Below are 56,700 nucleotides of genomic sequence, written 5' to 3' on the forward strand. Positions count from 1 at the left end.
CCTTGGGCGGAAGCTTGCGTGCATCGGTGGTTTGCATGGATCCGAATGTACACAATTCTTCCACGAATGTTAACTATTTTATGCTCGGATTAATATTTTTTGTGTTAGTTGCGAAGTCCAAGTTTGCATTTATTTGGCGCAAAGCGGAGGAAAACTTCTTTACCTGTTTCAATGGATTCGTAGATGGCTGTTATCAATTCAAGGCTACGGCGCCCCTCCAAGCCGTCTACAAGCATCCGACTATCTTCGTTGAGGCAATTGATTACATGTTCATAGTAACTGCGATGGCCAAACCCATACACATCGGGAGGATTGACAGAAAAGTGCTCTAAAACTTTTGAATCATCTGGATGCGCGGTGTTGAAGGCCCAGCTTTCGATTTTATTGACAGCGAATCCTCCAATAACGACGTTTCCATTTTCTCCCAAGACGGACAACGATCCCTCAAGATCTTTGGGCCGAGTTGCGTTAGTGGCTTCTATAATTCCTAGCGCGCCGTTGCGAAATTGTAGAATTGCCACTGCGGTGTCTTCGGCTTCAATATTCACTAACGCTCTTCTACTTTTTGCAAAAACGCTTTTCACATCTCCCATTATCCATTCTAGTAGGTCTAAATGGTGGCTCGCTTGATTTGCTAGTACGCCGCCGTCTAAAGCCCATGTTCCGCGCCAAGTGTCTTGATCGTAGTATGCCTGAGTCCTGCACCACCGGACACGAACGGTTCCCATCACTAGGCGGCCGAATCTTCCTGATTCCAACGCTTCTCGGAGTTTAACAACCGGTAGGTTAAAGCGGTTTTGTTTGATTACGAAGAGTTTGATACCGTTGACATCACAGGCATGAATCATGGCATCGGCATCATCGAGAGTCAGGGCCATGGGTTTTTCAACAATGATATGTTTGCGATAAGGAGCGAGCTCTAACGTATGTCTGGCATGGTTGCCACTTTCGGTGAGAATGCTTACAGCATCAATATTATCACCTAGAGAGTGCATCATTTTGTGAAGATCTGTAAACCATGGTACGCCCCATTGTTTGCCTGCTGCTTCCGCGCGGTTGGAGCGTACATCACATACTGCGGCTAATTTTGCGCCCTTAATGCTTCTGCTTCCAAGGAGTTCACAATGTCGTTTTGAGATTCGCCCGCAGCCTAGTAGCGCAATTTGTACCATAATAGAAATTTACCTTTTCAATTAAAAAAGTTACTGATATTTATTAATTATTGTGTTTTGTGAATATAAAAAAATATGTGGCACGAAGTCATTTGCTTTTTTGCAAACTACTTTTTTTATATTTATAAATTCGAATTTCGAACATTCTAGTAAATTTATATAAACATTTAGGCTTGAAAATGTGAAAATATGCTGAAATGATTCAAAAATTATTCGAAAATTGAAATAAGCAGTGACGCAGCATAAAATGCATTTTTCCCTAGTCAAAGCTACTCCGAGATTATCGCCGATGCGGCCTAAAAAATCATACCGCAAGCGCAGCTTTCTTTGCCTAGAACTGCCCAATCAACTTGATTCTTGCGATCACTTTTTGGAGTTTGCGATATTCATTCCTTGGCAGGCCTACGAGAACAACTATTGGTCACTTTGTGCTGCATTTGTCCGCCTCGGGCTACCCGTCTAGTGGACGGCTTGATTTTTCATGTTCAAGTAGCTTGAAGGCTTGAGTGAGGTATGGGCCAGTCCCTTATGTTCAAGTCATTTGCAGTTTGCTGCAATTCACTTTGAAATTCTGATAGGATTCGTAAGGAATGACCTATATTCGAGTGCATATTGGAGATAGCTGACTTCACAATATCTTTGATAGCTTCTGATTAATGAATTATATCAGTCTTGAATAAGCGTTTTTATTATTAATTGTGCGAAAATTTCTATTTTTTGCGACGCCTTTCATAGTGATCTTTCTTTCAGTATGATTTTTTTGTGTTGTGAGTATGTTGATCAACATAATATAAACTATGAATATTCGCATGGTGAAGTTATGAAAATTGTATCTATCACGCCTGACATCGACAGCGGCGGTGCCGCCAAGAGCCTGTTCGTGCTCTCTAGGGCTCTGGCTGAAAAAGGCCACGCGCTGCGCATCATGACCACCGCGAAGCCTTCGCGGACCAATCGTAAGGTGGAGGAACTCTCCGCAATGGGAGTCGAGGTCCATTATTTCGACATCCCCTATTTCCCCATCAGACTTATCGTCTGCCCGATCCCGTTTTGGAAGAATGTCTGGCGGACCGTGGCCCGGCTCGGCGAGTTCCGGCGGTTGGTGGGCGAGGTGAACGCGTTCGGTCCCGACCTGGTTCACTACAACAGCTATACGACCCTTCATACATCCACCCTGCTAGGGGCATTTCCCTCCGTGCTCCATGCCAGAGAAGTGCTCGTGGAGCCCGCGCCGACGCTTCCCGGGTTGAAGGCACTGATGCGCTCCCGCATCAACGAGGTCATCGCCATTTCGCCGGAGGAGGGGGAGCAGGCCGACCGCCTTTTTTCCATTCCTGTTACCACGATCTTCAACTCCCCATCCAATCTCCTGCGCTACGAGCCGTTTCCCGAGGGGGAGCCGATTGTCTACGGTGCATTTTCCCACATCACCCCAATCAAGGGGCAGTTGGAATTGGTTCGTGCCTGCGTGCGTGCTGCGGATGCTCTGCGCAGTGCCAACGTGCGGGTACGAATCTACGGCGGCGCGGTGGGGATTCATCAAGGATACCTCGACTCGGTTATCGATGAGATCGCGGTGAATAATCTGGGAGACGTCGTTTCGTTCGAAGGATTCACGGACCAGCCTGAGGAGGAGATGCGCCGGTGCCACCTAATTGTTCGGCCGGACGCCACGGGCCAGCCGTGGGGTCGCGATGTCATCGAATCCTTGAGCATGGGGCGGCCGGTCCTAGCCACGGGCTCCAGCCAAACCTTCATCAAGCCCGGGAAAAATGGGATGCTGATCCCGCCGCGAGATGTGCCAAGGCTCGCCGAGGCCTTGACCCGGATGGCCGACCGTAGTGAGCTGGAGCGGATGGGCAGGGCGGCCTACGACTTTGCTTGCGAGAACCTTAATCCTGGTACGAACATAGCCCGGGTCATCGATACCCTGGAGCGGGTGGCTAGGCAGCCCCGGTAGCGGCTATTCGTTCCGTCTAGCCTTTCGGCAGCGCACGAAAACCTCTATCGCCGTCTCATGGGCGGTGTATTTTGGCTTCAGAATCTTCTTGAGCAACCCTACGTCGGCGATAAAGTCGCGCGTTCTGGGCGTCGCCTCGATTTCGTAGATCGGTTTCATGCCGAGGCTGGCGCCCATGAGTCCGGTCAGTTCCCGCAAGGAAAGCGGTTTCGGACCGGCGAGATTCAGACAACGGGGAAGGCGCGCTCCTACGAGCGCTTGTCCGCCGAGGTCGGCGAGTTGGGCAGCCGCGTCGTTGATGCAAAGCCAGGACAGCGCGAGGCCGCCGGTGTCGTATCCGACTCCTGAGGCGAGTTCCTCCGGGGTTGGCGCGAGCTTAATGGGTTCGCTCCGCCGTACCTTGTCCATGAGCACGGCCGCAAGTTTGGTTGTCTGCGTGGAGCCGTACAGACCGAACACCCGAAAGCAGCAGATCCGCATCGTTTCACATGCCATCAGGCCGAGAATCTCCTCGGCCTGCAGCTTGCTTAGGGCATACGGCGTGCTCCTGTCCAATAGGGCGTCTTCCGTAGACGGCAAGAAAGAAGGCGCATAGACATTGCCCGTCGAGGCGTAAAAAAACGCCTTGCATTTCGCCTTGAGTGCCGAGGAGGCGGCCTTGACCGCGCCCTGGGTATTGACGCCGAAAATAGCGGGAGCCGACTCCGGGAAATTGGCATAGCTTTCCGCCTGCGACAGGTAGTAGACCACGTCCGTACCTTCCGGGACGGTCAGATCGCCTCTGGTGATGTCACAATGGATGAAGCCTTGGACTGCCCCAGTGGAGCGCCCGGTATACCGGACCGAGTGGCCGCGTCCGGCCAGTTCCTCGTATAGATGGGCGCCGAGAAATCCGGTGCCGCCGACAATGAGCACGTTCATACCATTACTTCTTTTCGCTGCCGGTCATAGGGAATAGGTCCTATCCACATAGTGGCGCTGCAACCATTCGAACACCAGCAGCGACCAAATGAGCAGCCTCCGGTTGTGCCAGCCGTGGAAGTGGTCTTGGAGCTTTTCCTCGACTACGGCGGCGTCGAACCACGGGCGGCTTGTGGTCTGCCTGTCGAGTAGGATGCTTCTGATGTACTCCATGGTCGGGCCCCGGTACCAGTTTTCGTCCGGCGGCGAAAACCCTTGTTTCGGCTTCAGCGTGTATGTATTCGGCAGGTAGCGCTCCATGGCGCACCGGAGGATCAGCTTCCCGTCGGTGGTCAGGAATGGAAACTCGCCCCTTTCGGCTCGATTTTCGTTCATCTTGAGATTATACTCGGCGGGGATGCCCGCTGCTAGGTCGACCAGTTCATTGTCGAGGAACGGGACCCGAACCTCCATGCCGTGTGCCATGCTGATTTTGTCCTCAATGGTAAGGAGACCGTGCAGGAAGGTATCGAACTCGAAATTCAGGATTTGCTGGAACAGCTCCTCGTTCGACCTGCGGTTCGGAGTGCCGGACTTTGCGCGTTCCAGCGCGGATTGGAAGCTCTCCCGGGCAGAGTAAAGGAGGTCCCCCATGCCAGGCGCGAACAGGGAACCTAGTTCGTTAGGCGGAAGGAGGCGGTGCCAGTAGGAGAAGTAGGCATCCTCGAAGCGTTTCTCCCCCTGCCACTGGAAGCACTTTTCATAGCGCCACGGATATCCCGCGAACAACTCATCCCCGCCGGTTCCGGAGAGACAGACCTTGACGAACTTACTGGCGAGTTTGGCCGCATACCAATTCTGATGGCACATGCCGACCCGTAGGTCGTCGACGTGCCATGTGATCCTTTCCAGGGCCGCCTGCATGTCGCCGGAATGGAGGACGACCTCGTAGTGCTCCGTCTGTAGGAGATGGGACAGCGCTTCCGATTCTTTTCGCTCGTCGAAACCTTGCTCAATGCCGAACACGTTCGACAGATCGAATCCGCAGGTGAATGTGTGCATTCGCGGTATGTGGGCGCAGGACGCGGCTACGATAGATCCGCTGTCCATGCCGCCGGATAGGTAAGCACCGACCTCAACGTCGCTCACCAGCTGCCTGCGGATACACCGTTCGAACGCGTCAGCAACGCGTTCGCAGACGCTTTTGAAGCTATCACCTGAGAGATCGACGGCGGTTGCGCTCCGGTCGTGGTAGCGCCGGATCGCGGGCTCCTCGCCGGAGCCGACGTCGAGGGACAGGGTATGCCCCGGCTCTAAGAGCTGGATGCCTTGGAATAGAGTTCGGTCGGAATAGATATTCTGGAACGTGAAATATTCGCACATCGCGACGTGGTCGATGGTGGCGTCGAGCAGGCAGGAATGGAGTATGCCCTTGGGCTCGCTGGCCAGGAGGAGGTAATCGTCGGTCACGGCGTAGTAGACCGGTTTGATGCCGTGGCGGTCCCGAAACAGGGTCGCGCCGCCCGTGGCGAGGTCGACCACCAGGGCCGCGAACATGCCGTTCAGCATGGGGATACAGGCCTCGCCGTACTCCTCCCAGAGTTGGAGCAGGACCTCGGTGTCGCTCGTGCCCTGAAAGACTCTTCCGTTGGACTCCAGGTCGTTGCGCAACTCGATGTGGTTATAGATTTCACCGTTGTAGACTATCCAGAACCGGTTGTTCATCGTCGGCATGGGCTGGTGCCCGGTGGGGGCGAGGTCGATGATTGACAGCCGCCGGTGCGCCATCCCGACGGTGTACCCCATGCGCCCGAACTGGGATGCGAACAAATCGCCGCCAAAGGGCGCGATGTGCTGGTTCCGGTGCCGGAACGCGGGGTCGGTGAACACGGCGTAGCTCCCGCCCTTCCCGTTTCCGGCCGGACTGGAGTTTAGGAATGCGTATCCAGAATCATCTGGTCCCCGGTGGGCCAACGAGTCGTTCATGGCCTTTAGCGCCATCGGATTGACCGGCCTGCCGGTCCGGGAAATTATCGCTGCGATTCCACACATGGCTCACACTCCTTCTGACCGGTACGGCTGTCGCCCGGACTTGGCGGCAAAGGCCGCTTCATACCTGTCCAGCACCGTCCTGGCGACCTTGGCCGGGTCGTGCCACGCGTGGACGTAGTCCAGCGCTTTCCCGGCGGTGCGGCGTAGCTCCCCGGGGGTGTCGAAAATCGTGCGCAGCACCGGCTCAAGCGTATCCACGGTGACCGGGGAGAACAGCTCCCGGCAGTCGCGGGCCATGCCAGTAGGGATAAAACGCAGGTCCTCGTCCCTGATGAAGGAAAGCACGGGAACGCCCATCTTCATTGCCTCCACCGCGATGGCTCCGTACCAGCCGACATAGAGCTGATCGATGAGCAGGTCCGCCCGCGCGTAGATTCTGAGCGCCTCGTCGTTGGAAATGTTCTCGACCAGCGTGAAGCGTATCCGCCCACCGGACTCGCGCGCCAACCGCTCCATCACGCCGATCACCGCCCCGCTTCCCTTGCACGCCCTGTTCGACGGCGCGTGGACGACGTGTAGCGGTCCGGACGCGGCGGGCGTCCGCTCCGCGAGTCGGTCCCAAGTGGAGATGGTGTAGGGGAGGAACTCGGTCCGTTCCGGTAGGGTCCAGAACAGGTCGGGATTCAAGGCGAAAATGAGGTCCGCGTACCGGTCAACCTTGCGTATCCGACGGGCCCGGTGCGCATCCCGCTTCCCGTCGTTGCAGACGCCGCCGTAGCAATCCTCTTGGTGGCAGGCGGAGTAATCGCACCGCCGCATGGTGGGATACTTCTGGCGGGCGTCGCACCCGTTGAAGGTGAAAACCTTGAGGCTGTCCCGTCCGTAGAAAGGAAGGTCGGCGAGGTTGCCGGTCCCGTGCGGATCGAGCAGTGTCGTCGCGAAATTGAAGTGGTAGACGTCGTAGGCGTCGCGAAGCCCGAGGAACTCCCTGACAAGATTGAGCCGCCGACCCCAGTAGACGAGCCGGTTGGCCGATGGGCCCGTGTACAGGGTCCTGTCGGCGGGAAACCCGAACGAACTGCCGAAGGCCACCAGAACGTCGGAGCGCAGCCCGTGGGCGCGCTCCCCGCGCGACAGCCCGTAGCCGTTGCCCCCAACTTCCGTGGGGAGGTGCAGTATTCTCCAGCCCTTAGCGACCACTTGGTTCTATTCCCATTTGCCTGTTGAGGCGGTCGAACAGTGCGCCGATAGCTTCCGTGGAGTGATGCTTTTCGGCGTATCCCCTGGACTTCCGGCCGATCTCCGCCAGCTCCGCCCTGTTCTCCACAAGGGAGCGGACCGTCTCCTTGACGTCCCGGTACGAGCACTGGACGATGGGGATCTCATCGGGCTCCACCAGCCCCGCGAAGGTGTAGAGATCCACCAGCTCCGGCCGCAGATAGCACAGCACCGGCCGGCCGGCCGCCATGCCCTCCAAGGCGAACATGGCGTACCAGCCCACCACGAGCTGGTCGGCGACGACGTCGCATTCGGCGATCAGCCGCTTGATCTCCTCGTTTGGCACCTTGGAGACCACGACCAACTCCACGTCGACGCCCTCGTCGCGCAACTCCCGGATGGCCTTCTCGAAATACTTGGTCCCCTTGATCATCTGATGGTTCGGGGCGTGCAGTATGCGGATGGGGCCGTCGTGCCGTCCCGAGTTGAACTCCGCCCTGGTCCCCGTCGTGTCGATGGAGAAATGGGCCAGGGTCAGGACGTCCCAGTGGTAGGTGTAGTCCACCCAGTCGCAGCCGGAAAGAACGATGTCCGCATGCTCGGTCCACCGCTCGATCTGTCGGACGATGTGCGGCCGGCGCGTTTTCTGGAACAACGGGTAGTCGGAAACTAGCGCGTGTCGGAAGGCGTAGTTCGGGCACCGCGTCATGTCGTCCACGTCGCCGCCGTAGGGCATGACGAGCACCTTGATCCCCGCCAGCTTGTACAGGTACGGCTCAAGGCGCTTCAGGGGCGACCACGCCAGGGGACCTCCGTTGAAATAGATGTAGATGCACCGGTACCGGAAGAGCACCTTGAGCATCAGCTCCATGGAGGCCAGGGTCAGGTTCTTGCGGAGGCACTTCACGTCGAAGTCCTCAGTGATGTAGTAGACGTGGCTGACGAACGTCTCCACGGTGTACCCCATCTGCCGGAGGGCCTTCCTGTGGTAGATGTTGTTGATCATGGGCTCCGGCCCGAGGCCGACGTCGACGCTCCGCTTCGAGAACCGGGACACGGCGGCCGCGATGACGAAGCCGACGCCAATGGGGCCGCACGCGGCGACCAGGGCCCATCTGGACAATTTCCTTTTGATCGTACCGAGTATCCTGCTCATGTCGCGCTCACCGTCCGACGTTTTGCACTTCTTCGTTGGCCTTTTCCACCATCGCCCTCAGGTCCTCGTCTGGGAAACGGCTCAGGTTCACCCACAGGCTCTGGGTCATGGCGTCGCGCAGCTGGAGCATGAACCCCTCCTCGTCCTGCAGCATTCCTTTGGCGCGTAGGCTTTTGTAGAGCCTCGTTCCGGGGAACGGGAGCGGATACTGGAAATACCCGGGGATGCCGAGCCGCTTCGCGGCCTCGATGGTCTTTCGCAGCGATTTGGCGTCGTCGCCGGGGAACCCGTAGAGGAGGCCCATGTACGAGGGGGCCATCCCGTATTCCTTCAGCAGCGACAGGGCGTTGAACAGCTGCTCCGAGGTCACTCCCTTGCCCATCTCCTCCAGGATGCGGTCGTCGAACGACTCCACGCCGATGGAGATCTCATAGAAGTTGGAGTTGTTCATCTCCTCGATCACTTCCCTGTCGAGCAGGTCGGCGCGCGCGCCGCCCACCCAGAAATAGGTGTCCGGAAGCTCCTTCCTGGCCGTGCGGCAGAAGTCGAACAGCCATTTCCGGTTTGCGTTGAACGTCTCGTCGTAGAAAGCGATGTTGTTCACGTTGAACCGCTTGCGGACGTACTTGATGTGCTCGACGACGTAATCGACGCTGTGCACGGTGACCTTGTTGCCGTAGTTGCGGTAGCAGAAGCTGCACTTGAAGGGGCAACCCCGCCGGGAGAACATGATGAAGTAGTTGCTCACGTCGGAGTGGGGAATCCCCCGCTGGTCGCAGTAGCTCAGCAGCGACGGGCGCTTGGCGGTGGCATTGACGTAATAGTCCATGTCAACGAGGTCGTAGCCCGGAAACGGCACGTCATCCAGGTTCTCCATGCGCCGGGCCGGGCCCTGCACGAACTCGTCGCCTTTCATCCAGGCCACGTTGGGGATTCCCTCGAGGGAGCCCCCTGAGATCAGGGCGTTGCACAGCTCAACGATGCTCACCTCGCCCTCGCCGACCATGACCACATCCAGGGGAAGGTACTTGAGCACCACGTCCGGGCAAGGGGTGGCAAAACTGCCGCCGCCGATAAGGCGCGCTTCGGGCTGGTGTCTGCGGACCACGTCGCATAGCCATTTGATGTAGTAATAGACTGTCGTCATGCCGCTGAAGCCGACGATCTTCGCCGTGTTCTTTCTGAAGAAGTCCTCGACCTCCTCCTGTGGCGGACGATGGACGTTCAGGTCCAGCAGGCGCACGCGTAATCCGGCGTCCTTAAGTATCCGCCCAAGGTACATCACGCCGAAGGGCGGGTCCGTGGCACGGAAGTTCTTCATGATCGGGGGGTAGACCAAAATAACGTCGTAATCCATGATCCTTGCCAACCTTGCAGGTTAAAACGGGTAGTCGGGGAATTCTTCCAGGGGCACCACCAGCGTTCGCAAACCGTCCTTCCCGAAGCGGACTTCGTGGGAAAGCCGCGTCCTCCGGCCGTCGCCGTCGAGGCACACCATTTCTGCGACCGGGTCCGGGCCTGTCATGCAGATGCTCAGGCCCTGGCAGTCCTTCGGCCTAAGGTCGAGGCGGGCTCCCGACAGCACAAGACGAATCCCGGCCCCGGCGGGTTCGGTATCGATCCTGAGATCCTCGCACATGGCCTGATACGCCAGGAACCGGGAGAGCGGCGCGACCCAGATGCGCCCTTCGTGATAGCGGCGGGCGAGACGCTCCATGCCCTCGACGGCGTCGTCGGGAAAACACTCCGTCGCGCAGCACACGGCCGCGCCTTCCGCCGTCCTGTCGCATCCCATGTGCTGGTAGACGACGATGCCGCCCCCCAGGTCTTCGAGATGGGCCAGGTTGCTTTCCGAAAGCTGCCGCCCCAGGCTCCGGACGTCGGGAGCCTGGGGCCGGAGCCCCCTGAAGCGCCTGAAGCCGAGAACCCGCCGACCGTCGCGGAGGGTGTCATGCACCAGCAGCCGGTTGCCCCAGACGTCGTCCGGGTCGTCGCAGGCGAGGTCGTCGCGGTACCCGCTCCCGTCCCGGACGCCCAGGCAGAACTTGTTCGTGCAGAAACCGTCCAGCCAGTAGAAGCGGACCCCGGCCCTTTCGAGGAGGTCGGCATGGTACGCCGGGCTGCCCGGTAGATCCCCCGCCTGGTAGGGATTGGGCCACAGTCCGCCGATATTCTGGCGGTTGTTCGTGTTGCCGTGGTTCGACCAGACCTCCATGCGCACGCCCACCCCTTCCAGCTCCCTCAGGGCCGCCTGCGCATGGGCGCGGGTGAACCCGCCCCGGATGTCGAACCCGCCGTAGGCGTGGATGGTGTCCAGGATGCCGAGGGAGACCAGCTCCCTGAGTTCGTCGGCGTGCTCCCCGTACCTCTCGTGATCCGTCCCGTGGAACAGGGAGAACCCGCCGTCCTCGTTTTCGTTGAAGAACCACAGGCTGTCGGACACGGGCAGGCCGAGTCCCGCGCCGAACGCCGTCTCGACCCCCCGGTTGTTCAGCCACCGGTGCAGCTCGCAGAAATGCTCCCAGGAAAAATACTCGCAGTCGTTGGCGAAGGCTAGCCCGGCAACGTACGGGGCGGGCCAGCGGCGGACCGTGAAGGACGACCCGCTGCCGGGGACGGGGAAGGTCTTCTCCCGTTCCCCGCGGCCCCACTCCTCGACAAGGGCCAGCCACGCGTCCGGGCCCGGTCCGGCCAGGAGATCCACCGAGCGGGAGAGGCGCTCCTCGGAGTACACCTCGCCGTACCACTTCGCGGCGGCCCGGCCCCGGGACTCAAGCCACGCCCTGTCCGTACAGGCCCTTTCCAGGGCCTGTACGATCTCCTCCCGGCTCTCCGCCTGGATGACCGGGGGACAGGAGGGGTAGCCGAACCGGTTGAAATTGCCGAGGTGGGTCAGGACCGGCTTCCCCAGGCACATGGCCTCGAAGGAAACCGAGCCGAGCGACCCCACCACGAACTGGTCGACGACCAGGTCGGCGGCGGACATGTAGTCGCGAAGGACGGGCTTGCTCACCGCCCCGTCCATGATGAGGACCTGCGACGAGATTCCCCGCGCTTCGATGAACGCACGGGCGGCGGCGTAGTCGTCCCCCCAGCCCGCGACCACCAGCCGCAGTTCCGGGAACCGGAGGCAGACGTCGGCGAACGCCTCCAGGAACCGGTCGCTCCCCTTCCAGCGGTAGTTGATCCTGGACGGCAGGAACGCCACGAGCGCGTCTTCCGGGACGCCCAGCTCGCGCCGGGCCCGGTTCGCGCCCGACGCCCGGGAGAACAGCGGGCGGTTGATGTTGGGCAGAAAGGCGTACCGGGACTTGCGGACCAGACCGTTCCGCTTCAGGACCCCGTGGATCTCGGCGTCGCAGCCGTACGCCTCGATGACGAAGGCGGGCGATTCCAGGATGCGCCGGAATAGCGCCGAGGCCACCGGGTCCGTTCCGCCCGCGTCGGCGAGGACCACGCGGATGTCGCCGCCATAGGTGAAATATGCCGTGGGAATGCCCGCCAGGTATGCGCAGATCGCCGCATTGAGGCCGAAGGCGATCATCGTGTCGTACCCGGAGGCCTCGCGGATGATGGCGGCAAAGCCCTTGGCCGCGCCCCGCAACAGCGCGACCTGTTCCCCGGGCCATTCCGCGCACAGGGAGGCAATGCGCTCCTCAAGCCAGGCCCAATGCGGCTCGTTCGCCTCCCGGCGCAGGTTTCCCGTGGCGCGGAGATGGCCGTTGTCCGGCAGGTGCTCGCGGGAAAGACCGGCCCAGTATTCGAGGCCCTGGCGCTGCCGCATGACGTCCTCATAGCCGAGCCGGAGGGAAACGGCCTCCCAAACGGGCTGCGAAAACGCGAACCGTTCGTTGTCGTCGAGAAACAGCGTCGCCTCGTATCCCAGCCTGCGCAGTTCGCAGGTCATGTTCCACGCGTTGTTGGCGATGTTGCCGAGCAGGGCGACGCGCGCCTTTCCCTTGCCGCCGCTCATGCCTCATCCTCCCGACGACGTTGCAGGACCGCCTCGCGCGAGGGCCACAGGTAGGTTCCGTACTGGCGCGAACGGCGCGTCACCGGAACGACCTCGGCATGGAACGACGAACCGGCTTCACGTTCCGGAAGGTCGAAGGACGCGCGGCACTCCCCGGTTTCAGCCGAAAGGACGACCCCTTGGGAGTCGCCCTCGTCGAAACGGAGCGCGGGATCGATCCGGCCGTACTCCCATCCCCTGGAGCGATTGCGGACGACGGCCCGGTACCCGATGACCGCGTCCTGCGGGTTCCCGGCGAGGACCGACGGGGTCCAGGCCAGCTCCAGGCGGCCGCCCGCATGCCCGAAGGCGGTTATTCGCGGCATCGACGGAAGAAGGCTCCCGGACTCCGGCGTGTAGCTGCCGGACACGGCTCCCCGCCGCTCGGGGGGCAGGGCGTCCACGTATCCGCGCACCTCGCTGCCGAACACCCCTCTCGACGGGGCGTCGCCGGGCAGGGTCATCCAGCCGGTCGGCGGAAAGCGGTCGATGAGCCACGGTTCGCGCCGCACGTCGTCCAGCGTCGGCAGGGTCCCGGCCGGAGTCCTGGGCACGACGCCGTTCTTGAAGGCGTCCGCGTCCGCGATCACCCACCTGCCGTCGACTAGCACCTCCGCCGCCACGTGGTTGTGCAGTTGCAGCAACCGTCCAGCGATCCCCGCGAGGCGGCACAGCTCGATGAGCAGCCGCGACACGTGGCCGCACCGGCCGCGTCCGACGAACAGGGTGCAGAGTGGGGAGGCCGGATCGCCGACCTCGTCCACGGGCTGGCAGATGGGATCGCGATACACGGCCCGCTGCACGAATTCGAGAATCGAGACGAAGGCCCCCTCCTCGCCGGGGGCGGATTCGGCCAGGCTCCGAGCGAGGGCTTCGAGATAGCCGTCCCCGGCGCACCGGGCGCGGAACATGGCTTCGTCGTATAGCCGCCACGGCATGTGCCGTTGGTTGCCGTTGGCCAGGACGGCCCTGCGCGAACGCTCCACGTACGCAGGGTTGTCGGCGGCGGACCTAGCGCGCTCGATGAAATATGATGTGCTCGGTTCGGCCCAACAGGTTTCCGGCTTGGTCAGGGTGCACTCCCACACGGACAGCCTGCCGTCGTGAAGGTGCGGGTACTTCGGCTCCAGGCGCGGAATCTTCCAGTCCGCCACCAGAAGCCCTTCCCCGTGCCATTGGAAATCCGCCAGTCCGGCCCGGTCGGCAAGGGCCTCGAATTCTGCGGGCATGTAGGCGCGGGCGGTCTGGAGCGTCCGTTCGAGGTGCTGGGAGTCGGCCACGCACGTGGCCGCGTCGTACGCGAGGCGCGCCGCGTACTCCTCGCCGCACGTCTCCTGGACGGACCGGACTAGCTCCAGCCCCTGGGACGTCGAGGTGAGTAGCGCCAGGGCGGTCTGCTCCTCGGGCCGCCCGGTGAAGGGAAGCAGGGCCATGACGGGATTGAGCAGCCTGAGGGAGTCGTGAAGCCCCCCGGCGAAGGCCCGGTGCCAGTACGTCACGTAGAGGGTGTCCAGGCCGGCTTTCCGGATGTGGGGTTTCTCCCGGCTCATCACGTCCGCCAGGTAATGGCTCCAGCCGTCGGCGTTCAGGCAGCAGTACACGCGGCCGCCGGGCCTCAGCACCCGGGAGAACTCGGCCAACGCCCTGCCGACGTTCACGAACATGATAACCCCGTAGCAGAAGACGGCGTCGAACGATCCGTCGGCAAAGGGCAGGCTCTCGATGGAGGAATGGAGAAAATGCATGTTGCGGGCGCCGGCCATGTTGGCTATCCGGCGGGCCTTCTCCAGGCGGGGCGTGTTGATCTCGACGCCATGCACCGTGTCGAACCGCCGCGAAAGGGCGATGCCCCACTGGCCCATCCCGCATCCCGCGTCGAGCACGGACGAGCCCTCGAACATGAGCCGGTCCAGTCTGCCGAGATAGTAGTCCAGACCCGGGCCGAACTCCATTTCCATGAATTCCTTGTCGTAGTCCGAGTCGGCCAGCCCTTTCAGGACGTCGAGCGGGGGGAACTGCATCATCGGGCGTACCTGATCTCCGTGATCATATTGCGGACGACCTTGCCGGTCGGCTTGTCTTCCGTTTCAGCCACGTGGGCCATCCATATGTTGCACTTGTCGCACGCGGGCCACTGCCCGAGGTCGTTGCGGATGAGGGCGCGACGCAGGTCACTGAACGGCTTCCCCAGCCAGATTTCGGAAAGCGGGGTTTCAGGCACGTCGCCCATGCTTTGCAGGGAGGTGTGAGCCAGCCGTGAAAGGGTCTCACAACAGTAGAGGCACTGCCCGTCCGGCAGGATGTATATCTCCTGCCACGGGTTGAGGCAGGGCCAGCGTTTGCCGGATTCCTGGATCTTGTTCTGGGCCACGGCGTGTATGGAGGAAAAGGAGGTGCTGCCGCCGTTGTAGGTCCCCAGGTTGTAGAAGATGGCGCCGTCGGACGAGGCGCACCACTTTTCGGCAAACCGCTCCACCTCGTCCCGGTCCAGGCCGTCGTTCAGGACGCAGGAGGTGAAGACCGCGAAGTCGGGCGAGCGCCGCTTCGCCTTCTCGATGAACGACAGCACCTGGGACTCGACTTTGGCCAGGTCGCCGCCCCTGATGCGCGCATAGGTGTCCGGAAGGGCCGCGTCCAGGCTGATGTAAATGCTCGTCAAACCGGCGTCCAGGAGGGCGTCGGCCCGCTCCTCCGTCAGTAGGACGCCGTTGGTCGTGATGTGCGCCGAAGGACTCCCGGCCTCCCTGGCCCGGCGGATGAACTCCGCCATGTCCGGGTGCAGCAGGGGTTCCTCGATGTTGCCCACCTTGACCGGCGCGCCCAGGCGTCCCACGTTCCCGGCGATGGAGAACAGCAGGTCGCGATCCATGAACTCGGGCCTGGAGAAATAATCCCTGGCGTGGGTGCTCCGGGCCTTCTTCCCGTGGTAGGGGCACATCACGCACGATAGGTTGCACCTGTTGGATACCACGACACTGACCTGCACCGGCCGGGCGCTCACCGAACCGAAATGGTCGACGAAGTAATGCTCCTGCTCCGTCATGCTCGCGCCCTCCACCCGGTGGAACACCACCCCGGCCTCTCGGCCCAGACGAAGCGGCGCGAAGGGACGCTTCAGCAGTTCCTCGCGGGGGACGGAGACATGGTCCGGCACCCAGATCATGAGCGGGTCGTATTTTGGAAGCCCGAGTTCGGAACTCACCGGGATAACCGGCACGAAATAGTTCACGGTGTCCGGCTTCAGCGAGCCGAAAAACGCGGCGATGCTGGTCGGATGCAACGGAGCCGCCTCCGGGCACAGCAGAAGCTCGCCGCCGAGCGACGACTCCCGTGCCGCCCGGACCAATTCCCCGGAGGGGACACTCTTCCCGCATGAGAGACGCATCATTCTTGCCACCGACCTTCGGGCTACTCATTTACTGCGATCGCCAGGCGGCCGGGATCGGGCGCTGAGCCCATCCCTGTCAGCCCGGCAACATCCTTCATTCACGGTGCAAATCATCAAGCCGTTGCTCCACCCCGCATCAGCGACAACGGACGGACGGGCCGGACAATCCGACGGATCAGCCCGGCGCTCACCCTCCAGGCCGTCAGGTGGAGGTTGCGGTTCGGCGTGGTCCGCTTGATGCCGCCGAACCCGAGATCAGCCAGCCGGCGACCTCCTCGAAGGTGTGGAGGTCGTTGATGGTCGGCGAGATGGCGTCGAACCAGCCGTGCACCGCCCCTTCGGGGATATGCTCGCGGCAGTACTCCATTTTTTCCGAAAGGGACGTGGACATCGTGGCGAAGCGGTGCGTGGCGTACATGTTGGCCTCGCGGAACTCGTCGATGGTCCGGGGCTCGCCGTAGAGCATCAGGAACATGCCGCCTCCCGGCCTGATCAGCCGGCCAAGGGCCTTGACCCCGAGCCGGGTGTTCCCGGTGTGGTGCAGCACCCCGAAGGGCCATACGTAATCGAAGGACTCCTCCTCGAACGGCAGTCCCTGGAGCACGTTGCCCTGAGCCGCCACGGCGTCCAAGACCCTCTTCCCCTTGAACCAGTCGGCGTCCAGTCCCGTATGGGCGACGAGATCGCCGTGTCCGTGGCCAGGAAGTCTCCGGTATTGAGCTGGTCCCACTGGGTGTCGAAGGACTCGGCGGTTTGCTCGACAAAGGCACCGTGTCCGGCCGACTCGGCGAGCAGCTGGCGCACGGTTCGCCTCAACGCGCTGCATTCATTGAGAAGATAGCGGATGCATTCGTTTTTGAGAAGTTCCTTTGAATGATCCATCCGACTACTCACTGATCTTTCGTTTGCGCGCTTCGACCGCTTCCTTGTGGTTTTGACGCCATTCGATGAGGGCTCGCAAACCCTGAGCCAACGGGACTTCCGCTTTGAAGCCGATCTCCCTGATCGCCTTTTCGGGGCAGCCGACGCGGTTCTTCACGAAGGTCAGGCCGCCGGGCAGGAACTTGATTTCCTGCTTCGAGTCGCGGATGTCCAGAATCATTTCGGTTAATTCCTTAATGCTGGTTTTGATGCCGGTGCCGACGTTGTAGAAGGCGTCGGTCGCGTCGGACTGCATGGCGAGCAGGTTGGCGCGGGCGCAGTCTCCAACGTAAACGAAGTCGTAGGACTGGGAACCGTCGCCGTAGACGACCGGGGCCTTGCCCGCGTCGAGGTTGTCGAGGATCTTCATGATCACCGCGATGTACTGGCCCATGTAGTCCTGCCTCGGGCCGTACACGTTCATGTACCGGAGCCCCGCGAAGTCGAACGCCTTGTCCGTGGTCTTGTAGCGGTGGTAAAGGGAGTGGCACATGGCCTCGCCCGCGATCTTCGTCGCTCCGTAGAAATTGTCGTTGTTTAAGGGATGGTCCTCGGTCATGGGTTCCTGCACAGCGTCGCCGTACACGGAGGCCGAGGAGGAGTAGACTAGCTTCTTCACACCGTTGTTGAGCATGGCCTCCAGCACGTTGAACGTGCCGCCAATGTTCACATCGAAGGCAGAACGAGGAAAGTCGTAGCAGTGGCGGAGCCACAACGCGGCGAGGTGGAACACGCCGTCGACGCTCTTCATGGCCGCGTCGAGGATGTCGCGGTGCATTAGCTCCCCGCCGAGCGGGAAGATCTTGACGCGTGGGTCCCTCAGCGCACCGGCCAGGTTCTCCTCCGAGCCCCGGGTGAAGTTGTCGAAAACGCGGATTTCCGCCACGTCCTCGCGGGTGAGAAGATCGACCAGATGCGAGCCGATGAAACCGGCACCGCCGACCACAAGAAACGTCTTTCCTTTGATATCCATAAGGTATGTCCTCTTGCTCGCGAACGAGCGGTATGTTCGGCAGCAGAACATTCTTTCACAACGGCCGGTAGGGATATTTTCCGCCCCCGGACTGCCGGACCCGCCTCAGCAGGGCCGGATGCCAAAAATTTCAAGCCACAACAGGTAGTTGAGCAGCCTCCACAGCCTCGCCGAATCGGCCGGTTCCCGCATTTCCGCCAGCAACAGGGCGCTGTCCCGGTCGATCATCCCCAGGTCGGCGCTCCCGATGCGTTCCTTGACCTGGCCCAGGCACCTCGACAGCCAGTCCCGTTCCGGGGTGGCGAATCCGATTTTGTCCCGCCGGTCGACGATCCCGTCGGGGACGATGCCGCGCATGGCCTCCCGGAGCACGGCCTTGCTGCGCCCCTGTCCGTCGATCAGGTATTCCTCGGGCAAAGAGAACAGGAACTCCGCCAGTTCCGCCGTCAGGAAAGGCACCCTGTTTTCTATGGAAAAGGTCATGGCGTTCCGGTCGCCGTGCCGCAACAGGTTGGGCAGGTTCTCCCAAGACACGAAATTCGCAAGGGTCGTCCGGACGAGATCCGGGTGGGAATGGGGTCCGCGAAACGGCGGCGCAACAGATACAGCCAGTTCTCCCAGCTTCCGCCGGTCGAAGAGGGCGACGGAGACGGGAGACGTTCCGGTCCTCCCGAGCAGTTCGTTTGCCGTCCGCCTCATGAGGCGCGGGAAGCTCCGGGCGGGCCATTTCGATGCCCTGAACAGGAACTCGGCGGCCTGGAGGACGCGGCCGCGACGCGCGAGACCGACGGCCCGCTGCATGCAGAACCCGTCGTAACCCGCGAGCAACTCGTCGGCCCCTTGCCCCTCCAAGACGACCTTCACGCCGCACCGACGGGCTAGCCGGAACATGCGGTACTGGGCGTAGATCGACGTGCCGTTGAACGGTTCGCCCAGCCGCTCGACCAGCACGGGTAGGTCGTCGAGCAGCTCGCCGAAGCTGGCACCGGTGACGTGATTGACGAACCGGGCCCGGCCGTTGGCCATGGCCACCCATTCGGCCTCGGAAATGGCCGGATCGTCAGCCACGTAGCTGAAGGAATGGAACTCCCGTCCCGGCTCTAGGTGGCGGACGCAACAGGCGATGGACGAGGAGTCGATCCCGCCGGACAAAGCCACACCCAGGGGCGCGTCGCTGCGGAGATGCAGGCGGACCGAGTCGAGGAACAACTCGCGCAGCCGCTCCGCCGCGTCTGCGAAGGAGAGGGCGCTACGCCGCTCCAGGTCGATGCCCCAATAGGGAACCGGCTCCGAAACTAGGCCCGAGTCGAGGCTGACTTTGAGGCTTTGGGCGGGAGGAAGCTGCCTGACCGAGCGGAACAGGGTGGCGTCGTTGGGCTCGATGGAGCCGTGCGCGAGGAAGTTGAAGACCCGTTGCGGGTCCAGGTCACGCGGGACGCCGGGGAATCGCAGCAGCGCAGGGAGTTCGGAGGCGAACCGGAACCCGCTCGAAGTTGCGGCGTAGTAGAACGGCTTGATCCCGAAACGATCGCGGGCGCAGAACAGGATGCGCCGCTCAAGGTCGGCGATGGCGAAACTGAACATGCCGTTGAATCGGGTCAGGCAATCCGGTCCCCACTGCATGTAGGCCTGGAGCAGCACCTCGGAGTCGGAAGTGCTCTCAAATGTGTGGCCAAGGGATTCGAGTTCCTCGCGTAGTTCGACGTAGTTGTAAATTTCGCCGTTGTAGGTCAGGTGATGGCGGCCGTCGCGGCTCGCCATGGGCTGCGCTCCGCCGGGCGTCAGGTCGATGATGGCGAGCCGGGTGTGTCCCAGGACGAGGCGCGTGTCGCCCTGTGGGCGGGGAGAGGGCACCAGCCCCTGCGAAAAATAGCGGACGCCGTTAGCATCTGGGCCGCGATGGCGCAGGGCTCGGAACAGACCATCCGTCACGCGTCCGCACGCTCCCTCATCCAGGCCGTTGATGTTGTGTATTCCGAAAATGCCGCACATGTGAGTTACTGTTTCCCGGGGGCGGTCCACAGGTTGTCGAAGGTCGAGAGGTCGAACTCTCGGTTCTTGTCGAGCAGGAAAACCGGAGCGGACTGGCAGTACAGCCTTTCCGCCATGGTGTCGCCGACCGCGGCCGCAACCGGCGTCGGCTCGGGCAACACGAGGCCGCGGCCCTGCGCCAGGAGTTCGGCCCTGAACGCGTAGAGCGTCTCGTCGTTTATGTGCAGGTCTGGTAGGAACTGGCTGCCGGGGGCGTCGATTCCCTTCATGGTTTCCCGTAGTTCGGGGCAGAGGGTGTCAATGTTGTCGAACTGCCACGACGAGCGGGCCGGCATGCGCCACCCCGTGTGGGAAAACCGGCCCAGTTCGAAAAAATGCGCGTTCCAGAAGGGATTGGCGACGCTCGGCAGCGGCAGGGTCGACACCGCATGGGCGCAATCGGCGGGCAGCGTGTCGAGGGTCTCCGCAAAGCGTTCGAGACGGGCGCGGGAAACGATGCTCTGGAGCGGACGCACGACGACGATCCACTCGTCGGGCCGGAGGTCCCTTGCATCGATTCGTTCGGCGATGATCACGGCCTCTCCTTCCTTTCTTTCCCCCAATTCCGTCCAGTGGATGGGCACGTCGAGCCAGCGGGGCATCTTGAACAGGACCGCCGCCAGCACCCCGCACAACCTGGCCCCGGGACATCCGTCGATGGCCCTGACCGTCTCCATAAGAATGGACTCCCTCGTCTCGGGAGCGGCCACCAGGTCCTGCTCCACGGCGTCCCATTGTCCGACAGACATGTACGCGTACTTCATATCTCCACCCCGAAGTCGTATAATCCCTTGGAAACCACCATTTCCGCGCACCGGAAGTCTGACTCGGTGTCGAGGTCGAGAAGTTCGAAGGGATTGTTCGCCAACTGGAAGTCATAATAGAGGATTTCGCTCATGTTGACCCAACACCCGCTGAAACTCGAAACGATCTTCACCGGCACCTTGTTCGCGAACGCGGACAGGTCGACCATCGAGGACAGCCGCGTGCCCTTGTAATAGTAATTGTCGAACCGGCGCGATGGCGCGACGCAGGTGGCGCAGAAACCCGATTTCCTGAGCTTTTCAAGGCACTGCTTCATGCCCCCCAGGTTGCGGAACGGATTGACCGGATACATGTCGATGATGGCCTTTAGGGGGTATTCCTCGTCCATCAGATGTCGGATCGTGAAAAATCGGGAATAATATGGGCTCACGTTGTCGCCGGACAGCTCCTTGGGCCTGAGGAAGGGAACTTCCGCCCCCAGGGATTCCGCCAGGTCGGCGTAATCCCGGCCATCTGTGCTGACGATGATCCGGTCCACGCCCATGGCCTTCGCCATGGTGATGGTGTAGGCGATCAGCGGCTTGCCGCCCAGCATGGCGACGTTCTTGTTCTTCAGGCGGGTGGACCCGGTACGTGCGGGGATGTGCACGACGACCTTGTCGCGCTCGCCGCGGAACTCCTCGGCCCACTTAACGTTGTCGTACTCCTGATACTTGAAGTACTTCCCGATGATGTGCCTCATGAACTCGTCGGAACCCATCTCGCCTCCAGTCCCGGGCCTACCGGGACGCCGCCTTTTCGATGCAGCCGCAGATCATGTCGATGTCACTTTTGGACAGGTACGGATGCATTGGTATCGAGAACACTTCGCCGGCGGCGGCTTCGGCCGCCGGAAACGAGCCGGTCCCCAGCCCCAGGGACACGTAGGCCTTCTGCAGATGGAGGGGGCACGGGTAGTACACAACGCTCGGAACGCCGTCTCCCTTCAGGGACTCCTGGATCGCCTCCCTCAGGGGGCTGCGCAGGGTATACTGCGCCCAGGCGCTCGTCGTCGCCTCCGGCATGACTGGGAGCGTGAGCGTTCCGAGGGCTCCGAGCCTCGCACTATATATCTCGGCCACCGCCTGCCGCCTGTCCAACTCGTCGGGGAAGATGGCCAGCTTGGGGAGAAGGGCGGCCGCCTGCAGCGTGTCCAGCCGGGCGTTCAGCCCAGTCCTGACGTTGTCGTACTTGTGGTCGCCCTTGCCGTGCACCCGAAGGGAACGGCAGACCTCGGCCAACGCGTCATCATCGGTGAACAGCGCGCCGCCGTCGCCTAGGCAGCCGAGCGGCTTGGCCGGGAAAAAGCTGGTGCAGGCGATCTGCGGTGCCGCGACAGCTCTGCGGCCCTTGTAAATGGCTCCGAAGCTTTGGGCGGCGTCCGCCACCACCGTCAGGTTGAACTCGTCCGCGACCGCGTTGATCGCGTCGTAATCGGATGGCTGGCCGTAGAGATCCACCGGGAGGACCACTCTGGGCGTCAGGCCTTCGCCTTCGAGCGCTGCTGGCGGCAGGGGGTGCCCGGCGGCGTCTCTGTCCAGGACCGCCCGGATCGCCGCTTCAAGCCGTGCGGGATCGAGGGTGTACGACCCGGCGTCGATGTCCACGAACACGGGCGTCGCGCCGATCAGGGAAATGACCTCGGCCGTTGCGATGAAGGTGAAGGGAGAGGTGAATACCGCGTCGCCCGGCCCTACGCCCAGCGCCATAAGCGCCATCAGCAGGGCGTCCGTGCCGGAGGAGCAGGTCACGCAGTGCGCGACGCCGGCGAACCCGGTCAGTCCGGCCTCCAGTTCCGCGACCTCCGGCCCCATGATGAAGTTGCCGTGGGCCAGGACCGCGTCCATGCGCCGCCGGACATCCTCCTCGACCCGTTGGAACTGCGTCTTGAGATCAATGAATGGCATCATCACGCATCCCTCCCAAGTACGTCGTCCGCCATGGCCGCCCTGTTCGAGTATTCCTTTCCGCAGGCGGGGCACCGCCCGGCTTCGTCGAGCTTGTTGCCGCATTCGCACATCCATCCGCGAACCCTGGCAGGGTTGCCCATTACCAGTGCGTGGTCCGGCACGTCGGCGGTCACTACGGCGCCCGCGCCAACAAAGGCGTGCCTGCCAATGTTGTTGCCGCAGACGATGGTGCAGTTGGCGCCCAGCGTGGCGCCCTTGCCAACGTGGGTCCTGCGCATCTCCTCCATGCGCCGGATGTTGGCGCGGGGGTTGAAGACGTTGGTGAAAACCATGGAGGGTCCACAGAACACGTTCTCCTCAAGCGTCACCCCGGGATACACGGAGACGTTGTTCTGGATCTTGCATCCGTCGCCGACGGATACGTCTTTGCCGACGAACACGTTCTGGCCGATGTTGACGTTTCGGCCGATGGTCGCGCCGGACATAACGTGGGAAAAATGCCAGATGTGGGAGCCGTGCCCGACGGATGCGCCCGCGTCGACGACTGCCGTTTCGTGGACAAAGGCGCTCTCCTGCGCGGATGTGTCGGCTTTGCCTGATAGAAAGATTTTCTTCCCTTCGGCGTTCAGCGATTGCTGACTGGCGTTCAGCACGCGGAGAACCTCCAGCCCTTCCCTGCCGTCCGTCCGGGGGGCCTTCCCCTCGGACGCGCATTCGATAAAATGGAGGCATTCGAGCTTGAGCGGTTCCGCGTCAGGCAGCTCGAGGCGGTAACCGTTGGCCTTGGCTGGGACCGGAACGTTGTTTTCCCAATTGATCTCATGCGGGTACAACAGCAGCTTTTCGGCCCACGGTAACGTGTCGTCGAACACCGCCATCTTCTTTTCTCCCACCACGACGAGCTTCTGCTCCTTGAACGGGTGGAGCCAGGAAACGAAGATGTGCGCCTTCATGCCCGAAGCGAATTCCATGTGCGTGGTCGTGACGTCGGAAATGCGCTGGTGCAGGTAGTTGGCCCCAGCCGTCATGACGGATTCAAGCTCGGAATCGGCGAGGGCGAGAATCATGGATATGTCATGGGGGGCGAACGACCACAAGATGTTCTCTTCCCGCCGGATCTTGCCCAGGTTGAGGCGGTGGGAGCATATGTAGTTGATCTTGCCCAGTTCGCCTTCGCTCACCAGACGTTTCAGTTCGAGAAAGGCCGGATGATACTGTAGCAGATGCCCCACCATAAGAATGCGATGTCTGGAATCAGCAAGTTCAATGAGCTCTTTAGCTTTGTCCTCGTCAAGCACCAATGGTTTTTCTACGAATACATGTTTGTCTGCGAGAAGCGCTTGTTTCGCCTGATCATAGTGGGAAACTGCTGGCGTTGCGATTACAACTGCGTCAACTTCTGAATTCGAAATTAAATCGGAATAATCAGAATAAAATATAGATTTTGGATATTGCTTGCTAAAAATTTCTTGTGCGTCTTCATTATTGTCACAAATGCATGTGAGAACGCCTAATTCACTCATGTTTCGAACAAGATTTTTGCCCCAGTATCCAGCCCCAATGACACCTACTCTAAGATGCTTCATTTGCCAACTCTGTATGTTATTTGATTACGGCTGAATTACGACAATATCGTCGTGGCTTGACCTCTTGGCGTGCAGTGATATGCGCGCTTTGAGAACAAGTCGCTTCGATTCTTCCAGAAGATTTTTGAACTTTTCCGGGTGATGCAGCCCAACCTGCCTCTGAGCGTGGCTTCGGACACTGTAAAGTGTTTTGTTGATGTGAAGAAGTCGGGCGCCATTCAGCGCAAATCGTAGATAGCATTCATGATCATCTGCGTGTGAGTTCTCATCGTAATAACCAAATGTTTCATGAAGAGAGCGCCTGTAGAGCGTTGAAACGCCACATAAATACCATTCGCAAAATGATTTTTCGAAACTGTAGTCTGGAAGTATGAATTCTCGGAGAATTTGGTGGTTGTCATCGATAATGAACATGTTAGAGTACACGAAGTCGGCTGCATTTTCATCAAGTGGTTTGGCCAAGGTGGATAGCATCTGAGGGTGAGTTATGTCGTCAGCAGCGACAAATGTGCAATACTCGCCTGTCGCAATCCGGAATCCTTTGTTGTATGTTGCGGTTGATCCGATGTTTTTGCTGTTTTTCTCGTATATAATTTTTCTTACGTTTTTATTGTATCTGTTATATATTGTTTTTATTAATTCGTCTTTTTTTTCGTCATATTTTGATATAAATGAAGTTGAGCTTGATTTTACGTTATGGATCCAATTTTTTATCACGCTATGTGAGTTGTCTATAGAGTTGTCATCAATGATAATTATTTCTATTTCTGGGTAGTCTTGGAAGTAAATAGAATCTAAGCACGCCTCAATGTATTTACCGTGATTATAGCTTGGGATAACGATTGATATTTGATTCAATTTTTTTCTCCAATCGTCTGAAACAATATGTTTATCACTTTTTTTTCATTCCAAATCTCAGACATGAATTTCCTGCTTTCTGAATATCGTTTCATTTTTTTGTATGCATTGGTAGTATTTAATAGTATATTGCAGATGTTTTCTGGTTTGCAATCAATCCATGGTAGAGCGTCAGTTTCGAAGTATTCTCGTATATGGCTTTTATTCCAGTCATCTAAGTTTGCGATCACCGTGAGTCCTTGGCTTAAACCCTCAAGACTACTGATTCCATAATAGCCCTGAAGGTGATCGAATAATATATGGCTCTCGCGCTTTAAGCGCAGGCACTCCTTGTGCGGTGTGTTTTCAATGATCCGCATTTCAACGGGTATTGAGGAAATAATCATTAGCTCTTTTGTCGCAAGAATAAATTCCTCTGTATTTTTCAGATCCTTGCGGGTCGGGGAATGGCAGATGATGATTGGCTCTTCGGGTTTATTCTCCAGTGGCGTATAAAGTGGATTGTTTACCGGAACCAGATTTGGCTGCCACGTTGCCTCAGGCAGCAACTTTAGAAGATCCGGCGTACTCACCAGAAGATTTCTCCGCCCGCGTTCCTTGTATTTCTGCCGGTACTTTTCAGGATTCCCCCTGAAATCCGGATGCCCATGATGGTGATGGACAATGATCTTGCCCTTCATGAAGTCACGGGGGCGGAACGGCCCCAGTTCGATGTCTTCGTCGGCTGTCATGTGGAAATGGAAGACGTCGCTGGTTCTGAGCAGTTCCTCCACCTCGGCCCATCCTGCTTCGTCCAGCCAGGGCAGGTGCAGGTCCTTTTCGAACATGAAGTTGTATCGGATTTCCTTGGTGATCAGACGGCAGGAATGCTCGGTATACGCATTGATGGCCTTGGTGAATTCGATGGCCGTTCCTGCCGGGTCGTTGATGGCGATCATCAGGATGCGCATGTCATGTTCCGTGTCGAGTGTCGCAGTGGTGCCGCGCCGGACTCCGGGCGCACTTCGTCCCCGTCGGGGGATGCCGATTTTAAAACAAAACCTTTGTAAACGGACGTTTAGGTCTATTCGGGCTGGACTTGGTCCAGCGAGATCTCCACCGCCACGGCCTGCCCGATGGCATCGACCTTGAGGATCAGGCGGCTTGCTTTCCGCCCCTTGCTTATGGTCCCGGTCAGTCCGGTGAACGGGCCGGCGATGATGCGCACCTTCTTTCCGACCTGGGCGAAATCCGCCAGTTCAAGGCCGATCTTGAGTTCGCAGACCTTGGCGATGGCCTGCAGTTGCGCATGCAATGCGTCCTGGCCCTTGACCGGAAGAGCCTGGGCCAGGTGCCCCGTCTGAATTATAGTCAGGCGTTCCTGCGCGTCGGCCTGGAAAAAAAGGTAGCCTTCGAAAAGAGGGACAATGGAGGTGCGCATCCTGTCCCTGTTTTTCTGTGGCCGTGATACCAGCGGCAGAAAATAACCGATGCCCTTGCCGTGCAGGCTTCTGGCCAGGGCCTTTTCCTGCCGTGTGCGAGTGCGCGCCACCCACCAAGGATGTCCTGCATTCGGCATGCTCCCTGGCTCCAGCAGCGTCTGTGGATGCATGGGAGGCGGGTTGTCTTTTAGGCTCAGGGTCATGGTGTTTCGTTAATTCATTGTGCGAACAATTACTGCGATGATGCCGCAATGCTTATCGCGCATCGCTTTGCCCAAAATTTTCGTAACAACTTCTTTTCCTTCAGGATCCCAATGCTTCGCCATGCAACTGTGCATCCTTGGCCAGGAAGACGGTGAGCTTTTTCCCGAGCACTTCGTCCCACAACAGCGGCGACATTCCATCACCCGGGCTTTTGACTGCCAAATCTTCGGCTGTCAGGATCTGCCCAGCCGGTAAATCCCTGGCCGCAACGATGCTTTTGCGCAGCTTTAAGGCCGCTTGGCTCTCCTTGGCGAAAACTTGCTTGTCCGTGACCAGCATGGCCCGTTCCACTTCGCGGATCATGGTTACCAGTTCCCGCAACTGGCCGGGTTCCAGGGACACCTGGTGATCGGTTCCAGGGAGATTCTTGTTCAGGGTGATGTGCCGTTCGATGACGCAGGCCCCTCGCGCCACCGCCGCCAGGGTGGGGGCGTAGCCGCGTTCGTGACCGCTGTAACCCACGGGGAGCCCGTAGCGTGTGCGCATGACCTCCATCACCGGCAGGCCGATTTCTTCTTCGGGGCAGGGGTAGGAACTGTTGCAATGCAGGAGGATGATATTGTCGTGAAAGGACCGCAGTTCTGTGACGGCTCTGTCGATCTGCTCCCAGGAGGACATGCCTGTCGAGAGGATGACCGGAACGCCCATGGCTCCTATTTGTCTGAGCATGGGGATGTTGACCAGGTCCGCGGAACAGATTTTGGCCATATCCCAACCGATGTCCTGCATCTGGTCCACGCTGACATGATCCCAGGCCGAGGCGAAAAAGGTCATGCCCAGCTTGTGTGTCAGGGTCCTGAGCTCCGCCATCTGTTCGACGTCGAGTTCCAGCGCCTGGCGGTGTTTACCGTAGGTCGGGCCAAAGCTGTTCGGTCCTGTGTAGGGCGCGTTTTTGCCGTCTTCATTGAGCAGTGCATCAATGTTGCGCTTCTGGAATTTGACGCCGTTTATTCCGGCTTCGGCGGCGGCTAGCACCATCTCCTTGGCCAGTTCCAGCTTGCCCTGGTGGTTGTTGCCGATCTCCGCGACAAGAAAACAGGGGAGGCCGTGGCCGATTTGGGCGCCCGAGGGCAATTTGATGCTTGCAGTGCTCATATTCACAGCCTTGCGATGTTGAAGTGAAGCTTCTGGGCAAGTGGCGATATTTGATCGAGAATTTCTTTTTGTCGTGCAAAGGTCGTGATGATGGCGGCGTCGAAGGCAAGTTGCTCAAGGACCAGCGGAGGGGAAATGATGTGCCCGTTAAAATTTTGCCCATGCTTGTTACGGTCGTTATCTACGATCGCCACGACCCGCAAATCCAGTTCGCGTATGGCCGAGAGCGCGATTTCGCATGTCTCGGAGGCGCCGAAAAGAACGAAGCGGGTTTGTCCCTGCTGGACGAGAAGATTGATTTTGTCGCGGATGAGTTTTTTGAGCGCGCTGTAGAGCTGAACGAGCTCCGTCGAGTATTCTTCAAAAAAAAGTTGTCTGGTTTGTTCGCCCAGGTCGGAGAGATGATAGGCAAAGCTCTTGCCGTTGACCGGAGTAACGTTCAGCATCTTGTTTTCGCGCAGTTCGTGAAGGTATTTGTTGACCATGGCTCCGCTGAGGGCGCATTTCTGTGCCAGTTCGGCCTGGCTCAGCGACGGATCGGAATTCAAATTTTCAAGCAACGCCAGGATTCTGCTTGGTTTGCTTGGTTTGAGAAATTTTTTATCGAGAACGATCATGCGCGGTTTCTCTTCAGGCTGTACCGATCATTGACTGAGTGATTCAAAATGCCTGCTGGTTGGATTTTGTTTTTATGCCGAGAGTATTCCTCCCCGGTTGGCCGGGGGAAATTTGAACCACATATTCGCAAAGTCGTTCCTGTGTATACGCGGTTAACCTCTTCTTGTCATCACTCAATCAGCCAAGAGGGCAATACATTCACGTCGACTGCTCGTTGCTTGACTGACCTTCGAGGAAACGTTTTTTTGCTCACTGAGTGAATGATTTGAGGCCTATTGAGGTCTGACCACGGTAATCTCGTGTCATTCATCAACCTGCGCGATATCCGAAAATTTGGTTTTCCGGCATTGTCCTTCGCCGAGCCACCGTATGCACTTTTTCTTAGCCACACTGATTGGAGACGTCTGTCCGATGATTTGCACCGATGATGTTGACTCCGCTGCTGCCCGCGTGAACCTGGCGAAAGATTGCAGGCTACGCTCGCGGCATGAAGGAACACTTTTTCATTGCAAAGCAAATTGTTTGCCAAATGAAAAATCTTGCACAGTACCTGGGACACAAAGGAAGGAATAAAGGGCTGACAACATTATGTAAGGCAGGTCGCAGGTTAATAGATTCTAGGCGGGGTGGGGCTGGTCTATGGAACCGTCCCTCCCCCTCATCCCCCCATCTGCTTGGCCGCGAACATCTTCATCTTCTTGGCTTCGACAAAGTCCGCGTTGACGGCCAGGGCGCGGTCGGCGGCGGCGATGGCGTTTTTCCAGCGTTTCATGTCCAGGTAGACCCGGCCCAGGTTGAAGTAGATGATTTCGTCATGGGCCTGACGCTCCAGGGCCTGGATGTAGAATTTCTCGGCTTCTTCGAGTCTGCCGGATTTGCGCAGGGCCATGCCGAGTTTGTTGAAGATGTGGGCCGAGTCCGGGTTGTCCGCGTAGGCTGCCTTCAGGTATTCCAGCGCTTCGTCGTATTTTCCGAATTCAAGGAAGATGTCCGCCACGGTGATTTTGAGTTCCGTGTCGGTTTTGGCCGCGTCGATGAGGCGTCCGCAGACCTGCTGGGCTTTGGCGGTTTCGTCGGATTCAAGAAGTTTTCTGGCCAGTTCCAGTTGCTTGAGCCGGTATTCCGCCAGTGCGGCCAGGTGCGAGTTGGCTTCGTCGGCAAGATTTTCCTGCAAAAAGGTCAGGAGGGCGTAGAGGCTGGCAAGAAGTTCCCGCTCTTCGCCGGGCTTGTAGCTGATCTGGAGAGGGTAGATTTTTTTGAGCTCGCGGTCGTTGGCGAGGTGATAGGCGGCCTTGTCCAGGGACTCGGTGAAGGACTGCATTTCGTGCTTCATGAGTTGGCCCTTGAGGATGAACCCGACCGCTTCGTGCAGATTGGCCACGGCGGCAAGGAGCTTGCCCTGTTTGAGCAGCATGTTGACTTCTCCAAGCTGTTTCTTGGCCTTGAGAATCTCTGCCGACATGGGCGCTCCTTGCGCGACGTGCGCGATTTAGTTGTTTATTGGACCTGACCGGATTCGACCATGCGCCTAAACCGGGCGAAAAAGTACTGGCTGTCGTGCGGTCCTGGGCCGGCTTCAGGGTGATGCTGCACGCTGAAGATGGGTTTCGTCTTGTGGCGGAAACCTTCCAAGGTCTGATCATTCAGATTGAGGTGAGTCAGCTCCAGGAACTCCAAGTTGGAAATGTCTACGCAAAAACCGTGGTTTTGTGAAGAAATTTCGATCTTTCGGGTAATATCGTCACGCACCGGATGATTGATCCCGTGATGGCCGAATTTGAGCTTGAAACTGGTTCCGCCCAGGGCAATTCCGAGGAGTTGATGTCCAAGGCAGATGCCGCCCACCGGATACAGCTCGCAGAGTTCCCTGATGATGGCGATGGCCTCGGTTAGCGTGGCCGGATCGCCGGGGCCGTTGGACAGGAAGATGCCGTTTGGCGCCAATTTCTTGACGAGTTGGACCGGGAAGGTCGGCGGCACGGCCAGAATGGTCAGGTTTTCCGCCGCCAGCAGGCGCAGGATGTTCCATTTGATGCCGTAATCGTACACGATCACGCGCAGGCTGCCCTCGGAATTCTCGGGCCAAAGCGGCAGGTCCCCATCCATTGTCGCGGGCACGGGCCCTGTTCCATCCCAATAATATGGTTCCTTCGGCGCCACGAAATCGACCAGGTTTGCGCCTTCCATGGAGGGCAGGGCCGCCGCCTTGGCGACAAGCTCCTCCGGGGTCAGGTCGGCCGTGGAGATGATCCCGCGCATGGCGCCATGAATGCGCAGGTGGCGGGTCAGCGCGCGGGTGTCGATCCCTTCCAGACCCATGATGCCGTGGCGTTTCAGATAGTCCGGAAGACTCTCCTTGGAGCGCCAGTTCGAGGGCTCCTTGCAGCATTCCTTGACGATGAGCGCCGGGCAATGGATGCGCGAGGATTCCACGTCCTCAAGGTTCACGCCGTAGTTGCCTATGAGCGGGTAGGTCATGCAGACCATTTGTCCGTAATACGACGGATCGGTCAGGATTTCCTGATAGCCGGACATGCCGGTGTTGAAGATGACTTCGCCGCCGGCTTCGCCGGGGCCGGTGAAGGACTGACCCGCAAACCAGGTTCCGTCCTCAAGGGCCAGAATAGCTTTCATGTATGATGTTCTCCTCTCATGAGTGCAATGACTGTTGGCAGATCTTCTGGGCGGTCCACGCCGTGGCTTTTGTGCCGCGTCAGGGACACGTGGATGGGGATGCCGGCTTCGAGCAGGCGCAGTTGTTCCAGTTTCTCCAGTTTCTCCAAATGACTCTCGCCCAAAGCGCTGAATTTTTCAAGGATGTGCATTCGCAGTCCGTAAATGCCGATATGTCCTATATATTCCGGAGTGTTGTCGCGTCCAAAGGGGACCTGGGCGCGGGAGAAATAGAGTGCCCGGCCGTCCGCCGCGCGCACTATCTTGACCCGATCCGCGGATGCGGCCTCCTCGGGGCTTATGATGTGCCCCAAGGTGGTGACCTGCACGAGCGGGTCGTCGAAGGGCCGGATCAGTTCGGTCAGCATTTCGGGATTCAGGGCCGGTTCGTCGCCCTGGACATTGACGATGACGCTGTCCGGGGCCGCGTCAAGGAGGCGCGCGGCCTCAAGCACACGGTCCGTGCCGCTGGCGTGGTCCTGGCTGGTCATGAGCGCGGTCATGCCCAGTTCCCGGGCTGCGCTGAAAATGCGCTCGTCGTCCGTGGCCAGCGCCACGGTGTCTATCTGCGGGCACAGGCTCGCGCGTTGCATGACGTGCCAGAACATCGGTTTGCCATGGATAATGGCCAGGGGCTTGCCCGGAAAGCGGGAGCTTTCGTACCTGGCCGGGATGATAGCGATAACCTCAGGCATGGGGACTCCGGTGAAGATAGGGGCGGATGAGTTCGATCGATGCGGCCGTGGCGCCCTGTCTGGCGTGTACATAATTCAGGGCCGCCTCCCGGACTTCGCTGCGCGGCGGGGCGGGGGTGAGCAGGAAGCGGGCGATTTCAGGGATGGATTCGGATTTGAAAACCAGGCTGCCGAATATCTCATCGCCAACCCAGTCGAAGTTGCGGGTGTGCGGACCGACGCACGACAACACGCCCTGAGCCAGGGGTTCAAGGAAGTTCTGCCCCCCCAGCCGCGCCAGGCTGCCGCCCACGAAGGCGCGCCGCGCCAGGGCATAGGCTGGGTTCATTTCGCCGAATTTGTCCCAGAGCACAACGCTCCCCGGCTGCGCCAGGCCGTCCGGCGTGCCGCGCAGGGCGAAAGGTATCCCGCTGCGGGAGAGCAGCCCTTGCCATGCGGGGATGCGGTGCATGTGCCGGGGGAAGAGGCCGATGACGCACTGTGCGTCGCCTGCGCGCAGCTGCCGGATCAGCTCCAGCACCAGCGCTTCTTCCTGTTCGCGCACGGAGCCGAGCACGATGAAGTTTCGCTCCGGGGGGATAAGCTTGGCCAACGGATTGTCGTCGCGGGTCATGAGCGGCGTGCTCATGGCGCGGTCGAACTTGATGTTGCCGGTGACAGTCGTGCATTGGGCCCCGAAGATCAGTCCGAAGCGCTGCGCGTCGGCCGGAGCCATGGCTCCGATGCATCGCGGCGCCCAGCGGCGCAGCAGGGGCCCAAGGAACAGGTAGCCGGCCAGGGATTTGGCCGTCATGCGAGCGTTGACCACCACCACGGGCACGCCCCTGGTCGCGCAGGCCATGAGCAGGCCCGGCCAGATTTCCGTTTCAAGGAGCACCACCACCCGTGGCCGTGCCCGGTCCAGCATCCGGCCCATGAGCAGGGGCAGGTCGAGGGGCAGCATGCGGGTCTGCAGGTCCGGCGAGTCCAGCCTGCCCAGTACTTCAAGCCCCTGGCTGGTGCAGGTCGTGGCCAGGACCGGGACGCCCCGCAGGTGCTCAAGAAGGCCGGCCACCAGGGCACATTCCCCGGCCGAGGCGCCCTGTATCCAGATTTCGCAAGGGGCGGGGGCACCGATTCCAAGCCGCTGCTTCCAGCCCTGGCGCATTCTGGCCGAGAGAAAGGCGAACGGCCCGACCAGGCACCAGAGCAGGGTGTAAAGCGTCCCAAAGAGCAGGCCAAACGCCGGGGCAAGGCGCGGCATCACAATTTTTTGCGCAGCCCAAGCTCGATGAGCCGGGTCAGGAGTTGCTCGAACGACAGGCCCACGGCCAGGGCCTCCTGGGGCAGGAGGCTGGTGGCGGTCATGCCTGGCAGGGTGTTGACTTCCAGCAGGTACGGCGTCCCGTCCGTCGCGACCATGAAATCCGAGCGGCTGTAATCGGCCAGCCCGAGGGCGTCGTGGGCGGCGCGGGCCGTGGACTGCAATTTCTCGGTCAGTTCGGCCGAAATCGGGGCAGGGCAGATCTCTTCCGTGGCCCCGGCCACGTACTTGCTTTCGTAGTCGAAGAATTCCCCGCTCTTGGGGCGGATGAGAATGGGCGGCAGGACGCAGCCTTCGAGCACTCCGCAGGTCAGTTCCTGGCCTTTGATGAGCGCCTCGGCCAAAAGATCCTGTCCGGCGATTTCAGGCTGGGCAAGGTAGCACTCCAGTTCTTCCTCGGTCCCGACAATGCCGACGCCAAGGCTTGAGCCGCCGGTGTTTGGCTTGACCACCAGCGGGAAGGGCAGCAGTGGCCGCCACTCGGTCACATGGCTGGCCGGCACGAACTCCCAGGCCGGGGTGGACAGTCCGGCGGCTTCGAAGATCTGCTTGGACACGGCCTTGTTCAGGGCCAGGAGCGATGCGCGGGAGTCCGAGCCCTGGTAGGGCATGCCGATGCGTTCCAGCAGGCACTGGATCAGGCCGTCCTCGCCGGGGGAGCCGTGCAGGTTGATGAAGGCGAAGTCATGGCCTGCTGCCGCTTCGTAAAGCTCGCGCAGGTCGCGGACCGGGTCGAAGAGGGTGACGTGGTGTCCCAGTGCCAGGAGGCCCTTTTCGATCTGTCTGGCGCCGCTTAGGGCAACTTCCCGTTCACCGGACCAGCCCCCGGCGATCAAAAGGATATTCATGTATATTTTCTCCTAAAATGGTGCTGAATAATTGTTCGAGTTCGCGCCCCTGATTGAAGGCGCGGGTGATCCATTCCCGGCTGCGGTCGGTGTGTCCGTAGCGGTCGAAGAGGTCCGCGAAGCGTTCCTCCATGCCGACGATGGCATCGTGCTTGACCCGTTTGTCCGCGTAAATGATGGCCAGGGGCAGAAAGTGCTTTTCAAGGTCGAGGGCACCCGGCCAATAGACATGGTGCATGACTCCCTGGGCGATGCGCGGATTGCGGATCAGATCCATGACCCAGGCCGCGCCGATCTGGCTGTGATTGCCGCCGTGTTCGATGGAGTAGGTCTTGCCCAGATCGTGCAGGAGGCCTGCCGCGCGCACCGATTGCACGAAGTCGTCTTGGCCGAGTCCGTCCGGATTGCCAAGCCCCTTTCTCACCGCGAATTCGGCCAGGGTCGTGGCCACGTCCGCCACCAGGCTGCTGTGGACTTTTATGTGCTCCAGCATGGCATACGTGTTCCACCATCCCCGGCAGTCCTCGTCGTTTGGGATTCGTCCCTGCGATGCGGTGGGGATGAGGGTCAGGGGGATCTCAAGTTGATTCATTTTAGGGCCTTTGGGACCTGTCGGCGCGGGAAGAGTTCATTGACACAAAACACCCAGGGATTTAGCAACAGCGTTGACAAAAAGCAAAGCGGGAGATGTGTGCCATGTGCCTAGCGATTCCAATGGAAGTGCTCAAGATTGAGGGACAAAGTGCCGAAGTGCAGGTTGGCGGGACGAGGCATGTGGTTCGTCTGGATGTGATTTCCGAATTTCCGGAAGTGGGCGACTACGTCATCGTCCATGCCGGCTTCGCCCTGACCCGTCTGGATCGGGAGGAAGCCATCGCCACCCTGAAACTTTTCGAGGAAGGGCTGAACATTGAACTTGTTTGACAATTTCAAGGATCCCCAGCTGTGCAAGACTCTGCTGGCTCGAATCCACGCCGAACTGGACGGGGAACTCAGGTTCATGGAGGTGTGCGGAACGCATACGGTTTCCATTTTTCGCAGCGGGGTGCGCTCCCTGCTCTCCGAAAAGGTCGTGCACCTCTCCGGTCCCGGCTGTCCGGTTTGCGTGACCCATGACAGCGAAGTGGCGGCCTTCCTCGAACTGGCAGGCAAGAACGCCATCATCACCACTTTTGGCGACCTGATGCGCGTGCCCGGCCCGGACAAGAAGACGCTGAAGAGCGCCCAGGCCGAAGGGGCCCGCGTCAAGGTTGTCTATTCTCCGTTTGACGCCCTGAAGATCGCCCAGGACAACCCGAACGACAAGGTCGTCTTTCTGGGCGTTGGCTTCGAGACCACGGCTCCGGCCATCGCCGCCACTGTCAAGGTGGCCCGCGAGCAGGGCATCTCCAATTTTTCCGTGCTCTGTTTCCACAAGCTCGTTCCCCCGGCCCTGGACGCCCTGGTCGGGGACCCGGAGCTTCAGGTGCAGGCCTTTTTGCTGCCGGGCCACGTCTCGGCCATCATCGGCGTGGAGCCGTACCGTTTCCTCGCCGGGAAACATGGCTTGCCAGCCGTGGTGGCGGGGTTCGAACCCGTCGACATCCTGCAGGCGCTCTACATGTTCGTGACCATGCGCAACGAGGGCAAGATCGAGGTCGTCAACGCCTACACACGCGTTGTGTCCGACGAGGGCAACCCCAAGGCCATGTCCGTCATGAACGAGATTTTTTCGCCCTGCGACGCCCTGTGGCGGGGCATCGGCCTCATCCCAGGCAGCGGGCTCGAGATTCGTGACGAATTCGCGGGCTATGACGCCATGCGTGTTTTCGACATGCAGCTGCACGACGTCCCGGAAATCAAGGGCTGCCGTTGCGGGGACGTGCTCAAGGGCAAGATGTCTCCGGACAAGTGTCCTCTTTTCGGCAAGGCCTGCACTCCGGCCTCGCCGGTGGGTCCGTGTATGGTCTCCACCGAAGGGTCGTGTGCCGCCTACTACAAATACAGGGTCTAGGGGCGACCGGCGAAAATTGATTCTGGACTGCGCTGTTCGCCGTTTTTTGAGGGCTCGTGTAGTCGGCTACACATCGCCCTCCAAAAACGTCTCTCGCCTTGCCAGGACGACACCGTAAAAAAGTCCCGAAAGAATCTGAGTGTCATTCCCGCGAAGGCGGGAATCCATTCTTAAGTAGTTAAAAGATGGATCCCCTTCTTCAAGGGGATGACGAGCTTTTGCGGCGGGAACTCATTCTTTTCAAGTAATTACAAGGAATAGGTCCTTTGCTTCAAGGGGATGGCTCGGCGAGAAGCAGAAAAGTACTCCCGCCAGTGCCTCAAGGCTCGTTGTCGGCATGGCCCTCGGCCTCGTCGGCTGTCTGACTGAGCCAGGCATCGTTTGTTGAATCGTTGCCCGGCGTGCTGCCCGGATTTTTCGTTCGGCACGCAACGATTCAACTGTACGAGGCCCGTGAAGGAGTTCCGGCGGGGCCGAGGGCCATGCCGACAACGTGCCGCGTACCGTATGCAGCATGCCTCATGCCGTATGCCTCATGCCCATAAATTTCGAATCTTCAGTTGTTTTTTTACTAGGATCAGTGGTTGAAAACGCGTCATGCAAGGGGGAAGCGAGTGGAAAGGGTTCTTCTTGATTACGGCAGTGGCGGCAAGGCTTCACACCGGCTCATCGGTGAGCTTTTTCTCAAATATCTGGGCAACGAGATTCTTGACCGCCTCGATGACGCGGCCTTTCTGCATATCGGCAGTCCCATCTCCATGAGCACCGACACCTTCACCGTGGATCCCATCTTTTTCCCCGGCGGCGATATCGGCTCCCTGGCCGTGCACGGCACGGTCAATGACGTGGCCATGCTCGGCGCGCGTCCGAAATACATGACCTGCGGATTCATCATCGAAGAGGGGCTGCCCATGGCCGATCTGGAACGCATCGTCGAATCCATGGGAAATGCCGCCCGCGAGGCTGGAGTCCTGGTGGTTTCGGGCGACACCAAGGTCGTGCCCAAGGGTACGGTGGACAAGATTTTCATCAACACCACGGGCATCGGCGAAATCTTCGTGGCCGAGGCTCCGAGCGGACACCGGGCGGCGCCCGGGGATGCGATCCTGATCAGCGGCTTCATGGGCGATCATGGCCTGGCCATCCTGTCCAAACGCGAAGGGCTGACCTTCGAGGCTCCCGTGCTTTCGGACTGCGCCTCGCTCAATCACCTCATCGTGCGTCTGCTTGAGGCCATCCCCGAGGTGCATGTGCTGCGCGACCCCACCCGGGGCGGTCTGGCCACGACCCTCAACGAAATCGCCGGACAGTCGGGCGTGGAGTGTCGGATTTTCGAATCGCAGATCCCGGTTCGCCCCGAGGTCAGCGGCGGTTGCTCCTTTTTGGGCCTTGATCCGCTGTATCTGGCCAACGAGGGCAAGTTCATCTGCATCCTGCCCCAGGAGCACGCCGAGGCGGCCCTGGCCATCATGCGTTCCGATCCGCTCGGCGCGGACGCGGTGCAGATCGGCAACGTCCGCGGCGAACACCCCGGCAAGGTCGTGCTGGAAACGCCCCTCGGCGGAACCCGGCTCATGGATATGCTCGAAGGCGAACAGTTGCCGCGCATCTGCTGATATGAACGCTTTCCCGGCCTACGTGGCCATCGACTTCGAAACGGCGGATTCGCGTCGCGACAGCGCCTGCGCCGTGGGCCTGACCAAGGTCCGCGGCGGCGAGATCGTGGACAGGCTCTATGGCCTGATCCGCCCGCCGCGTTCGCGCTTTTCGCCGTTTTGCGTGAACGTGCACGGCATCCACTGGTCCGACGTAAAGGACGCTCCGCCTTTCCGGGAATTCTGGATTGAGCATGCCCAGTTTCTGGAGGATGCGGATTTTCTGGCCGCGCACAACGCCAGCTTCGATCGCTCGGTGCTCGGCGCGTGCTGCACCATGGCCGGTTTGCCCGCCCCGACCCTGCCTTTTGTTTGTACCGTGGATCTGGCTCGCAACCAGTGGAACCTGCGTCCGACCAAATTGCCGGACGTGTGTCGCTATCTGGGGCTTAATCTCAATCATCACCATGCCGGGTCCGACGCCGAGGCCTGCGCCCGTATCGTCATGGCCGCCGTGTCGCAGAATCCCCGGTGTCTGGCTCCTTTCGGAGTATAGCTGACTGTCGATAAATTCAAAATGTTCAGGCTGTTCCAAAATGGTGAGATGCGAGGAACAAAGAAAATCCAGGGCCGAAGCGTATTTTTCATACGTGAGGGTCTGGATTTTCAGCAGTGACGAAGCAGATCTCCGTTTTGGGGCAGCCTGATAGGAGAACACATGTCTTTGTCCCAGGCCCAGATGCGGGCCCATATCTTCCTGATCATCCTCGATAAATTCTCCGGCAGCGCCGAACGACGTCAGGAAGCCCTGGCCGAGTATTTCATGGTGACCATGCCCAATGTCCCGGAGGACGCGGCGCGCCGTCTGGCGGAACTGATCCCGGATCTCATGCCCGAGCTGTATTCCAAATGGATCGGTGAGTTTGCCGAGCGCCTTTTCGAGACGGTGCCTGATGAACAGCTGCAGCACCTGTGCGACGGCACTGTGGAAAACAACGCCGCCCTGGGCCTGGTTTTTCTCATGTTCATGGAATCGGAGCGCATGGAGAAGCAGACCGAGGACGATCTGCGGGAATACGCACGCAAGCATTCCGGCGCCGACGACATGGGCGATCTGGTGGCGGAATATTTGCACGGAAAGGTCGCGGCCCTGCGGGCGGATGTAGGCGGGGAGAAAGTACAATAGAAGGCTGATGGGTGCTGGCTGGTCGGAGAGCGGTGTGTGGCGGTTGACCCGGACAGGGGCCGCCGAAACTCCTTCGCGGGCCTCGTAGAGTTGAATCATCGCTGCTGTCGGACACACACCGATTTTCAAGCGGCCAGCGCTGATTCAACAAACGATGCCTGGCTCAGTCAGACAGTCGGCGCCCCCTGCCCGGGCCAACCGCCACACCCCGCAGTGACTCCTTCGCGGGAATGACGCGCAGATCCGCGGTTCTCTCTTCACCGTCCGTGTCACCCGCGAATGAATGCCTTTCGGCCGTGCTTCCCCGCGCACCAATACGGAAAGACACGCCAGCCCCAAATCAAAAAGCCCGCCCAGGCGAACCTGGACGGGCTTCTTTCATTCAAAGAGCCAAGACTTAGGCGAAAGCCTTTTCGAACTTGGGCACAACGTCCTTTTTACGGGACATGACCTTGGGCAGCCATGCCTTTCCGTCCACGGGCTTGACGCCGAAGGCCTTCTCGACCACGGAGGCGTCGTCGGAGGCGATCAGGATCTCGGAGCCTTCCTTCATGATGTCGGTCAGCAGCAGGAAGATGGAGTGGTTGCCCTTCTCGGCCTTCAGTGCGGCGATGTCGGCGGCCAGGTCGCCCTTGACGGCGTCGAGGATGGACAGGTCGACCACTTCCAGCTGGCCGATGCCAACCTTGGTGCCGTTCATGTTGAAGTCCTTGTAGTCGCGCAGAACCAGCTCGCGGGCCGGGGTGCCTTCAACGGCGGACTTGACCTTGAACATTTCCATGCCCAGGGCGGCCAGGTCGGAGATACCGGCGATCTTGCCCAGTTCGGCAGCTGCTTCCTTGTCGGCCGGGGTGCAGGTCGGGGACTTGAAGATGACGGTGTCGCTCAGGATGGCGCAGAGCATGATGCCGGCGATGTTCTTGGGAACTTCGATGCCGTGGAACTTGTACATGGCGGTCAGGACGGTGGCGGTGCAGCCAACGGGCCAGATCCAGCATTCCAGGGGGCTGGAGGTGGTCAGATCACCCAGCTTGTGGTGATCGACGATGCCCAGGACTTCAGCCTGCTTGATGTCGTCAGGCAGCTGAGCCAGGTCGGAGGTGTCGACCAGGAAAACTTTTTCACCGGCATATTCGGTCTTCACGGCAGGAGCGGCAACGCCGAACTTGTCGAGGATGAACTTGGTCTCGGGGGCCAGTTCGCCCTGGGCGGTCGGGGTGCAGGCTACGCCGAGCTTGCTCTTCAGGTCGGCCAGCGCGATGGCGCTGCAAACGGTATCGGAATCGGGATTCTTGTGACCAAAAACATAAACGGACATGGTATTCCTCCTACAAGGGTTTATTGGCGAACAAAGACATTGTGCGAAATATCACAATTATTCGCGGCTGCCAAGAGAGAACATTGGAGGTCACAGGCCAAAGATGACGCCAAGGACCACGCTGACGGCGGCCACAGCGTAGGCCTTGCGTACACGCAGGGCGAGAATGGCTCCGGCGCAGGCGGCTATCCAGAGCATGGTCCAGGTCGGCTGCGGGCCGCCTGAAATCCAGGGTTGAATTGCTTTCAATCCGGCCAGAAGCGGCACCAGGCAGAGCGCGAGGACTGAAAAATTGAGCAGCAGGATTTCGGCCAGGGCCCTGGCGGTGAGCCGGTGCGGTGCGAAGGTGTTTATGTTGCCCTTGCGGTTCCAGGTCAAAAGTTGGTTGTAGCCGGCATTCTGCCGTTTGCGGTAGAGTTGTTCGATCCACGCGCCAAGGTAGGCCAGGGGCAGGGTCGCGATGACGACAAGCACTGTGGTGCGCATGTCGGCATCCGGCAGGCAGGCCAGAATGGTCAGGGTGGCGATCAGCGAGAGAAGGGCCTGGGGCGGAATGTAGGTTCCGGCCGGAAACAGATCAAGCCAGAGCAGCTCGAAAAAAATGCCCGCGCTCAAGGCCGGCTGGAGTTTGAAGCTCAGTCCCGCCCAGAGCAGGGCGGCGAAAAGCGGACGATGAACGAAGCCGAGGTCTATGGCGACCCGGGTCAGGGACAGGAGGGCAAAAAAAAACTTCCTCCGGCCAGCAGGATGAGATCGTGAGTGTCGATCATGCCGATTTGGTTCGAGAAGTATTCATCACAAGTTGATTTTGGTCGTTGCCGAAGGCACGCAGCGGAAATCGATCTCCACGCCGTGCTCTTTGAAATATTTCAGGCAGGAGCGGTCTTCCGCCCCCAGGGCGATGTGTTCGCACACCTGCTCCTTGCCCGGTCCGTAATGCAGATTGCCGATGTTGACCAGGGAAAAGGACTGCCCGGTCATGTGCGCGGCCTTGGCATCGGCGCAGTCGGAAAAGAGGATCAGGACATGCTGATCCGGATCGCTCTTGCGGACGTTGCGCAGCATCGAAGCGACCTCCGAGACTTGGCAGCACAAAAAGGAGATGCCGCTTGGCACTGCCAGGCTCATGATTTCCTGCCGCAATTCGTCGGCGGCGAGGTCGTCGTTGGCGACCAGCAGGGTCTTGGCCCTGATGTGCGGAAGCCAGGCTTCGATGATCTGGCCGTGCACGAGGCGGTTGTCGATGCGGAACCAGATCACGGCTAGGCCTCGGTGATTTTACGGGTCAATACTTCACCGGCGACAACGATGCCTTGAATGGCCGCGTTCTTGGCGTCTTGGGCGAGCTTGGACAGATCCTGGGTGCGCATGCCCAGAACCCTGAGCAGCATGGGCAGGTTCGCTCCGGACAGGACATCGACCTTGCCCGGCTGGAGCAGAGACAGGCTGATGTTGGACGGTGTACCGCCGAACATGTCGGTCAGGATGATGACACCGTCACCCGTTTCCATCTGCTTGACTGTGTATTTGAGGTCCGAAAGCAGGGCGCTCATTTCCACGGTTCCTTCCACGGCTATGTGGGCGCACTGTTCCTGCGGCCCCAAAATCGTCTGGGCCGCTTCAAGCAGATATTTGCCAAACTGGCCATGGGTCACCACGATCACTCCAACCATTACTCCTCCAAAGATTATCCAAGACTGAAATGCCGATGTTCGACAGATACGTTGAAGCCCTGTTCGCGCAGATGTGCCAGAACGGCCTCGGTCACGGCCACGGACCTGTGGCGGCCGCCCGTGCATCCGAAAGCCATGGTCAGGCGGTAACGCCCTTCCGACGCATAAAGCGGCAGGGTGAAATCAAGAAATTCCAAAAGCCGACGCAGGTATTCGTGCCCGGGGTTGCTGTCCAGCACGTACCGGGCGATGGCTTCGTCTTTTCCGGACATGGGGCGCAGGGCCTCGTCGAAATAGGGGTTGGGCAGAAAGCGCAGGTCCGTGACCATGTCCGCCTCGGCCGGGGCCCCGTACTTGAAGCCAAAAGAGATGAGATGCACACGCATGCCCTGGCTGCGGGAAGAAAGGCTCTCCCACTTGTCCTGAATGACCCGTCTGAGATCGTGCACTGAATAATGCGACGTGTCGATGACCAGATCAGCCTGCGCGCGGATGGGTTCCAGTATTTCCCGCTCCCGTTCCAGCGCCCCCTCCAGTCCCAGGTTGCCCGAGGCCAGAGGATGCGGACGGCGCGTGGTGGCATATCTGCGCAGCAGGATCTGGTTGGAAGAATCCGTGAAAAGGATGGTCGGCCGCACGGAAAACTTCTGGACATCAAGCAGCACTTCCTTCCACTGACCCACGAAGTCGGGCTGGCGCAGGTCCATGCCCATGGCCAGCCCGGGGTAGTCCTTGGCGGAGGAGTTGAAGAACAGTTCGATGAGCGCCGGAGCCATGCGCGCCGGAAGTCCGTCCACGCAGAAGAAGCCCATGTCTTCGAAGACCTTGAGCGCCGTGCTTTTGCCTGAACCGGACATGCCGGAGACAATGACCACGTTTTTCTGTTCAGGTTGAGGCTGCATGGGAGTTCTCCGAATACGTTCTTGCTAGACGGTCTGCAGCAACTGCCACAACCCGTCCTGACCGGGGGAGTCGGCAAAGGCCTGACGGAACGATCCGTCTTTGAGCAGGCGGGAAACCGTGGCCAGGAGTTTCAAATGCAGGCCCACCACGCTTGAGGGAGCCAGCACCGTGAAAAAGATGCTGGCCGGCTTGTGGTCCAGGCTGGCAAAATCCACGCCTTCGTGGCTGCGGCCGACGATGACCAGAACCTGATCGATGCTGTCCAACTTGCCATGAGGGATGGCGATGCCGTCTCCGATGCCGGTGGTCCCGAGCATTTCCCGGTCCATGAGGACCTGGGCCACGCGTTTGGGGTCAAGATCGGGATATTTGGCCGACAGCGTCGAAACGAGTTCGGCCAGGACCTCGGTTTTGGTCCTGGCCGAGAGGTCGGAGATGATCAAATCCTTGTCCAGGTATTCAGCAAGCTTCATTCCCTATACCCCGGGGTCGATCAAACCGAAGTCGCCGGTTTTGCGTCGGTAAATGACATTGATCCTTTCGCTTTCGGCGTTGAGGAACACGAGGAATTCGTTGTCCGTGCTTTCAAGCTGCAGCGCGGCTTCTTCAACGATCATGGGCTTGGGCGAGAAGTCGTCGGTCTTTTGGATGACCGGCTTGCGCTTTGCATCCGCGTCGTCCTCGAAACTCCCGGCGTCCATGCGGGTGCTGTCGCTGCCGCCTTTGCGTCGGCTCTTGTCCTTGTCGCGGACCTTGCGCATCTGGGCCTCAAGCTTGTCCCAGACGAGGTCGACGGTGGAGTACATGTCCTCGCTGTCTTCGCGGGCGGAGATATGTACGTTCTTCCCCGTCAGCACTATATCGGCGATATGCCGGAATTTCTCCACTTCGAGATTGACCTGCAGTTCAGCGTCGGGGGTGCCGGCCGTGAATTTGGCGAGCTTGCCGAAGCGGTCTTTGGCGTATTTGCGCAGATGGTCGGAAGGATCGAAGTTTTTGAAATTGAAGGTAATCCTCATGGAAGCCTCCTCGATTGTTGAGGGTCAGCCCTTTTTGCCGTCCGGAAGGGGCGGCCCAAAGGGCGGGATGTCAAAAAACCTGTTTGCGCTTGGATGAGGAATCGATCCCCAGCACTGCGCGATATTTGGCCACTGTTCGCCGGGCGATGTTCACGTCCAGCCGTTCTTTCAGCACCGCGGCGATTTTTTCGTCGCTGTAGGGGTGCTTCGGGTCTTCCTCGCTGACCATTTTCTTGATGATGGCCTTGACCGATTCGGATCCGACCTGAGTTCCATCATCCATTTCCAGCGCGGAATTGAAGAAAAATTTCAGTTCCACGATGCCGTGCGGGGTGGCCACGTATTTGTTCGTGGTGATCCGGCTGACCGTGGATTCGTGCATTTCAATGTCGTCGGCCACATCCTTGAGGATGAGCGGTTTGAGCTTGGTCACGCCGTGTTCGAAAAACCCCCGCTGAAACCTGACAATGCTTTCAACCACTTTGTATAATGTTCTTTGCCTTTGGTGCAAGCTCTTCATGAGCCACATGGCAGAGCGCATCTTGTCATGCAGGTATTCACGGTCCGGGCCTTTGACCGCGAGGTGCATGTCGTCCATGTAGTAGGGGCTCAGCTGCAGCTTCGGCAGGCCGTCGTCGTTCATGACGATGACGAAATCCCCTTCGTATTCGTACACGAAGACATCGGGGCTGACATATATGGTGCTCTCGCTGCCGTAACTGGCGCCCGGCATGGGGTCCAGGGACTGGATTATGTCCAGATAGGCCTTGAGGTCCTCCATCTGGATCTTGAACTTGCGCAGGAGCGGTTTGTAGCGGCGCTTCTCGATGTCTTCGAGATGATCCCCTACCAGGGAAAGCAGGATGGGATCGTCCTGGCCCAGCATTTCCAGCTGGATGAGCAGGCATTCCCGAGGAGACCGCGCGGCCACGCCCACGGGATCGAAGCGCTGCAGACGATGCAGCATGGACTCCACCAGGGCCAGGGGAGAGAGCGTCTCGGAGGCGATGTCCTCGGCGGTGCTCATCAGGTAGCCCTGGGAATCGAGGTTGCCGATGATGGCCTCGCCGATCATCTCCTCTTCTTCGGTGATGTTGGACAGACACAGCTGCCACAGCAGATGACCGTCCAGGGAGGGCTTGCCCGAGAGCCTGGCCTCGTAGGACATCATCTCCTCCAGGGCCTCGGTCTCCTTGAACTGCACTTGCTTGGCGGTGCTTGAAAAATCGCCGAGGTAGTTTTCCCAGTCCGCGTTGCGCATCAGTTCCGCGTCTTCGTAGGAGACTTCCGGGCGTGTTTCGGCCGGAGCCTGGATTTCGTGCTCCTCGGAAATTTCCTTGACCCCCTCCTCAAGCATGGGGTTCTCAAGCAGCTCCTGCTGAACGGCTTCGAGAAGCTCGAATCTGGAGAGCTGAAGCAGCTTGATGGCCTGCTGCAGCTGCGGTGTCATGACTAGCTGCTGCGTCAGCTTGAGGTTTTGTCGGAGTTCAAGGCCCATAATTGATTTGGTTTCACCGTGTCAGAGGATTGCAGGCTAAAAAACTACCCAGTAACGAATCTGCCATAAAGCTTAGGCCCTGGCAATCCTTGGAAAATCGTGTCCGCTAGAGGCTGAATCCTTCACCGAGGTAAACCTTGCGCGCGCCCGGGTCGGCGACGATCTCTTCCGGGCTGCCGTTCAGGATGATGCGGCCGTCGTGGACAAGGTATGCACGGTCGCAGATCTGGAGCGTTTCGCGAACATTGTGGTCGGAGATGAGCACGCCGATGTTCTTGTCGCGAAGGTCCCGGATGATGGCCTGGATGTCGTCCACGGCCAGGGGATCGATGCCGGCGAAGGGTTCGTCCAGGAGGATGAATTTCGGATTCTGGATCAGGGCGCGGGCAATTTCCAGCCTGCGGCGTTCTCCGCCGGACAGAAAGGCGGCCAGCTGCCCTTCAAGGCGGGTGATCCCCAGTTCATCGAGCAGCCTGTCCGCCGTGCGCTTTTGCTCTTCCCGCGAGAATCCCGAATATTCGAGAATCAGTTGCAGGTTCTGACGCACGGTCAGTTTGCGAAAGATGGAGCTTTCCTGCGGCAGATAGCTCATGCCCGCGCGGGCCCGTCTGTGCAGGGGCCAGCGGGTTATGTCCTGGCCGTCCAGAAGGACCTGCCCTCGCGTGGGCCGCACGATGCCCGCGAGCATGTAGAATGTGGTCGTCTTGCCTGCCCCGTTGGGCCCCAGGACGCCAACCACTTCGCCCTGGCTCACGTCAAGCCCGATGTCGTGCACGACATCCCTGGCTCCGTAGCGCTTGGCCAGATTCTGACCGGTCAGGGTGGTCACTGCCCAAGCCCCTCTTTGCCGGCGGGAGTGTTGAAGATGGCCTCGACCCGTCCCTTGCCGCCCAGTACTTCGCTGCGGTTTTCCTTGATGTAGAGCTTAATGACCTCGCCCTGGATCTTGTTGGCGCCTTCCATGAGCATGGGGCTGTCTTCCATGGTCAGAAGGTCCTTGTCGGCTTCATAGGTGGCCTTTCCGCAGGTGCCGGTGCGGCCCTTGTCCGCTTTTATGCGCACGTTGCCCTTGGCGATGATTTTCTTGATGGCTCCCTGCTCGTCGGGCACGCCCTGGGTGGCGTTCTTGGCGCCGTCCTTTTTTTCCAGCAGCACGGTCAGCGTGTCGGACCAGAGCTGGATGTCCTGGCGAATGACGTACACGGAGCCGGTGAAGATCACCTGGTCCCCTTTCTGGGTGTAGGTCATGGTGTCGGAAGTGATCTTGACCGGGACGGTCTCGGCCGCCCAGAGAGGCGTCGCACAGGCGAGGAAGAGAAGAAGTATGAGTGAACGCATTTGGTAACCCGCTTGTCAGTTCATGATGACCTGGACGTTGCCTTGGGCCAGGAAGTCCCCTGTGTCCAGAAAATATGTCAGGGTGTCCGAACGGCCCTGCATGGATTCGCCAGTCAGTTCAACCGTGCCGCCGAGAACGAGTGTCCGGTTTTGTCCTGTGTAGTCAAGGGTCTCGGAGCGCATCACGTATTGGCCCTGGGTGCCGTTGACCCCGTCCCACATTCTGGCCCGGTCCTCTTTTTGCCAGACCTGGCCCCTGGGCGCCCGAACCTCGATGGGTTCCCCGCCTTCCTCGCCCCAGTAGACGATGATCGGGGCGGCGAGGGTGAGTTCATCGCCGTTTTCGGAGTAGTCGGCGCCGGTGGCGCTGAGGTTCCAGAGCTTCTTGCCGTCCTTGCCCTGGCTCAGGTTCACGCCTTTGAGGCTCAAGTCCACATCCAGATTCCGGATCGTCGGGTTGTCCAGGCGCTCGGGCCAGAGCAGCCGTTTTCCGAGCATTGCGATTCCAGCCAGAACGACAAGGGTCAAAAGCCCGACCAGCAGCCGCTTCATTCCCGGACCCAGTCCTGCCAAAGAGCTTCGAGTTTGCCCTGGGCGCGCAGGATGAAATCTATGGCTTCGCGCACGGCGCCCTGGCCGCCCATGGATCTGGTTGTCCAGGCCGCAAGCTTGAGTATCTCGGGGCGGGCGTTGGGGACGGCGATGGGCAGTCCGACCAGGGACATGGGCGCCGCGTCGACCCAGTCGTCACCGACATAGGCCATCTGCGCCAAGGGGATGCCCGTTTCTTCGGAAATCCGGCGCAGGATCGGGGCCTTGCGGTGATGGCCGGGATAGTAATGGCTGATGCCAAGCTCCGTGACCCGCCTGCGCACTGCCGGGGAATCAAGGCCGGTAATGACCGCGAACTCGATGCCGACCTGCGGGGCCATCTTGATGGCCAGCCCGTCCTGGACGTTGAAGCGTTTCATTACGCAGCCCGATTCGTCATAATAGAGGCCGCCGTCGGTGAGCACCCCGTCCACGTCCAGGATGATCAGGCGCACGTCCCGGGCGAGCAGTTCAGCATTCATTCGGGATGCTCCAGATGGCCGCAAGCTCCGAAAGAAGAGTGCGGGCCTTGGCCAGGGGCCAGGAATTGGGGCCGTCGCAGAGAGCCTTGTCCGGGTCCGGGTGGATCTCCATGAAGAGGCCCTGACAGCCGCAGGCCACGGCGGCCCGGGCCAGCGGCGGCACGAACTCGCGCTGGCCGCCGGAGGACATGCCCTGTCCGCCGGGCAACTGCACCGAGTGGGTGGCGTCGAAGATCACGGGGCAGCCGAACTGCTTCATGATGACCAGGGAGCGGAAATCAACGACCAGATTGTTGTAGCCGAACATGGAACCGCGCTCGGTCAGCCAGATGCGGTCGAATCCTTCGGATCGGATTTTCTCCACCGGCCCCTGCATGTCCCAGGGTGCCATGAACTGCCCTTTCTTGATGTTCACGATGCGCTCGGTGCGCGCGGCGGCGAGCAGCAGATCGGTCTGGCGGCAGAGGAAGGCCGGGATCTGCAGCACGTCGGCCACCTCGGCCACCAGGGAGGCCTGGCGCGGCTCGTGGATGTCCGTGATCACGGGCAGCCCGGTGCGGCTCTTGATCTGGGCCAACCAATCGAGCCCCATGTCCAGTCCCGGTCCGCGGAAGCTCGCTCCGGCCGTGCGGTTGGCCTTGTCATAGGAACTCTTGAATATGAGCGGCAGGTTCAGATCACGCGCGATGGCCTGCAACTCGACGGCCACGGTCATGGCCAGATCCAGGCTTTCGAGGACGCAGGGTCCGGCGATGAGAAAGGGGCGTCCGGCGACCAGGGTGGAGCAGTCAATCATGTTTTTTTACTCGGTTTTCTTGTTGGCCACGGCCGCGCGAATGAATTCGCGGAACAGCGGATGCGGCTGCATGGGGGTGGAGGTGAACTCCGGATGGAACTGGCAACCCAGGAACCACGGATGATCCTTGATCTCCACTATCTCGACCAGGCTCTTGTCCGGGGACAGGCCGCTGATGGTCAGTCCGGCCTCCTCGAAACGGCTCTGGTAGGCGCTGTTGAATTCGTAGCGGTGGCGATGACGTTCCGAAACCTCGACCGCACCGTAGGCTTCATAGGCGCGGGTGTCTTTTTCGATCACGCAGGGGTAGGCGCCAAGGCGCATGGTTCCGCCTTTTTCGCTCGTCATGTCGCGGCGCTGCACGCACTTCTTGCGGAAATCGAACCATTCTTTCATCAGATAGATGACCGGATCCGGCGTGGTCAGGTCGAACTCCTCGGAGTTGGCCTTGGTCAGGCCCATGACGCTTCTGGCGTACTCGATGACCGCGCACTGCATGCCAAGGCAGATGCCGAAGAAGGGGATCCTGTTTTCGCGGGCATGGGTGATGGCCGCGATCTTGCCTTCCACGCCGCGGATGCCGAAGCCGCCGGGGACGAGGATGCCGTCGGCCTCGGCGAGGCTCTCGGCCACGTTTTCGGCGGTGATTTCCTCGGAGTTGACGTACAGGAAGCGGATGGCTGCGTTGTTGGCCACGCCGCCGTGGGTCAGGGCTTCATGCAGGCTCTTGTAGGCTTCCTTCAGGTCCACGTACTTGCCGACGATGGCAATGGTGACCTCTGACGTTGGATGGTGCAGGTTGTAGACGAGATTCTTCCACTCCTGCAGGTCCGGATTCTTGGCGGCCAGGCGCAGGAGGATGGCGATTTTCTGGTCAACACCTTCATTATAAAGGGTCAGGGGCAGTTCGTAGATGTGGTTTACGTCGATGGCGGTGAAGACCGCGTCCCGGTCCACATTGCAGAACAGCGAAATCTTGCGTTTGATGTCGTCGCCAAGGTCCACTTCGGAGCGGCAGAGGATGATGTCCGGCTGGATGCCGAGGCTGCGCAGTTCCTTGACGGAGTGCTGGGTGGGCTTGGTTTTGAGCTCGCCGGCGGTCTTGATGTAGGGGACCAGCGTGAGGTGGATGTAGAGGACGTTGTCCTTGCCGAGGTCGGCCCGCAATTGACGGATGGCTTCAAGGAACGGCAGCCCCTCGATGTCGCCCACAGTGCCGCCGATCTCGACCAGGGTCACGTCCAGGTCGTCGCTGGCGAGGCTCAGGATGGACGACTTGATCTCGTCGGTGATGTGCGGGATGACCTGTACCGTGCCGCCCAGGTAGTCGCCGCGACGTTCCTTGGTGATGACGGTATTGTAGATGCGCCCGGACGTGTAGTTGTTGCGCTGGCTCAGGTGGGTGCCGAGATAGCGCTCGTAGTGCCCAAGATCCAGATCCGTTTCGGCGCCGTCGTCGGTGACGTAGACTTCGCCGTGCTGGAAGGGGTTCATGGTGCCCGGGTCGACGTTGATGTACGGGTCAAGCTTCTGGATGGATACCCGAAGCCCCCGCGCCTTGAGAAGAGCCGCGATGGATGCGGCGGCCAGTCCTTTACCCAGAGAGGACAATACCCCGCCGGTCACAAAAATGAATTTGGTGTTCATCGCTGCCTCGCTCACCTGAATATTTCTTCGGTCTGAATCCGCGCTTGGCGCGGCCAGACATGGTCCACAAAACAAATGGGCCACCTGTCGGCAGCCCGAAAATTGACATCCGTATGTCCGCCGGAACATTTGGCAGCGGACTTCCTGCTTGTCAAGCGGCCCCTGGTGTCCTGTAAACACCTTGGGTTCAATAGCAGAAAGAACGCCGAGTGCAAACAGTCCGAAAGGGCGATTTTCAGGCTTGCGCCTGTTTTGCTTGGACTGTAATGGGCTTGGGTACTTAATCAAACAGCACGGCTACGGCCGATTTTGGAGGGGTGATGGCTCAGGTCAAAACATTGGTAATTACCGGCTACGGGACGAATTGCGAGCGGGAATGCGCCTTTGCGGCGGATCAGGCTGGTTCGGACCAGACCACCATCGCTTATTTTTCCGATCTTACGGCGGACAAGATCAGTTTGACCGACTACAATTTTCTGATCCTGCCCGGAGGTTTTCTCGACGGCGACGATCTGGGCTCGGCCCAGGCCGCCGCGTTGCGCTGGCGGCACATGCTGACCAAGAGCGGCAAGTCCCTCATGGAGGAGCTCAAGCGCTTCCTTGACGCGGGCGGCCTCATCCTCGGCATCTGTAACGGCTTTCAGTTGCTGGTCAAGCTGGGTCTTCTTCCCGCTCTTGATGGCGCCTACTTCACCCGCCAGGTCTCGCTCAGCCACAACGACTCGGCCAAGTACGAGGACCGCTGGGTGACGCTGAAGATCAACGCGGAGTCTCCCTGCGTCTTCACCAAGGGGCTCGATTATCTTTACGTTCCCGTCCGTCACGGCGAAGGCAAGCTCGTGCCCGGTGACGACACGACCCTCGCCCGTCTGCAGGAGCAGAATCTCATCGCCCTGCAATACGTGGATCCGCAGACCCGGGAGGTGACCCAGGAGTATCCGGCCAATCCCAATGGTTCGCCGCTTGGCATCGCCGGGCTGACCGATCCTTCCGGCCGGATTCTCGGGCTCATGCCCCATCCCGAGGCCTACAACCATCCCACCAATCACCCGCGTTGGACCAGGGGTGAGACCTCCACGCTGGGCACGGAACTGCTCAAGGGCGGGATCGAATACCTGAAGGCCAGATAGGGCGGCTTGAAAACGTGTCCAAAGAGGATGCAAAGATCATTGACAGCACCCCCATGACTTTCTACTGTGCGCCTTCCCCGACGCCGGGACCGGATGACCTGCTGGCCTGGGAGCCCTACATGAACGAAGCCCTGCAGCTTGCATGTCTGGCGGAAGGGCGGGGAGACGTGCCCGTGGGCGCGGTGGTCATCGACGGCAACGGCCAGATTCTGGGCCGGGGCGAGAACAGAACGATATTTGAAAACGACCCCACGGCTCACGCCGAAATCCTGGCCCTGCGCGAAGCCGGCGCCAAGGTGGGGAATCATCGTCTGACCGACGCCGTGCTGGTGGTGACCCTTGAACCCTGCATCATGTGTCTGGGTGCGGTCATCCAGGCCCGCCTGGCCGGAGTGGTCTACGCCGCCGCGGACTCCAAGGCCGGATGCCTGGTCAGCCGCATGGACGGTACGGCGCTGCCCTGGAGCAACCACCATTTCTGGTCTCTGGGCGGAGTTCTGGAACAGGAATGCAGCGCAAAACTGAGCGGTTTTTTCAAACAGCGCCGCCAGGAAAAGAAAATTTCAAAAAACCTCGCGGAGAGGTAGCGAAGTCCGGCCGTAACGCGCTCGACTCGAAATCGAGTTACCGGCTAATCCCCGGTACGTGGGTTCGAATCCCACCCTCTCCGCCATTTTTTTTCAACTATCACAAATAGTTGCGATATAAAAACGGCAGGAATCTCCAAGTCCGCACGGATACACACGGCGGATACATAATCGGAGAAACCTGCCGTGAGTCGTTTTGAAGCCCAGCCTTAAGCCTCCGTCAATTCTGCTTCTTTAGGCAACCCGAACGGGAAGCCCTTCTGTACAATCCGTTCCCGTCTTTACTCCTCCATCTCCTGCCATTTGGAGCTGCAGTGGTGACTTTTTTGGGAGCCGTTGCTTTCCGGTCCAGCTTTCGGCAGGCTAATGCTCTTCGCACCGACCCGTCATATATCCCAGTTGCGGTATATGCGGCGGCTTCAGGCATAAGCCTCTTTTCTGCCGTTCCTAAAATATTGTTGTTTTTATCATAAAATCAGACTGTTATGAGGTGCTATCCGCAGGATCATCTTGGCGCAATCGTTGCTTGAGCACGGCGCTACCGAGCAGAAACGCTTTCTCCGGGATGACCTGACTGGGGATAGCGTCTTTGGATAAATTCTTCTTTTTTTTGCCAGTATGCAAACATGCTGACCACGGGGGATTCAATTCGCTTGAACGAACCGAATTTGCCATTTAAAGCCAGTTTGACACTGTATCAGGAGAGTCGCTTATGAAGATGCTTCAACCAATCAGCGTGTTCATCGTCTGCCTGTTTTTGCTCCTGCCCTTTTTGGTTCATGCGGAGGACCTTGAGCCTGCCGCCGATTCTGCGCTCATTGCGGTGGACAGTTCACCTCCTGGGGTCACGGATATCTGGTCGGGCGCGGTGGGCCACGGCTTTCGCGCCGGGACGCAGACGTTTCGCCTCGGTGTCGGAATGGGATACGGAATCAAGATTTTCGGAGCTCAGGAGCGGCACGACCTCCTCCCGATGACGGTTTCTTACGGTCGTATGGTCGGCGATGTCGTGGGCGTCGGACAATGGTACGGAGGAAATTTCGAAGTGCGCGGGGAGGTCTTTCTCGCTCCGCAGGTCAATTCCGATGGCTACTGGACCGTCGGACTGACGCCCCATCTGCGCTATAACTTTGCCACCGGCACACGCTGGATTCCCTACGTCGATATCGGTATTGGCATTGCGTTCACCGAAATCCGGGCCCCCGATCTGGGCGCATCGTTTCAATTCAATGAACAAGCGGCGGTTGGAGTGAACTATTTTTTCACCGACGACGTTGCGGTCAACTTTGAGATTCACTTTCTTCATCTTTCCTCTGCCGGTCTGTCCAAACCCAACCAAGGGGTGAACACGCTGGGGCCTTGCATAGGAGTGAATTGGTTTTTTTGAGTTGCGGCGATGTTGTGCCGTCAGATTTCAACGGGCAATAATGAATTGGCCAGCTTTTATTGAAACTTCAAAAAGTGCTGTAAAGTCTGCTCAGTCTTCTCCCATCCTCTTCCTCATTATTTAAAATCCCCCCTGCTTTCCTAAATCCAAGGAAAACAGGGGGGATTCGTTTTGAGGGGAGCTGACAGATTATTGCTTGATCATGGGTTGATCGCAGCACACGAGTTCTCCCGCACCGCCTTCCTGCACGAGTACGACGGCACCACACGCTTCACATTTGTAAACTTCACCTTTTTCCGAAGACATAGAATTCTCCTTGTTGAATGTTGTGGTGGATTATAATTTTTCACAAGGGGCATGCTGCTTGGGCGTTGCGAACGCTTATGAGTAAGCAGCTTGAATCAGTGATGATATCGAGGAGGGGAGCGAACGCAGTGTTTCAGCAACCGGGGACCAATCCTGTATCTGTGATGATTCTACGGAATGTTGCGAATTGGGAAGACCATAACAGTGTGTCGGTTTTTGTGCAATAGCTCGGCCTTGAATGTGCGGGCGTTCTTTCTTTTGTGCTTTTTCCCTGTACTTGCAGGGGCTAAGGCCAGACTTCCCTTTCCTTTCGCCCATGCTTTCTTCGGTGCCCAGAACGGAGAATTTGCCCTGTGTTGGCGTTTTCTAAAAAAGTTGATCGGCCCTGGGCTTTGCAGCACAGGACCGATCAGATGAGGAAGTGAGCCGGTCGCCCGGCCAAGGCCAGAGGGGGCAGGCCGCTAGTAGGGCTGCTGGCCGGTGTTCGGGTTGACGCGGATTTCCACGCGGCGGTTCATCTGGCGGCCTCCAGGGTTGTCGTTGGAAGCCACGGGCCGGGATTCCCCGTAGCCCACGGCGCTTATCCGGGCCGGACTCACTCCGCGTTCCGTGAGCAGGCGCTGCACGCTCCAGGCGCGTCGTTCGGACAGCCCCTGGTTGTAGGCGTCGGAGCCGGTGCTGTCCGTGTGCCCTTCAACCACGATGGTCGTTTGCGGGTATTTGACGAGAATCTGGGCGATGCGTTCGATTTCGTTGTACAGACCGGGCAAAACCACGTCGGAGTCCACGTTGAAGGTCACGTCTCCCTTGAGGGTCAGGGCCAGAAGGTCGCCCTCGCGCCGGATCGCTACCTCTTCGGACTGGGCCAGGGCCTGCCGCATTTCCGCTTCCTGGTTGTCCATCATGCGCCCGACTCCGGCCCCGGTCAGGCCGCCGATGGCTGCTCCGGCAGCGGCGCCGATGGCCGCGCCCTTGGCATCGCGGCCGATGATACCGCCCAATACCGCGCCGGCGACAGCGCCTCCGCCCGCACCGTACACGGCGCCCTTGGTGGTCTTGGACTGCTGGTCCATGGTGGCGCAGCCGGTCGCTGCGAACACGACGATCAATGCGATCATAAAGAATTTTTTCATGGTGATGCCTTCCTTTGAGGCTGATGTTTTTGGCTGATTTTTAAATATAAATCTGTTCCCATGCATCGTCAACTTTTGCGCTGGCAACGCGATGCCCGATTATTCGAAACATAACGCAAACAGCAAGCCATGTCATGTGGTCTGGCCTGAAAACAAGGGGTTTTGGCCGTAAAGAAGAAGGTCCCTGCCCATGGATTGGGCGCTGTGGTAGAAGGCGAAGAACTGCACGAGCTTTTGCAGATGAAAGCGTCTGGTCGCCCCTTCCTTGCGCAGTTCACGCAGTCTCGTTTCGGACTCGCTTAGACCCTTTGCCAGCAAATCCGTTTGCGGCGTCCGGCCGGAAGCGATGTCCCGCATGCTCTCCACCGTGACGGAGGCGAGCTCGCGCAGTTCCCGGTCCATGAGGATCTCGTAGCCCTGTCCCTGCTCGCTGTTCAGGGCCTGGAGCATGGTTTGCAAGTGTGCGTGGCATTTTTCAAGCGTGCGGACCTTGAGGCCCAAAAGGTCGGTATCCTCGTGGTACATCCGTCGCTCATGGCGCAGCACCTTCTGGAAGAGGGCGCGGTCTTCCATGATATCGGTCTGGAACTGGTCCAGAAGGTTGGGGTCGAGCCCGGACTGCATGGCCAGGAAGGCGTTCATGATGGCTTCGTAATGCCTGGCGCAGTCTCCGAAGCGCATCATGAGCCTGGCCTTGAGGGCGGTGCCCGCGCGCACCGGCCACAGGGCGATGCTGACCAGGAAGGCCGCGGCCACGCCCACGCCGATCTCCACGACGCGGAGCATGCCGAAGACGATGCGGTCATCCTGGTCATACCCGGCCAGGACGACGACGCAGACGGTGATGGCCGCCATGCGGTATCTGGCGTTGTAGCGCGTCATGTATGCGCAGAAAGTCACCGAGAGGAAAAGGGCCAGAACGGTCATGGGCTGCGTCTGGGGAAAGAGCAGGATGGCCGCCAGTCCGATGAGGGCTCCGACGGCCGTTCCGGAGAAGCGGTACAGGCACATCTGCACGGAGTCGGCGACATAGACCTGCATGACGATGACGGCGGATAATGCCGCCCAGTACCCGAATTTCAGATCGAGCAGGTATGCCGCGCCATAGGCCAGCACGGCGGCGATGCCGGTTTTCAGGCCATGGCGGATCATGGCCGGATGGGAATCCGGATCGATGAACGGCATGTCCGGTTTTTCCGAATGCGTCCGGGGAGATGGGCTCGGGTCAGAGGAATTGTCGGCGTTCGTGCTCATGCGTGTTTTCTCCAAGCCAGGGTCGAAGCCATGGCGTCATCCCCATCCCTTGGTCCATCCCGCCCGGAAAGTCCATTTCGCCCATTTCCGTCCAGCCCCGCGCCTTGGGCCAGCAGAACCGATTTGCGCATTGCCGCCCCCTGCATTATGCTTGCGGGCGTACGTACCCATTCCACTTCAGCAAAAGCGTGACCCCATTGACCTCACTCACCCCGGAACAACTCGCCAAGGCAGACGCCGTCATCGCCGAACACCGCGACATCCCAGGCTCCCTCATCACGGTCCTGCGGCTCTGTCAGGATATCGCCGGATATTTTCCGCTCGAACTCATCCGGCATATCGCAGACGGGATGGAGCTGCCTGTGTCCAAGGTTTACGGAGTCGTCTCCTTTTATTCGACTTTTTCCCTCAAGCCCAAGGGCCGCCACACGGTGCGCGTCTGCACCGGAACGGCCTGTTATGTACGCGGGGTGCGGGAGGTTCTGGACCGGGTCGAACACCGTTTCGGGGTCAAGGCCGGGGGCACGTGCGAAAGCGGGCGCTTCAGCCTTGAGCCGGTGCGCTGTCTGGGCGCCTGCGGGCTGGCGCCGGTCATGGTCGTGGACCGCGACACCCACGGCGGGGTCACGCCCGATTCGGCCTGCGCCATTCTGGAGGAATACAAATGACCCCGGCCATGAAGCTTGACCGAGCGGGTCTGACGGCATTGCGGGACCGGGAGCGGGAACTTCTGAAGACGGCCGCTCCGCGCATATTCTGCTGCAGCGGCACGGGCTGCCACGCCACGGGCTCCATCCCGCTCATCGAGGCCCTGCGGGATGAGGCCGCGCGGCAGGGCGGCGGGGTGCAGGTCGTCGAGACGGGCTGCAACGGCTTCTGCGCCCTGGGGCCGGTGGTCGTCATGCAGCCTGGCGGCATCCTGTACTGCAAGGTGCGCGTGGAGGATGCGGCCGACGTGGTCGCCTCGGCCGGGGGCGAGCCCGTGGAGCGCCTGCTGTATCGCGACCCGTCGGGCACGGCCGTGGCTTCCATGGATGAGATCCCCTTTTTCGCCCTGCAACGGCCC

At 59.7% G+C, this 56,700-nt stretch carries 56 protein-coding genes and 1 tRNA gene (1 of these 57 only partly in view); 12 read left to right on the forward strand and 45 right to left on the reverse strand.

Going from position 1 to position 56,700, the window contains the following annotated elements:
* Positions 1-104: 104 nt before the first annotated feature.
* Positions 105-1,172: a Gfo/Idh/MocA family protein gene (locus tag H4684_RS15105; RefSeq protein WP_192624392.1), complete on the reverse strand. Its 1,068-nt coding sequence runs from the start codon at positions 1,170-1,172 to the stop codon at positions 105-107.
* 820 nt (positions 1,173-1,992) lie between these two features.
* On the opposite strand from H4684_RS15105, the gene H4684_RS15110 reads away from it, so the two are divergent.
* Entirely contained in the window at positions 1,993-3,132 is a 1,140-nt protein-coding gene (locus H4684_RS15110) for a glycosyltransferase (RefSeq protein WP_192624393.1), read from the forward strand.
* 3 nt (positions 3,133-3,135) lie between these two features.
* Here H4684_RS15110 and H4684_RS15115 read toward each other — a convergent pair whose 3' ends face one another.
* The 26 genes from H4684_RS15115 to H4684_RS15240 form a co-directional block, all read right to left on the reverse strand.
* Complete coding sequence (locus tag H4684_RS15115; protein WP_192624394.1) at positions 3,136-4,053, reverse strand: NAD-dependent epimerase/dehydratase family protein; 918 nt, start codon at positions 4,051-4,053, stop codon at positions 3,136-3,138.
* 24 nt (positions 4,054-4,077) lie between these two features.
* On the reverse strand, positions 4,078-6,084 hold the full coding sequence (gene asnB / locus H4684_RS15120; protein ID WP_192624395.1) for an asparagine synthase (glutamine-hydrolyzing): 2,007 nt from the start codon (positions 6,082-6,084) through the stop codon (positions 4,078-4,080).
* A gap of 3 nt (positions 6,085-6,087) precedes the next feature.
* Positions 6,088-7,224: a glycosyltransferase family protein gene (locus H4684_RS15125; RefSeq protein ID WP_192624396.1), complete on the reverse strand. Its 1,137-nt coding sequence runs from the start codon at positions 7,222-7,224 to the stop codon at positions 6,088-6,090.
* Positions 7,214-8,398 (reverse strand): glycosyltransferase family protein, encoded by a 1,185-nt coding sequence (locus H4684_RS15130; RefSeq protein ID WP_192624397.1) that lies wholly within the window; start codon positions 8,396-8,398, stop codon positions 7,214-7,216. Before H4684_RS15130 ends, H4684_RS15125 begins: the two co-directional genes overlap by 11 nt.
* Before the next feature lie 7 nt (positions 8,399-8,405).
* A complete protein-coding gene (locus H4684_RS15135) occupies positions 8,406-9,755 on the reverse strand; it encodes a B12-binding domain-containing radical SAM protein (protein WP_192624398.1) in 1,350 nt (449 codons plus the stop codon).
* A gap of 21 nt (positions 9,756-9,776) precedes the next feature.
* Complete coding sequence (locus H4684_RS15140) at positions 9,777-12,182, reverse strand: glycosyltransferase family 4 protein (RefSeq protein ID WP_192624399.1); 2,406 nt, start codon at positions 12,180-12,182, stop codon at positions 9,777-9,779.
* Positions 12,183-12,367: 185 nt separating this feature from the next.
* On the reverse strand, positions 12,368-14,434 hold the full coding sequence (locus H4684_RS15145) for a methyltransferase domain-containing protein (RefSeq protein WP_192624400.1): 2,067 nt from the start codon (positions 14,432-14,434) through the stop codon (positions 12,368-12,370).
* Positions 14,431-15,798 carry a radical SAM/SPASM domain-containing protein gene (locus H4684_RS15150; protein ID WP_192624401.1) on the reverse strand — a complete coding sequence of 456 codons (1,368 nt, stop codon included), beginning with the start codon at positions 15,796-15,798 and terminating at the stop codon, positions 14,431-14,433. The genes H4684_RS15145 and H4684_RS15150 overlap by 4 nt, the downstream gene beginning before the upstream one ends.
* Before the next feature lie 202 nt (positions 15,799-16,000).
* On the reverse strand, positions 16,001-16,528 hold the full coding sequence (locus H4684_RS15155) for a class I SAM-dependent methyltransferase (protein WP_318779649.1): 528 nt from the start codon (positions 16,526-16,528) through the stop codon (positions 16,001-16,003).
* A 156-nt stretch (positions 16,529-16,684) separates the two neighbouring features.
* Positions 16,685-17,692 carry an NAD-dependent epimerase/dehydratase family protein gene (locus H4684_RS15160; protein WP_192624403.1) on the reverse strand — a complete coding sequence of 336 codons (1,008 nt, stop codon included), beginning with the start codon at positions 17,690-17,692 and terminating at the stop codon, positions 16,685-16,687.
* 105 nt (positions 17,693-17,797) lie between these two features.
* The gene (gene asnB / locus H4684_RS15165) at positions 17,798-19,684 is read right to left on the reverse strand and encodes an asparagine synthase (glutamine-hydrolyzing) (protein ID WP_192624404.1); all 1,887 of its coding nucleotides are present in this window, start codon (positions 19,682-19,684) and stop codon (positions 17,798-17,800) included.
* Positions 19,685-19,689: 5 nt separating this feature from the next.
* On the reverse strand, positions 19,690-20,487 hold the full coding sequence (locus H4684_RS15170) for a hypothetical protein (RefSeq protein WP_192624405.1): 798 nt from the start codon (positions 20,485-20,487) through the stop codon (positions 19,690-19,692).
* On the reverse strand, positions 20,484-21,248 hold the full coding sequence (locus H4684_RS15175; RefSeq protein WP_192624406.1) for a cytidylyltransferase domain-containing protein: 765 nt from the start codon (positions 21,246-21,248) through the stop codon (positions 20,484-20,486). The genes H4684_RS15170 and H4684_RS15175 overlap by 4 nt, the downstream gene beginning before the upstream one ends.
* A gap of 19 nt (positions 21,249-21,267) precedes the next feature.
* A complete protein-coding gene (locus H4684_RS15180) occupies positions 21,268-22,437 on the reverse strand; it encodes a DegT/DnrJ/EryC1/StrS family aminotransferase (protein WP_192624407.1) in 1,170 nt (389 codons plus the stop codon).
* A complete protein-coding gene (locus H4684_RS21160) occupies positions 22,437-24,023 on the reverse strand; it encodes a Gfo/Idh/MocA family oxidoreductase (RefSeq protein ID WP_192624408.1) in 1,587 nt (528 codons plus the stop codon). Before H4684_RS21160 ends, H4684_RS15180 begins: the two co-directional genes overlap by 1 nt.
* A gap of 24 nt (positions 24,024-24,047) precedes the next feature.
* Entirely contained in the window at positions 24,048-24,881 is an 834-nt protein-coding gene (locus tag H4684_RS15190) for a glycosyltransferase (RefSeq protein WP_192624409.1), read from the reverse strand.
* Complete coding sequence (locus H4684_RS15195; RefSeq protein WP_192624410.1) at positions 24,878-25,831, reverse strand: glycosyltransferase family 1 protein; 954 nt, start codon at positions 25,829-25,831, stop codon at positions 24,878-24,880. Before H4684_RS15195 ends, H4684_RS15190 begins: the two co-directional genes overlap by 4 nt.
* Positions 25,832-25,944: 113 nt before the next feature.
* Complete coding sequence (gene nusG / locus H4684_RS15200) at positions 25,945-26,439, reverse strand: transcription termination/antitermination protein NusG (RefSeq protein WP_192624411.1); 495 nt, start codon at positions 26,437-26,439, stop codon at positions 25,945-25,947.
* A gap of 166 nt (positions 26,440-26,605) precedes the next feature.
* Positions 26,606-27,661 carry an N-acetylneuraminate synthase family protein gene (locus H4684_RS15205; RefSeq protein WP_192624412.1) on the reverse strand — a complete coding sequence of 352 codons (1,056 nt, stop codon included), beginning with the start codon at positions 27,659-27,661 and terminating at the stop codon, positions 26,606-26,608.
* A gap of 2 nt (positions 27,662-27,663) precedes the next feature.
* The gene (locus H4684_RS15210; protein WP_192624413.1) at positions 27,664-28,278 is read right to left on the reverse strand and encodes a winged helix-turn-helix domain-containing protein; all 615 of its coding nucleotides are present in this window, start codon (positions 28,276-28,278) and stop codon (positions 27,664-27,666) included.
* Positions 28,279-28,937: 659 nt separating this feature from the next.
* Positions 28,938-29,741: a tetratricopeptide repeat protein gene (locus H4684_RS15215; RefSeq protein ID WP_192624414.1), complete on the reverse strand. Its 804-nt coding sequence runs from the start codon at positions 29,739-29,741 to the stop codon at positions 28,938-28,940.
* A gap of 35 nt (positions 29,742-29,776) precedes the next feature.
* Positions 29,777-30,913, reverse strand: coding sequence for a glutamine-hydrolyzing carbamoyl-phosphate synthase small subunit (carA, locus tag H4684_RS15220; RefSeq protein ID WP_092193811.1), 1,137 nt, complete (start codon positions 30,911-30,913; stop codon positions 29,777-29,779).
* Entirely contained in the window at positions 30,910-31,647 is a 738-nt protein-coding gene (gene kdsB, locus H4684_RS15225; protein WP_092193812.1) for a 3-deoxy-manno-octulosonate cytidylyltransferase, read from the reverse strand. The genes carA and kdsB overlap by 4 nt, the downstream gene beginning before the upstream one ends.
* Positions 31,640-32,890, reverse strand: coding sequence for a 3-deoxy-D-manno-octulosonic acid transferase (locus H4684_RS15230; RefSeq protein ID WP_192624415.1), 1,251 nt, complete (start codon positions 32,888-32,890; stop codon positions 31,640-31,642). Before H4684_RS15230 ends, kdsB begins: the two co-directional genes overlap by 8 nt.
* Positions 32,890-33,798 carry a D-alanine--D-alanine ligase family protein gene (locus tag H4684_RS15235; protein WP_192624416.1) on the reverse strand — a complete coding sequence of 303 codons (909 nt, stop codon included), beginning with the start codon at positions 33,796-33,798 and terminating at the stop codon, positions 32,890-32,892. The genes H4684_RS15230 and H4684_RS15235 overlap by 1 nt, the downstream gene beginning before the upstream one ends.
* Entirely contained in the window at positions 33,761-34,390 is a 630-nt protein-coding gene (locus tag H4684_RS15240; protein WP_092193815.1) for an HD domain-containing protein, read from the reverse strand. Before H4684_RS15240 ends, H4684_RS15235 begins: the two co-directional genes overlap by 38 nt.
* A gap of 104 nt (positions 34,391-34,494) precedes the next feature.
* On the opposite strand from H4684_RS15240, the gene H4684_RS15245 reads away from it, so the two are divergent.
* The 5 genes from H4684_RS15245 to H4684_RS15265 all read left to right on the forward strand — a co-directional run bounded on the left by H4684_RS15245 (position 34,495) and on the right by H4684_RS15265 (position 38,572).
* Positions 34,495-34,722, forward strand: coding sequence for a HypC/HybG/HupF family hydrogenase formation chaperone (locus H4684_RS15245; RefSeq protein WP_092193816.1), 228 nt, complete (start codon positions 34,495-34,497; stop codon positions 34,720-34,722).
* Positions 34,709-35,791: a hydrogenase formation protein HypD gene (gene hypD, locus H4684_RS15250; protein WP_092193817.1), complete on the forward strand. Its 1,083-nt coding sequence runs from the start codon at positions 34,709-34,711 to the stop codon at positions 35,789-35,791. Before H4684_RS15245 ends, hypD begins: the two co-directional genes overlap by 14 nt.
* Before the next feature lie 614 nt (positions 35,792-36,405).
* Complete coding sequence (gene hypE / locus H4684_RS15255) at positions 36,406-37,407, forward strand: hydrogenase expression/formation protein HypE (RefSeq protein WP_192624417.1); 1,002 nt, start codon at positions 36,406-36,408, stop codon at positions 37,405-37,407.
* Between the two features lies 1 nt (position 37,408).
* A complete protein-coding gene (locus tag H4684_RS15260; protein ID WP_192624418.1) occupies positions 37,409-37,942 on the forward strand; it encodes a 3'-5' exonuclease in 534 nt (177 codons plus the stop codon).
* 162 nt (positions 37,943-38,104) lie between these two features.
* The gene (locus H4684_RS15265; protein WP_192624419.1) at positions 38,105-38,572 is read left to right on the forward strand and encodes a hypothetical protein; all 468 of its coding nucleotides are present in this window, start codon (positions 38,105-38,107) and stop codon (positions 38,570-38,572) included.
* A 397-nt stretch (positions 38,573-38,969) separates the two neighbouring features.
* Here the strand turns inward: H4684_RS15265 and H4684_RS15270 are convergent, their stop codons facing one another.
* The 14 genes from H4684_RS15270 to H4684_RS15335 form a co-directional block, all read right to left on the reverse strand.
* Positions 38,970-39,890 (reverse strand): manganese-dependent inorganic pyrophosphatase, encoded by a 921-nt coding sequence (locus tag H4684_RS15270; protein WP_192624420.1) that lies wholly within the window; start codon positions 39,888-39,890, stop codon positions 38,970-38,972.
* Between the two features lie 90 nt (positions 39,891-39,980).
* Positions 39,981-40,505, reverse strand: coding sequence for a hypothetical protein (locus H4684_RS15275; RefSeq protein ID WP_192624421.1), 525 nt, complete (start codon positions 40,503-40,505; stop codon positions 39,981-39,983).
* 180 nt (positions 40,506-40,685) lie between these two features.
* Complete coding sequence (locus H4684_RS15280; RefSeq protein ID WP_192624422.1) at positions 40,686-41,150, reverse strand: PTS sugar transporter subunit IIB; 465 nt, start codon at positions 41,148-41,150, stop codon at positions 40,686-40,688.
* Between the two features lie 2 nt (positions 41,151-41,152).
* Entirely contained in the window at positions 41,153-41,563 is a 411-nt protein-coding gene (locus tag H4684_RS15285; protein WP_092194609.1) for a PTS sugar transporter subunit IIA, read from the reverse strand.
* A 14-nt stretch (positions 41,564-41,577) separates the two neighbouring features.
* Complete coding sequence (gene rapZ / locus H4684_RS15290) at positions 41,578-42,465, reverse strand: RNase adapter RapZ (RefSeq protein WP_092194611.1); 888 nt, start codon at positions 42,463-42,465, stop codon at positions 41,578-41,580.
* A 24-nt stretch (positions 42,466-42,489) separates the two neighbouring features.
* On the reverse strand, positions 42,490-42,939 hold the full coding sequence (locus H4684_RS15295; protein WP_092194613.1) for a PTS sugar transporter subunit IIA: 450 nt from the start codon (positions 42,937-42,939) through the stop codon (positions 42,490-42,492).
* Between the two features lie 3 nt (positions 42,940-42,942).
* A complete protein-coding gene (hpf, locus tag H4684_RS15300; RefSeq protein WP_092194615.1) occupies positions 42,943-43,485 on the reverse strand; it encodes a ribosome hibernation-promoting factor, HPF/YfiA family in 543 nt (180 codons plus the stop codon).
* 70 nt (positions 43,486-43,555) lie between these two features.
* Entirely contained in the window at positions 43,556-44,983 is a 1,428-nt protein-coding gene (gene rpoN / locus H4684_RS15305; protein ID WP_092194617.1) for an RNA polymerase factor sigma-54, read from the reverse strand.
* A gap of 106 nt (positions 44,984-45,089) precedes the next feature.
* Complete coding sequence (lptB, locus tag H4684_RS15310) at positions 45,090-45,812, reverse strand: LPS export ABC transporter ATP-binding protein (protein WP_192624423.1); 723 nt, start codon at positions 45,810-45,812, stop codon at positions 45,090-45,092.
* Positions 45,809-46,321 carry an LptA/OstA family protein gene (locus H4684_RS15315; RefSeq protein ID WP_192624424.1) on the reverse strand — a complete coding sequence of 171 codons (513 nt, stop codon included), beginning with the start codon at positions 46,319-46,321 and terminating at the stop codon, positions 45,809-45,811. The genes lptB and H4684_RS15315 overlap by 4 nt, the downstream gene beginning before the upstream one ends.
* 15 nt (positions 46,322-46,336) lie before the next feature.
* Complete coding sequence (gene lptC / locus H4684_RS15320; protein WP_092194622.1) at positions 46,337-46,873, reverse strand: LPS export ABC transporter periplasmic protein LptC; 537 nt, start codon at positions 46,871-46,873, stop codon at positions 46,337-46,339.
* Positions 46,870-47,394 carry a KdsC family phosphatase gene (locus H4684_RS15325; protein ID WP_092194624.1) on the reverse strand — a complete coding sequence of 175 codons (525 nt, stop codon included), beginning with the start codon at positions 47,392-47,394 and terminating at the stop codon, positions 46,870-46,872. The genes lptC and H4684_RS15325 overlap by 4 nt, the downstream gene beginning before the upstream one ends.
* Complete coding sequence (kdsA, locus tag H4684_RS15330; RefSeq protein ID WP_092194626.1) at positions 47,384-48,190, reverse strand: 3-deoxy-8-phosphooctulonate synthase; 807 nt, start codon at positions 48,188-48,190, stop codon at positions 47,384-47,386. The genes H4684_RS15325 and kdsA overlap by 11 nt, the downstream gene beginning before the upstream one ends.
* 6 nt (positions 48,191-48,196) lie before the next feature.
* Entirely contained in the window at positions 48,197-49,837 is a 1,641-nt protein-coding gene (locus H4684_RS15335; RefSeq protein ID WP_092194628.1) for a CTP synthase, read from the reverse strand.
* Positions 49,838-50,157: 320 nt separating this feature from the next.
* Between H4684_RS15335 and H4684_RS15340 the strand changes: the two genes are divergently transcribed.
* From H4684_RS15340 to H4684_RS15355, 4 genes are all read left to right on the forward strand, one after another.
* Positions 50,158-50,967, forward strand: a complete 810-nt coding sequence (locus H4684_RS15340; RefSeq protein ID WP_192624425.1) for a phosphoribosylformylglycinamidine synthase subunit PurQ — start codon at positions 50,158-50,160, stop codon at positions 50,965-50,967.
* Positions 50,968-51,020: 53 nt separating this feature from the next.
* Complete coding sequence (gene tadA / locus H4684_RS15345) at positions 51,021-51,554, forward strand: tRNA adenosine(34) deaminase TadA (RefSeq protein WP_167364162.1); 534 nt, start codon at positions 51,021-51,023, stop codon at positions 51,552-51,554.
* Positions 51,545-51,640, forward strand: a tRNA-Ser gene (locus H4684_RS15350). The genes tadA and H4684_RS15350 overlap by 10 nt, the downstream gene beginning before the upstream one ends.
* Before the next feature lie 626 nt (positions 51,641-52,266).
* A complete protein-coding gene (locus tag H4684_RS15355; RefSeq protein ID WP_192624426.1) occupies positions 52,267-52,941 on the forward strand; it encodes an acyloxyacyl hydrolase in 675 nt (224 codons plus the stop codon).
* Between the two features lie 189 nt (positions 52,942-53,130).
* Here H4684_RS15355 and H4684_RS15360 read toward each other — a convergent pair whose 3' ends face one another.
* The 4 genes from H4684_RS15360 to H4684_RS21020 form a co-directional block, all read right to left on the reverse strand.
* Complete coding sequence (locus tag H4684_RS15360; protein WP_092193568.1) at positions 53,131-53,247, reverse strand: desulfoferrodoxin FeS4 iron-binding domain-containing protein; 117 nt, start codon at positions 53,245-53,247, stop codon at positions 53,131-53,133.
* A gap of 461 nt (positions 53,248-53,708) precedes the next feature.
* Positions 53,709-54,380 (reverse strand): OmpA family protein, encoded by a 672-nt coding sequence (locus H4684_RS15365; protein WP_192624427.1) that lies wholly within the window; start codon positions 54,378-54,380, stop codon positions 53,709-53,711.
* 132 nt (positions 54,381-54,512) lie between these two features.
* Complete coding sequence (locus H4684_RS15370) at positions 54,513-55,634, reverse strand: FUSC family protein (protein WP_225940476.1); 1,122 nt, start codon at positions 55,632-55,634, stop codon at positions 54,513-54,515.
* Positions 55,631-55,765, reverse strand: a complete 135-nt coding sequence (locus tag H4684_RS21020) for a hypothetical protein (protein WP_264080960.1) — start codon at positions 55,763-55,765, stop codon at positions 55,631-55,633. The genes H4684_RS15370 and H4684_RS21020 overlap by 4 nt, the downstream gene beginning before the upstream one ends.
* A gap of 57 nt (positions 55,766-55,822) precedes the next feature.
* On the opposite strand from H4684_RS21020, the gene H4684_RS15375 reads away from it, so the two are divergent.
* Together H4684_RS15375 and nuoF are read left to right on the forward strand one after the other, a co-directional pair.
* Complete coding sequence (locus tag H4684_RS15375) at positions 55,823-56,302, forward strand: NADH-quinone oxidoreductase subunit NuoE family protein (protein WP_192624428.1); 480 nt, start codon at positions 55,823-55,825, stop codon at positions 56,300-56,302.
* Positions 56,299-56,700: the start of an NADH-quinone oxidoreductase subunit NuoF gene (gene nuoF, locus H4684_RS15380; protein WP_192624429.1), read on the forward strand. 1,437 nt of this gene lie beyond the right edge of the window; the window shows 402 of its 1,839 coding nt (coding positions 1-402); its start codon is at positions 56,299-56,301; its stop codon lies beyond the right edge, outside the window. The genes H4684_RS15375 and nuoF overlap by 4 nt, the downstream gene beginning before the upstream one ends.

The organism is Desulfomicrobium macestii (assembly GCF_014873765.1).
Taxonomy (GTDB): Bacteria; Desulfobacterota; Desulfovibrionia; order Desulfovibrionales; family Desulfomicrobiaceae; genus Desulfomicrobium; species Desulfomicrobium macestii.

Excerpts from the sequence above, each read along its gene's own strand:
- H4684_RS15105 (WP_192624392.1), bottom strand. The coding sequence starts at position 1,172 with ATGGTACAAATTGCGCTACTAGGCTGCGGGCGAATCTCAAAACGACAT.
- H4684_RS15110 (WP_192624393.1), top strand. The coding sequence starts at position 1,993 with ATGAAAATTGTATCTATCACGCCTGACATCGACAGCGGCGGTGCCGCC.
- H4684_RS15115 (WP_192624394.1), bottom strand. The coding sequence starts at position 4,053 with ATGAACGTGCTCATTGTCGGCGGCACCGGATTTCTCGGCGCCCATCTA.
- asnB (WP_192624395.1), bottom strand. The coding sequence starts at position 6,084 with ATGTGTGGAATCGCAGCGATAATTTCCCGGACCGGCAGGCCGGTCAAT.
- H4684_RS15130 (WP_192624397.1), bottom strand. The coding sequence starts at position 8,398 with ATGAGCAGGATACTCGGTACGATCAAAAGGAAATTGTCCAGATGGGCC.
- H4684_RS15135 (WP_192624398.1), bottom strand. The coding sequence starts at position 9,755 with ATGGATTACGACGTTATTTTGGTCTACCCCCCGATCATGAAGAACTTC.
- H4684_RS15140 (WP_192624399.1), bottom strand. The coding sequence starts at position 12,182 with ATGCGGCAGCGCCAGGGCCTCGAATACTGGGCCGGTCTTTCCCGCGAG.
- H4684_RS15145 (WP_192624400.1), bottom strand. The coding sequence starts at position 14,434 with ATGATGCAGTTCCCCCCGCTCGACGTCCTGAAAGGGCTGGCCGACTCG.
- H4684_RS15150 (WP_192624401.1), bottom strand. The coding sequence starts at position 15,798 with ATGATGCGTCTCTCATGCGGGAAGAGTGTCCCCTCCGGGGAATTGGTC.
- H4684_RS15160 (WP_192624403.1), bottom strand. The coding sequence starts at position 17,692 with ATGGATATCAAAGGAAAGACGTTTCTTGTGGTCGGCGGTGCCGGTTTC.
- asnB (WP_192624404.1), bottom strand. The coding sequence starts at position 19,684 with ATGTGCGGCATTTTCGGAATACACAACATCAACGGCCTGGATGAGGGA.
- H4684_RS15170 (WP_192624405.1), bottom strand. The coding sequence starts at position 20,487 with ATGAAGTACGCGTACATGTCTGTCGGACAATGGGACGCCGTGGAGCAG.
- H4684_RS15175 (WP_192624406.1), bottom strand. The coding sequence starts at position 21,248 with ATGGGTTCCGACGAGTTCATGAGGCACATCATCGGGAAGTACTTCAAG.
- H4684_RS15180 (WP_192624407.1), bottom strand. The coding sequence starts at position 22,437 with ATGATGCCATTCATTGATCTCAAGACGCAGTTCCAACGGGTCGAGGAG.
- H4684_RS21160 (WP_192624408.1), bottom strand. The coding sequence starts at position 24,023 with ATGAAGCATCTTAGAGTAGGTGTCATTGGGGCTGGATACTGGGGCAAA.
- H4684_RS15195 (WP_192624410.1), bottom strand. The coding sequence starts at position 25,831 with ATGCGCATCCTGATGATCGCCATCAACGACCCGGCAGGAACGGCCATC.
- nusG (WP_192624411.1), bottom strand. The coding sequence starts at position 26,439 with ATGCCGAATGCAGGACATCCTTGGTGGGTGGCGCGCACTCGCACACGG.
- H4684_RS15205 (WP_192624412.1), bottom strand. The coding sequence starts at position 27,661 with ATGAGCACTGCAAGCATCAAATTGCCCTCGGGCGCCCAAATCGGCCAC.
- H4684_RS15210 (WP_192624413.1), bottom strand. The coding sequence starts at position 28,278 with ATGATCGTTCTCGATAAAAAATTTCTCAAACCAAGCAAACCAAGCAGA.
- H4684_RS15215 (WP_192624414.1), bottom strand. The coding sequence starts at position 29,741 with ATGTCGGCAGAGATTCTCAAGGCCAAGAAACAGCTTGGAGAAGTCAAC.
- carA (WP_092193811.1), bottom strand. The coding sequence starts at position 30,913 with ATGAAAGCTATTCTGGCCCTTGAGGACGGAACCTGGTTTGCGGGTCAG.
- kdsB (WP_092193812.1), bottom strand. The coding sequence starts at position 31,647 with ATGCCTGAGGTTATCGCTATCATCCCGGCCAGGTACGAAAGCTCCCGC.
- H4684_RS15230 (WP_192624415.1), bottom strand. The coding sequence starts at position 32,890 with ATGCCGCGCCTTGCCCCGGCGTTTGGCCTGCTCTTTGGGACGCTTTAC.
- H4684_RS15235 (WP_192624416.1), bottom strand. The coding sequence starts at position 33,798 with ATGAATATCCTTTTGATCGCCGGGGGCTGGTCCGGTGAACGGGAAGTT.
- H4684_RS15240 (WP_092193815.1), bottom strand. The coding sequence starts at position 34,390 with ATGAATCAACTTGAGATCCCCCTGACCCTCATCCCCACCGCATCGCAG.
- H4684_RS15245 (WP_092193816.1), top strand. The coding sequence starts at position 34,495 with ATGTGCCTAGCGATTCCAATGGAAGTGCTCAAGATTGAGGGACAAAGT.
- H4684_RS15260 (WP_192624418.1), top strand. The coding sequence starts at position 37,409 with ATGAACGCTTTCCCGGCCTACGTGGCCATCGACTTCGAAACGGCGGAT.
- H4684_RS15265 (WP_192624419.1), top strand. The coding sequence starts at position 38,105 with ATGTCTTTGTCCCAGGCCCAGATGCGGGCCCATATCTTCCTGATCATC.
- H4684_RS15270 (WP_192624420.1), bottom strand. The coding sequence starts at position 39,890 with ATGTCCGTTTATGTTTTTGGTCACAAGAATCCCGATTCCGATACCGTT.
- H4684_RS15285 (WP_092194609.1), bottom strand. The coding sequence starts at position 41,563 with ATGGTTGGAGTGATCGTGGTGACCCATGGCCAGTTTGGCAAATATCTG.
- rapZ (WP_092194611.1), bottom strand. The coding sequence starts at position 42,465 with ATGCAGCCTCAACCTGAACAGAAAAACGTGGTCATTGTCTCCGGCATG.
- H4684_RS15295 (WP_092194613.1), bottom strand. The coding sequence starts at position 42,939 with ATGAAGCTTGCTGAATACCTGGACAAGGATTTGATCATCTCCGACCTC.
- hpf (WP_092194615.1), bottom strand. The coding sequence starts at position 43,485 with ATGAGGATTACCTTCAATTTCAAAAACTTCGATCCTTCCGACCATCTG.
- rpoN (WP_092194617.1), bottom strand. The coding sequence starts at position 44,983 with ATGGGCCTTGAACTCCGACAAAACCTCAAGCTGACGCAGCAGCTAGTC.
- H4684_RS15315 (WP_192624424.1), bottom strand. The coding sequence starts at position 46,321 with ATGCGTTCACTCATACTTCTTCTCTTCCTCGCCTGTGCGACGCCTCTC.
- lptC (WP_092194622.1), bottom strand. The coding sequence starts at position 46,873 with ATGAAGCGGCTGCTGGTCGGGCTTTTGACCCTTGTCGTTCTGGCTGGA.
- H4684_RS15325 (WP_092194624.1), bottom strand. The coding sequence starts at position 47,394 with ATGAATGCTGAACTGCTCGCCCGGGACGTGCGCCTGATCATCCTGGAC.
- kdsA (WP_092194626.1), bottom strand. The coding sequence starts at position 48,190 with ATGATTGACTGCTCCACCCTGGTCGCCGGACGCCCCTTTCTCATCGCC.
- H4684_RS15335 (WP_092194628.1), bottom strand. The coding sequence starts at position 49,837 with ATGAACACCAAATTCATTTTTGTGACCGGCGGGGTATTGTCCTCTCTG.
- H4684_RS15340 (WP_192624425.1), top strand. The coding sequence starts at position 50,158 with ATGGCTCAGGTCAAAACATTGGTAATTACCGGCTACGGGACGAATTGC.
- tadA (WP_167364162.1), top strand. The coding sequence starts at position 51,021 with ATGACTTTCTACTGTGCGCCTTCCCCGACGCCGGGACCGGATGACCTG.
- H4684_RS15355 (WP_192624426.1), top strand. The coding sequence starts at position 52,267 with ATGAAGATGCTTCAACCAATCAGCGTGTTCATCGTCTGCCTGTTTTTG.
- H4684_RS15360 (WP_092193568.1), bottom strand. The coding sequence starts at position 53,247 with ATGTCTTCGGAAAAAGGTGAAGTTTACAAATGTGAAGCGTGTGGTGCC.
- H4684_RS15365 (WP_192624427.1), bottom strand. The coding sequence starts at position 54,380 with ATGAAAAAATTCTTTATGATCGCATTGATCGTCGTGTTCGCAGCGACC.
- H4684_RS15370 (WP_225940476.1), bottom strand. The coding sequence starts at position 55,634 with ATGAGCACGAACGCCGACAATTCCTCTGACCCGAGCCCATCTCCCCGG.
- H4684_RS21020 (WP_264080960.1), bottom strand. The coding sequence starts at position 55,765 with ATGCGCAAATCGGTTCTGCTGGCCCAAGGCGCGGGGCTGGACGGAAAT.